The 57,671-nt window shown below is 67.8% G+C and carries 53 protein-coding genes, 2 tRNA genes and 1 riboswitch (1 of these 56 running past the window's edge); of the genes, 32 read left to right on the top strand and 23 right to left on the bottom strand.

Going from position 1 to position 57,671, the window contains the following annotated elements; all coding sequences use genetic code 11:
- On the top strand, window positions 1–819 hold the 3' portion of the coding sequence (locus Pmi06nite_RS10630; protein WP_203952751.1) for an MFS transporter. Its footprint begins 483 nt before the window's first position; the window shows 819 of its 1,302 coding nt (coding positions 484–1,302); the start codon falls outside the window, past its left edge; it ends in the stop codon at window positions 817–819.
- A 160-nt stretch (window positions 820–979) separates the two neighbouring features.
- Here Pmi06nite_RS10630 and Pmi06nite_RS10625 read toward each other — a convergent pair whose 3' ends face one another.
- The gene (locus Pmi06nite_RS10625) at window positions 980–2,263 is read right to left on the bottom strand and encodes an adenosylmethionine--8-amino-7-oxononanoate transaminase (protein ID WP_203952750.1); all 1,284 of its coding nucleotides are present in this window, start codon (window positions 2,261–2,263) and stop codon (window positions 980–982) included.
- A gap of 415 nt (window positions 2,264–2,678) precedes the next feature.
- On the bottom strand, window positions 2,679–4,115 hold the full coding sequence (locus Pmi06nite_RS10620) for a CCA tRNA nucleotidyltransferase (protein ID WP_203952749.1): 1,437 nt from the start codon (window positions 4,113–4,115) through the stop codon (window positions 2,679–2,681).
- Between the two features lie 133 nt (window positions 4,116–4,248).
- Between Pmi06nite_RS10620 and Pmi06nite_RS10615 the strand changes: the two genes are divergently transcribed.
- From Pmi06nite_RS10615 to trxA, 7 genes are all read left to right on the top strand, one after another.
- Window positions 4,249–4,785 carry an aminoacyl-tRNA deacylase gene (locus Pmi06nite_RS10615; protein ID WP_203952748.1) on the top strand — a complete coding sequence of 179 codons (537 nt, stop codon included), beginning with the start codon at window positions 4,249–4,251 and terminating at the stop codon, window positions 4,783–4,785.
- 46 nt (window positions 4,786–4,831) lie between these two features.
- Window positions 4,832–7,093 carry a DUF6049 family protein gene (locus Pmi06nite_RS10610; protein WP_203952747.1) on the top strand — a complete coding sequence of 754 codons (2,262 nt, stop codon included), beginning with the start codon at window positions 4,832–4,834 and terminating at the stop codon, window positions 7,091–7,093.
- Window positions 7,094–7,177: 84 nt separating this feature from the next.
- Window positions 7,178–8,776, top strand: a complete 1,599-nt coding sequence (gene murJ, locus Pmi06nite_RS10605; RefSeq protein ID WP_203952746.1) for a murein biosynthesis integral membrane protein MurJ — start codon at window positions 7,178–7,180, stop codon at window positions 8,774–8,776.
- Between the two features lie 201 nt (window positions 8,777–8,977).
- Window positions 8,978–10,483, top strand: a complete 1,506-nt coding sequence (locus Pmi06nite_RS10600) for a protein kinase family protein (RefSeq protein ID WP_203952745.1) — start codon at window positions 8,978–8,980, stop codon at window positions 10,481–10,483.
- 8 nt (window positions 10,484–10,491) lie between these two features.
- Window positions 10,492–11,121 (top strand): RNA polymerase sigma factor SigM, encoded by a 630-nt coding sequence (gene sigM / locus Pmi06nite_RS10595; RefSeq protein WP_239113807.1) that lies wholly within the window; start codon window positions 10,492–10,494, stop codon window positions 11,119–11,121.
- Window positions 11,122–11,295: 174 nt separating this feature from the next.
- A complete protein-coding gene (gene trxB, locus Pmi06nite_RS10590) occupies window positions 11,296–12,225 on the top strand; it encodes a thioredoxin-disulfide reductase (RefSeq protein ID WP_203952744.1) in 930 nt (309 codons plus the stop codon).
- A 64-nt stretch (window positions 12,226–12,289) separates the two neighbouring features.
- Entirely contained in the window at window positions 12,290–12,613 is a 324-nt protein-coding gene (gene trxA, locus Pmi06nite_RS10585; RefSeq protein WP_275409560.1) for a thioredoxin, read from the top strand.
- A gap of 317 nt (window positions 12,614–12,930) precedes the next feature.
- Here the strand turns inward: trxA and Pmi06nite_RS10580 are convergent, their stop codons facing one another.
- Window positions 12,931–13,548, bottom strand: coding sequence for a GNAT family N-acetyltransferase (locus Pmi06nite_RS10580; RefSeq protein WP_203952743.1), 618 nt, complete (start codon window positions 13,546–13,548; stop codon window positions 12,931–12,933).
- A gap of 285 nt (window positions 13,549–13,833) precedes the next feature.
- On the opposite strand from Pmi06nite_RS10580, the gene Pmi06nite_RS10575 reads away from it, so the two are divergent.
- Both Pmi06nite_RS10575 and Pmi06nite_RS10570 read left to right on the top strand, forming a co-directional pair.
- Window positions 13,834–15,159: an aminotransferase-like domain-containing protein gene (locus Pmi06nite_RS10575; RefSeq protein ID WP_373317284.1), complete on the top strand. Its 1,326-nt coding sequence runs from the start codon at window positions 13,834–13,836 to the stop codon at window positions 15,157–15,159.
- Window positions 15,160–15,318: 159 nt separating this feature from the next.
- A complete protein-coding gene (locus Pmi06nite_RS10570; RefSeq protein WP_203952742.1) occupies window positions 15,319–16,269 on the top strand; it encodes a D-alanine--D-alanine ligase family protein in 951 nt (316 codons plus the stop codon).
- 206 nt (window positions 16,270–16,475) lie between these two features.
- On the opposite strand, the gene Pmi06nite_RS10565 is transcribed toward Pmi06nite_RS10570, so the two are convergent.
- The 8 genes from Pmi06nite_RS10565 to rpmH all read right to left on the bottom strand — a co-directional run bounded on the left by Pmi06nite_RS10565 (window position 16,476) and on the right by rpmH (window position 22,272).
- Window positions 16,476–17,435, bottom strand: coding sequence for a ParB/RepB/Spo0J family partition protein (locus Pmi06nite_RS10565; RefSeq protein ID WP_203952741.1), 960 nt, complete (start codon window positions 17,433–17,435; stop codon window positions 16,476–16,478).
- Window positions 17,436–17,916: 481 nt separating this feature from the next.
- Entirely contained in the window at window positions 17,917–18,768 is an 852-nt protein-coding gene (locus tag Pmi06nite_RS10560; protein ID WP_275409562.1) for a ParA family protein, read from the bottom strand.
- A 230-nt stretch (window positions 18,769–18,998) separates the two neighbouring features.
- On the bottom strand, window positions 18,999–19,688 hold the full coding sequence (gene rsmG / locus Pmi06nite_RS10555) for a 16S rRNA (guanine(527)-N(7))-methyltransferase RsmG (RefSeq protein WP_203952739.1): 690 nt from the start codon (window positions 19,686–19,688) through the stop codon (window positions 18,999–19,001).
- 205 nt (window positions 19,689–19,893) lie between these two features.
- On the bottom strand, window positions 19,894–20,388 hold the full coding sequence (locus Pmi06nite_RS10550; RefSeq protein WP_203952738.1) for a Jag family protein: 495 nt from the start codon (window positions 20,386–20,388) through the stop codon (window positions 19,894–19,896).
- A 19-nt stretch (window positions 20,389–20,407) separates the two neighbouring features.
- Window positions 20,408–21,361: a membrane protein insertase YidC gene (yidC, locus tag Pmi06nite_RS10545; protein ID WP_203952737.1), complete on the bottom strand. Its 954-nt coding sequence runs from the start codon at window positions 21,359–21,361 to the stop codon at window positions 20,408–20,410.
- Between the two features lie 4 nt (window positions 21,362–21,365).
- A complete protein-coding gene (gene yidD / locus Pmi06nite_RS10540; RefSeq protein ID WP_239113818.1) occupies window positions 21,366–21,650 on the bottom strand; it encodes a membrane protein insertion efficiency factor YidD in 285 nt (94 codons plus the stop codon).
- A 35-nt stretch (window positions 21,651–21,685) separates the two neighbouring features.
- A complete protein-coding gene (rnpA, locus tag Pmi06nite_RS10535) occupies window positions 21,686–22,063 on the bottom strand; it encodes a ribonuclease P protein component (protein WP_203952735.1) in 378 nt (125 codons plus the stop codon).
- Between the two features lie 71 nt (window positions 22,064–22,134).
- On the bottom strand, window positions 22,135–22,272 hold the full coding sequence (gene rpmH, locus Pmi06nite_RS10530; protein WP_203884487.1) for a 50S ribosomal protein L34: 138 nt from the start codon (window positions 22,270–22,272) through the stop codon (window positions 22,135–22,137).
- 588 nt (window positions 22,273–22,860) lie between these two features.
- Here rpmH and dnaA point away from each other — a divergent pair.
- The 9 genes from dnaA to Pmi06nite_RS10485 all read left to right on the top strand — a co-directional run bounded on the left by dnaA (window position 22,861) and on the right by Pmi06nite_RS10485 (window position 35,321).
- Entirely contained in the window at window positions 22,861–24,480 is a 1,620-nt protein-coding gene (dnaA, locus tag Pmi06nite_RS10525; RefSeq protein ID WP_203952734.1) for a chromosomal replication initiator protein DnaA, read from the top strand.
- 526 nt (window positions 24,481–25,006) lie between these two features.
- Entirely contained in the window at window positions 25,007–26,146 is a 1,140-nt protein-coding gene (dnaN, locus tag Pmi06nite_RS10520) for a DNA polymerase III subunit beta (protein ID WP_203952733.1), read from the top strand.
- 92 nt (window positions 26,147–26,238) lie between these two features.
- Complete coding sequence (gene gnd, locus Pmi06nite_RS10515) at window positions 26,239–27,183, top strand: phosphogluconate dehydrogenase (NAD(+)-dependent, decarboxylating) (RefSeq protein ID WP_203952732.1); 945 nt, start codon at window positions 26,239–26,241, stop codon at window positions 27,181–27,183.
- Window positions 27,184–27,262: 79 nt separating this feature from the next.
- Window positions 27,263–28,474, top strand: coding sequence for a DNA replication/repair protein RecF (gene recF, locus Pmi06nite_RS10510; protein ID WP_203952731.1), 1,212 nt, complete (start codon window positions 27,263–27,265; stop codon window positions 28,472–28,474).
- A complete protein-coding gene (locus tag Pmi06nite_RS10505; RefSeq protein WP_239113806.1) occupies window positions 28,464–28,988 on the top strand; it encodes a DciA family protein in 525 nt (174 codons plus the stop codon). The genes recF and Pmi06nite_RS10505 overlap by 11 nt, the downstream gene beginning before the upstream one ends.
- 335 nt (window positions 28,989–29,323) lie before the next feature.
- Complete coding sequence (gene gyrB / locus Pmi06nite_RS10500) at window positions 29,324–31,267, top strand: DNA topoisomerase (ATP-hydrolyzing) subunit B (RefSeq protein ID WP_203952730.1); 1,944 nt, start codon at window positions 29,324–29,326, stop codon at window positions 31,265–31,267.
- 15 nt (window positions 31,268–31,282) lie between these two features.
- Window positions 31,283–33,859, top strand: a complete 2,577-nt coding sequence (gene gyrA, locus Pmi06nite_RS10495) for a DNA gyrase subunit A (protein ID WP_203952729.1) — start codon at window positions 31,283–31,285, stop codon at window positions 33,857–33,859.
- Window positions 33,860–33,957: 98 nt separating this feature from the next.
- Entirely contained in the window at window positions 33,958–35,073 is a 1,116-nt protein-coding gene (locus tag Pmi06nite_RS10490) for a DUF3566 domain-containing protein (RefSeq protein ID WP_239113805.1), read from the top strand.
- A gap of 171 nt (window positions 35,074–35,244) precedes the next feature.
- Window positions 35,245–35,321, top strand: a tRNA-Ile gene (locus tag Pmi06nite_RS10485).
- A 68-nt stretch (window positions 35,322–35,389) separates the two neighbouring features.
- On the opposite strand, the gene Pmi06nite_RS10480 is transcribed toward Pmi06nite_RS10485, so the two are convergent.
- From Pmi06nite_RS10480 to trpS, 3 genes are all read right to left on the bottom strand, one after another.
- Window positions 35,390–36,094, bottom strand: coding sequence for a class I SAM-dependent methyltransferase (locus tag Pmi06nite_RS10480; RefSeq protein ID WP_203952806.1), 705 nt, complete (start codon window positions 36,092–36,094; stop codon window positions 35,390–35,392).
- 171 nt (window positions 36,095–36,265) lie between these two features.
- Window positions 36,266–37,294 carry a S66 family peptidase gene (locus tag Pmi06nite_RS10475; RefSeq protein WP_203952727.1) on the bottom strand — a complete coding sequence of 343 codons (1,029 nt, stop codon included), beginning with the start codon at window positions 37,292–37,294 and terminating at the stop codon, window positions 36,266–36,268.
- A gap of 75 nt (window positions 37,295–37,369) precedes the next feature.
- A complete protein-coding gene (trpS, locus tag Pmi06nite_RS10470; RefSeq protein WP_203952726.1) occupies window positions 37,370–38,470 on the bottom strand; it encodes a tryptophan--tRNA ligase in 1,101 nt (366 codons plus the stop codon).
- A 343-nt stretch (window positions 38,471–38,813) separates the two neighbouring features.
- Window positions 38,814–38,978: riboswitch (cobalamin riboswitch) on the top strand.
- A gap of 28 nt (window positions 38,979–39,006) precedes the next feature.
- Here trpS and Pmi06nite_RS10465 point away from each other — a divergent pair.
- Window positions 39,007–39,219, top strand: coding sequence for a CbtB domain-containing protein (locus Pmi06nite_RS10465; protein ID WP_203952725.1), 213 nt, complete (start codon window positions 39,007–39,009; stop codon window positions 39,217–39,219).
- 18 nt (window positions 39,220–39,237) lie between these two features.
- Window positions 39,238–39,981, top strand: a complete 744-nt coding sequence (locus tag Pmi06nite_RS10460; protein WP_203952724.1) for a CbtA family protein — start codon at window positions 39,238–39,240, stop codon at window positions 39,979–39,981.
- A 153-nt stretch (window positions 39,982–40,134) separates the two neighbouring features.
- On the opposite strand, the gene Pmi06nite_RS10455 is transcribed toward Pmi06nite_RS10460, so the two are convergent.
- The gene (locus Pmi06nite_RS10455; protein ID WP_203952723.1) at window positions 40,135–40,629 is read right to left on the bottom strand and encodes a hypothetical protein; all 495 of its coding nucleotides are present in this window, start codon (window positions 40,627–40,629) and stop codon (window positions 40,135–40,137) included.
- Window positions 40,630–40,845: 216 nt separating this feature from the next.
- The gene (locus Pmi06nite_RS10450; protein WP_203952722.1) at window positions 40,846–41,172 is read right to left on the bottom strand and encodes a hypothetical protein; all 327 of its coding nucleotides are present in this window, start codon (window positions 41,170–41,172) and stop codon (window positions 40,846–40,848) included.
- A 334-nt stretch (window positions 41,173–41,506) separates the two neighbouring features.
- On the opposite strand from Pmi06nite_RS10450, the gene Pmi06nite_RS10445 reads away from it, so the two are divergent.
- Window positions 41,507–42,337, top strand: coding sequence for an NAD(P)H-binding protein (locus Pmi06nite_RS10445; protein WP_239113803.1), 831 nt, complete (start codon window positions 41,507–41,509; stop codon window positions 42,335–42,337).
- An 82-nt stretch (window positions 42,338–42,419) separates the two neighbouring features.
- On the opposite strand, the gene Pmi06nite_RS10440 is transcribed toward Pmi06nite_RS10445, so the two are convergent.
- The gene (locus tag Pmi06nite_RS10440) at window positions 42,420–43,775 is read right to left on the bottom strand and encodes an NUDIX domain-containing protein (protein WP_239113802.1); all 1,356 of its coding nucleotides are present in this window, start codon (window positions 43,773–43,775) and stop codon (window positions 42,420–42,422) included.
- Between the two features lie 79 nt (window positions 43,776–43,854).
- Here Pmi06nite_RS10440 and Pmi06nite_RS10435 point away from each other — a divergent pair, with 79 nt between their 5' ends.
- Window positions 43,855–44,718 (top strand): NAD(P)-dependent oxidoreductase, encoded by an 864-nt coding sequence (locus tag Pmi06nite_RS10435; RefSeq protein WP_203952721.1) that lies wholly within the window; start codon window positions 43,855–43,857, stop codon window positions 44,716–44,718.
- 38 nt (window positions 44,719–44,756) lie between these two features.
- Entirely contained in the window at window positions 44,757–45,701 is a 945-nt protein-coding gene (locus Pmi06nite_RS10430) for an aldo/keto reductase (protein ID WP_203952720.1), read from the top strand.
- 2 nt (window positions 45,702–45,703) lie between these two features.
- Here Pmi06nite_RS10430 and Pmi06nite_RS10425 read toward each other — a convergent pair whose 3' ends face one another.
- Complete coding sequence (locus Pmi06nite_RS10425) at window positions 45,704–47,446, bottom strand: pyruvate dehydrogenase (RefSeq protein WP_203952719.1); 1,743 nt, start codon at window positions 47,444–47,446, stop codon at window positions 45,704–45,706.
- 155 nt (window positions 47,447–47,601) lie between these two features.
- Here Pmi06nite_RS10425 and Pmi06nite_RS10420 point away from each other — a divergent pair, with 155 nt between their 5' ends.
- Both Pmi06nite_RS10420 and Pmi06nite_RS10415 read left to right on the top strand, forming a co-directional pair.
- Window positions 47,602–48,561 carry a lactate/malate family dehydrogenase gene (locus tag Pmi06nite_RS10420; RefSeq protein ID WP_203952718.1) on the top strand — a complete coding sequence of 320 codons (960 nt, stop codon included), beginning with the start codon at window positions 47,602–47,604 and terminating at the stop codon, window positions 48,559–48,561.
- Window positions 48,562–48,664: 103 nt separating this feature from the next.
- A complete protein-coding gene (locus Pmi06nite_RS10415; RefSeq protein ID WP_203952717.1) occupies window positions 48,665–50,488 on the top strand; it encodes a glycoside hydrolase family 15 protein in 1,824 nt (607 codons plus the stop codon).
- 27 nt (window positions 50,489–50,515) lie between these two features.
- On the opposite strand, the gene Pmi06nite_RS10410 is transcribed toward Pmi06nite_RS10415, so the two are convergent.
- Together Pmi06nite_RS10410 and Pmi06nite_RS10405 are read right to left on the bottom strand one after the other, a co-directional pair.
- The gene (locus tag Pmi06nite_RS10410; RefSeq protein ID WP_203952716.1) at window positions 50,516–51,106 is read right to left on the bottom strand and encodes a DUF305 domain-containing protein; all 591 of its coding nucleotides are present in this window, start codon (window positions 51,104–51,106) and stop codon (window positions 50,516–50,518) included.
- Window positions 51,107–51,397: 291 nt separating this feature from the next.
- Window positions 51,398–51,964 carry an ATP-binding protein gene (locus Pmi06nite_RS10405; RefSeq protein WP_203952715.1) on the bottom strand — a complete coding sequence of 189 codons (567 nt, stop codon included), beginning with the start codon at window positions 51,962–51,964 and terminating at the stop codon, window positions 51,398–51,400.
- Window positions 51,965–52,121: 157 nt separating this feature from the next.
- On the opposite strand from Pmi06nite_RS10405, the gene Pmi06nite_RS10400 reads away from it, so the two are divergent.
- From Pmi06nite_RS10400 to Pmi06nite_RS10380, 6 genes are all read left to right on the top strand, one after another.
- The gene (locus Pmi06nite_RS10400; RefSeq protein ID WP_203952714.1) at window positions 52,122–52,361 is read left to right on the top strand and encodes a DUF397 domain-containing protein; all 240 of its coding nucleotides are present in this window, start codon (window positions 52,122–52,124) and stop codon (window positions 52,359–52,361) included.
- A 79-nt stretch (window positions 52,362–52,440) separates the two neighbouring features.
- Window positions 52,441–53,346: a Sco1979 family transcriptional regulator gene (locus Pmi06nite_RS10395; RefSeq protein ID WP_203952713.1), complete on the top strand. Its 906-nt coding sequence runs from the start codon at window positions 52,441–52,443 to the stop codon at window positions 53,344–53,346.
- Between the two features lie 148 nt (window positions 53,347–53,494).
- Window positions 53,495–53,878: an ATP-binding protein gene (locus tag Pmi06nite_RS10390; RefSeq protein ID WP_203952712.1), complete on the top strand. Its 384-nt coding sequence runs from the start codon at window positions 53,495–53,497 to the stop codon at window positions 53,876–53,878.
- Between the two features lie 328 nt (window positions 53,879–54,206).
- Window positions 54,207–54,326: a DLW-39 family protein gene (locus Pmi06nite_RS41845; RefSeq protein WP_239094587.1), complete on the top strand. Its 120-nt coding sequence runs from the start codon at window positions 54,207–54,209 to the stop codon at window positions 54,324–54,326.
- 39 nt (window positions 54,327–54,365) lie between these two features.
- Window positions 54,366–55,094 carry an HAD family hydrolase gene (locus Pmi06nite_RS10385; RefSeq protein ID WP_239113801.1) on the top strand — a complete coding sequence of 243 codons (729 nt, stop codon included), beginning with the start codon at window positions 54,366–54,368 and terminating at the stop codon, window positions 55,092–55,094.
- Window positions 55,095–55,247: 153 nt separating this feature from the next.
- Window positions 55,248–55,320, top strand: a tRNA-Ala gene (locus Pmi06nite_RS10380).
- 134 nt (window positions 55,321–55,454) lie between these two features.
- Here the strand turns inward: Pmi06nite_RS10380 and Pmi06nite_RS10375 are convergent.
- The 3 genes from Pmi06nite_RS10375 to Pmi06nite_RS10365 form a co-directional block, all read right to left on the bottom strand.
- Window positions 55,455–55,865, bottom strand: a complete 411-nt coding sequence (locus Pmi06nite_RS10375) for a type II toxin-antitoxin system VapC family toxin (RefSeq protein ID WP_203952710.1) — start codon at window positions 55,863–55,865, stop codon at window positions 55,455–55,457.
- Window positions 55,862–56,182: a type II toxin-antitoxin system Phd/YefM family antitoxin gene (locus Pmi06nite_RS10370; RefSeq protein ID WP_203952709.1), complete on the bottom strand. Its 321-nt coding sequence runs from the start codon at window positions 56,180–56,182 to the stop codon at window positions 55,862–55,864. The genes Pmi06nite_RS10375 and Pmi06nite_RS10370 overlap by 4 nt, the downstream gene beginning before the upstream one ends.
- Window positions 56,183–56,343: 161 nt before the next feature.
- On the bottom strand, window positions 56,344–57,671 hold a 1,328-nt coding region (locus tag Pmi06nite_RS10365), incomplete at its 5' end, for a putative Ig domain-containing protein (RefSeq protein ID WP_239113800.1).

Here is a 57,671-nt window from a genome sequence, read left to right as displayed (position 1 = left end):
TTCGGGGCCGGGTTCGTGCTCCGCGAGGTGTTCGGTTCGGACGCGAACGGCACCGCCATGCTGCTGGTGAGCTCGGGAGTGGTCTTCGGCCTGAGCGCCCTCATCGCGAGGACGATGGACAGGGGGCTGCTCGGCCCCGCCTACGACCCCCTGCTTCCCCAGGCACGCGAGGCCGTACGGCACGTGCTGAGCGGGCTCGTCGACGGTGCCCGGTACATCGCGCACCGGAAGCAGGCGGCCGCAGCGCTGGGCGGGATGGCGACCCACCGCCTGCTCTACGGCACGCTCCTCGCGATGGTGGTCATGCTGTACCGCTACTACTTCACCACCGACGCCGACGCCGCGCTCCGCGGGATCGCGCTCGTGGTGGGGACGTCGGGAGTCGGCTACTTCGTCGCCGCACTGATCACCCCCTGGGCCGGGAAGCGCTTCCGCCTTGAGACCTGGATCCCGGCGATGCTCGTCAGCAGCGGCGTGCTGAGCTTCGCGCTGTGCGCGACCTTCAGGGAGTGGGCCATCATGGCGGCCGGCTTCGTGGTCGGCGTGGCCATCCAGAGCGTCAAGATCTGCACGGACACCATCGTTCAGCGGGACATCGAGGACGCCTACCTGGGCCGCGTCTTCTCCATCTACGACATGCTCTTCAACGGCACGACCGTGGTCGGAGCGGCTTTCGCGGCGGCACTGCTCCCGCCGAACGGCAAGTCCTACTTCGCGCTCGCCGTCATCGCCGCGGGTTACCTGCTGGGCGCCCTCGTCTACCGACTCGTGGTGTCCGGTGGCAACGGCGGCCGGGAGCCCGCGGTCGCGACCGACTGAACGACCGACTGAACGACCGACTGAACGACCGACTGAACGACCGACTGAACGACCGACTGAACGACGGGCTGAACGACCGACTGAACGACCGACTGAACGACCGACTGAACGACGGGCTGAACGACCGACTGAGGCGGCGTGCTGAGAGGCGTGCTGAGCGCTACAGGCTCGCCGCCGCCGCGACCATGGCCCGGGTGATCATCGCGATCTCCTCGGGCCGGCACGCGTAGGGCGGCATGGTGTAGATCAGGCGCCCGAAGGGCCGGAGCCAGACGTCATGGCCCATCACGACGTCCTGAATTTTCGCCACATCCACGGGTTCGATCGTCTCGATGACACCGATCGCGCCCAGGACCCGGACGTCCTGGACCCCGGGCATGTGAACGGCTTCCGCCAGGCCGTCCAGGAGTGCCGCCTCGATCTGTTTGACCTCTTCCCGCCAGGGGCGTTCGGCCAGCAACTCGAGGGAGGCGTTGGCCACGGCCGTCGCGAGCGGGTTGCCCATGTAGGTCGGCCCGTGCATCAGGACGCCGATGCCGTCGGCGACCTCCCTGGTGCTCAGCGTGGCGGCGAGGGTCATGTATCCGCCCGTCAGGGCCTTGCCGACGCACATGATGTCCGGCCTGATCCCCGCGTGGTCACAGCCGAACATCTCACCCGTCCGCCCGAAGCCGGTGGCGATCTCGTCGGCGATCAGCAGGACGTCGTGCTCGTCGGCGAGCTCACGCAGCCGGCGGAGGTACGCCGGATGGTAGAACCGCATGCCTCCCGCACCCTGGACCACCGGTTCCACGATGATCGCGGCCAACTCGTGCGCGTGCGCCGCGACGAGGGCCTCCAGTTCCCCGAGGTAGGCCGCGTCGGGGCGGGCTTCGACCGCCTCTCCCGGGCGGGAGCCGTACCCCCCTGGAGGGATCGGCGCGAACACGTGCTGGGGCAGCAGGCCGGAGAACAGGTGGTGCATGCCGTTGACCGGGTCACAGACCGACATCGCCCCGAAGGTGTCGCCGTGGTAGCCGCCGCGGACGGTGAGCAGTTTCGAACGGCCCGCGCGGCCGGTGGCCGCGGCGTACTGGAAGGCCATCTTGATGGCCACCTCGACGGCCACCGAACCGGAGTCGGCGAGGAACACCCGGTCGAGCCCCGTCATACGGGCCAGCGTCCCGGCCAGCCGTACGGCGGGCTCGTGGGTGAGGCCGCCGAACATGACGTGGGCCATGTCGTCGAGTTGGTCGCGGACGGCGGCGTTGAGCCGGGGGTGGTTGTATCCGTGGATCGCGGCCCACCAGGACGACATGCCATCGACGAGCTCACGACCGTCGGCCAGGGTCAGCCGCACACCCTCCGCCCGGCGGACGGCGTGGACGGGGACGGTGGACGGCACAGCCGCGTACGGGTGCCACACATGGTCCTCATCCAGCCGAAGAATGTCCCCGTCGTTCATCCCCCCACCTTAGAGGCCCCCACCCCCCTCTTCCCTTGCGCGTGATCATGCACACGTTCGTAGAAAGCCCCTCTGAGCAGCCCTTTCTCTGGGCGTGATCATGCACAGGTTCGGCCAAAGGGTCGCTGAACTGGGATTTCTCTATTCGTGATCATGCGCAGATTCGGGCGCGATGCCGTTCATCTGGGGTTTCCTGCTCCGTGATCATGCACAACCGATGAGCGTGCATGATCACGCTCAATGAACGCCCAGGTCAGACCCGTTGATCGCGAACTTGTGCATGATCACGACGTGCATCGCACCTGCTCAACAGCCACATGACCGAACCTGCGCATGATCACGCCCAAGGGAAGGGCAGGTCATCGCCCATCTCACCGAACCTGTGCATGATCACGCGCAAGGGGAGCGGGGAGGGTCAGGGGAGGATGCCTTGGGAGTGGGCCCATTTCAGGAGGGCCTCCTTGGCGGCCTCTTTGCCGATCATGCCCTCGTCCATGCGGATGTCCAGCATGTGCTTGTAGGCCCTGCCGATCACCGGACCGGGAGAGATGCCGAGGATCTCCTGGATCTCGTTGCCGTCGAGCTCCGGCCGGATCTTGGCCAGCTCCTCCTCCTCGGCCAGCCGGGAGATGCGCTCCTCCAACTGGTCGTACGTCTGCGAGAGGGCGGCCGCCTTCCGCTTGTTGCGGGTCGTGCAGTCGGCTCGGGTCAATTTGTGCAGCCGTTCCAGCAGATGCCCGGCATCACGGACGTACCGGCGCACCGCGCTGTCCGTCCACTCCCCTGAGCCGTACCCGTGGAACCGCAGGTGGAGCTCGACCAGCCGCGAAACGTCGGCCACGACGTCCTTGGGGAATTTGAGCTCGCTCATCCGCTTCTTGGCCATCTGGGCCCCGACCACCTCGTGGTGGTGGAAGGAGACCCGGCCGCCGGGCTCGTTGCGGCGGGTCTTCGGCTTGCCCACGTCGTGCAGGAGCGCGGCCCACCGGAGCACCCGGTCGGGGCCGGAGGTCTCCAGCCCCACCGCCTGTTCCAACACGATCAATGTGTGCTCGTAGACGTCCTTGTGCCGGTGATGCTCGTCGATCTCCAGCCGGAGCTTGGGCAGCTCGGGCAGGACGTGGGCCGCGAGGCCCGTGTCCACCAGCATGGCCAGGCCGTCCCGGGGCCCGGCACCACAGATCAGCTTGTCCAGCTCCTCGCGGATGCGCTCGGCCGACACGATCTCGATCCGGCCGGCCATCGCCGTCATCGCCTCTACGGCCTTCGGATCCACCGAGAAACCGAGCTGGGAGGCGAAGCGCGCCGCGCGGAGCATCCGCAGCGGATCGTCGTCGAACGAGTCCTCAGGCGTTCCCGGCGTGCGCAGCACCTTCGCCGCGAGGTCGGGCAGCCCGCCGAACGGGTCGACGAACTCGTGGCTCGGCACCCGGACCGCCATCGCGTTGACCGCGAAGTCCCGGCGGCGGAGGTCGCCGTCCAGCGTGTCGCCGTAGGACACCTCGGGTTTGCGCGAGCCGGGGTCGTACGACTCGCTGCGGTATGTGGTGATCTCCAGCTGCCAGCCGCCCTTGCGAACGCCGACCGTGCCGAAGTCGATCCCGATCGTCCAGACGGCCTCGGCCCAGTCCTTGACTATTTCCAGTACGCGCTCGGGCCTGGCGTCCGTGGTCAGATCGAGGTCGTGGCCGACACGGCCGAGCAGGACGTCGCGGACGGATCCGCCGACGAGGGCCAACTCGTGCCCGCGGGCCGCGAACAGCTCTCCGAGCTCGTCGGCCACCGGGGCAATACGCCTGAACAGGTCATCTACGGCTCGCTGCTGGCGGTCGCTCAGATTTGAAACGGACAAGGCTGGGTAGGTCCTTCGGTCACGGAACGATTCTCCCCCGTCGCATCCTGGTGTCACCTAGGGGGGATACACACCTAGCAATCACCAGGCTACGGTCAGTTCGGGGGCGCTGGACAAAGCAAGGAGCTCAGAGATGAAAGACGCTCTCGCGATTCACCGCTGGCTCCTCGCCCATCAGATCCACCATGAGATCGTACGGCTTCCTCGTGCGTTGACATCCTCGGAGGAGCTTCCCGAGGTTCTCGGGATAGGTGCCGGGACCTGCGTGAGCGTACGGGTGTTCGAGGTCTCGTCCCAGGACGGCCGGGACCCGGTCGCCGTCGTCGGGACCGTCGACACCCCGCCCAAGGCCAAGGCCGTCGGAGCGCTGTTCCGTGCCCGGCGCGTCGTGCCCGCCTCCGCGTTCGTGGTGAATTCGGCCACCGACTACGCGGACGGCCTGGTCTGCCCCCTTCTGCTTCCCGAGCATCTGACCATCCTCATCGACCAACGCCTCATCGACGGCCTGGATCCGGATGAACCTGTCGTCACAGCCACGGGAGAGCGGTCCACAGCGCTACGACTACGTGCTTTTCACCTGTTGGACCTGATGACGGGCAAGCCCGTCGACCTCACGACGCCCAGACGACGCGGCCTGGCGAGTGTGGCCAGCCCAATGAGTACGGCTTAGGCCATAGCATTCTGGGCGTGCGCCGAACCCCACTGCAGGCCCGCACATGATCCGTAAGGCCGCCCTACTCGCCCTGCTGACCACTGCCCTGCTCGTCCCCCCGAGCATGGCCGGTACGGCTGTCGCGGCTCCCCGAGGTCTGGGCAAGATCGCTGCTCCCGCGAACCCGCTCCTGGTGGGGCGGATCACACCTGAGGTGCCGCGCGAGCCGACCACCCCCATCCTGGTCTCGGGCACGGTCACGGGCACCCCAATGGCCCCTGTGCGCGTCCGCATTCACTATTCACCCGGACAGCCGTTCCGAACCCGGGCCGACATGGCGCAATTCGCCGCCGGTCAGGGAATCGTCACCACCTCGTACAGCACCAAGGTCCAGGTCACGACGCTCGATCAGTCGGGGAAGCTGGCGTTCGACTTCAACGTGACGCCGCAGGAACTCGGCATGACCCAGACGGGGGTCTACCCGTTCGGCATCGAGGTGCTCGACGGCAACACGGGTGCGCAGATCGCCATTGATCGCACGTTCCTGACCTACGTGCCCAAGGGCCAGCAGACCCCGAAGATCAAGCTGGCCGTCGCCCTGCCGCTCGTCGACCGGCCCCACCGCGCCGACGACTCGACCTTCATGGACGACGATCTCCACGCGTCGATCACCTCAGGGCGCCTGTCGAAGCTGCTCGAACTGGTCCAGGGCACGGGGAAGACCGTGACATGGTTCCTCGATCCCGCCGTCCTCGATGACGTCCGCCAGTCCTCTGCCGGGCCGTACACCGTGGTGAAGGGTGACGAGAACACCCACAAGGCGCCGGACGCGGCCGCGGCCCAGTGGTTCGAGTCCGTTCGTACGGCTCTCGCCGACAAGTCCGTCATGGCGACGCCGTACGGGGATCCGGACGTCACGGCACTCGTCCACAACGGGCTCGACGCGCCGGCCGCGGCCGCCATCCAGAGGGGTGCGGCGGCGGCGTCGGCGCAGCTCGGCCGCGAGGTGCCGACCTCCATCGCATGGCCGTCCGGCGGTGCGGTGGACCGCGACGCGGTCGACGAGTTGGCCACGGCCGGGGTGAAGTCCGTGCTGCTCTCCGGCGACACCCTCCCCCCCGACCCGCCCGTCGCCACCACTCCGGACGCCGCGTCGCGCCTGGACACCGTGTCCGGGCCCGTCGCGGCGCTCGTCTCCGATCCGACGCTGAGCCAGCTCCTCGGTGGTGACGTCACCGCTCCCGGAAGCGCGCTGCTCGCGCGGCAGCGGTTCATCGCCGAGACCGCGATGATCGCGTTCGAGCCACCGGGTTCGCAGTCCCAGGGAACGCCCTTGACGGGCGGCCAAACAACCGGGGGTGGCCAAACAACCGGAGGCGGCCAAACAACCGGAGGCGGCCAGGCGACCGGGGGTGCCCGTACGGCCAGGACGATCGTCGTGGCGCCTCCCGCTGAGCTGTGGAACCCCGACCCCAAGTTCGTGTCGGCGCTTCTCAAAACCGTGTCAGCGGCTCCGTGGTTGCGGATGACCACGCTCGACTCCGTCAAGCCGACCAAGGCCCAGGTGCACAGGTCCGACCTCGTCTACACCACCCGCGACCGCCAAGCCGAGCTGGGGAAGGCCTACCTGGCCACGGTGCGCAAGATCAGCGACAAGGCCGACGCGGCGGCGACGGTGACGGAGGAGCACACCCAGCTCTTCCACGACGCCATCCTCCGGCTGACCTCGTCGTCATGGCGCGGAGACTCGAAGCGGGCGACCGCCTTCGCCGCGCAGGTGGAGAAGGCCGTCGACACCCGCATCGATGATGTGCTGGTGGCCGACACGCCACGGGCGGTGGCCGGGGCGAACGGCCAGGTGCCGGTCAGCGTCTCCAACAGCCTCGACAAACCCATCCGGATAAAGATCCGGGTCACCTCGGACAACACGTCGAGACTGGGGATCGACGCCCCCGGAGGGGTCTACGAGACCCCCGAGACCACGATCCTCAAGTCGCGCACCCTGCTCGAGAACGTGCCGGTGACCGTGCCGCAGGGCGGCGGCGAGGCGACCATCGCCATCCAACTCCTGACGGCCGAGGGCAAGCGCTACGGCGACGCCGTCCATGTCACCGTCCGCGCCACCGGTTACACCGGCATCGCGCTGGTCATCGTCGGTGCGGCGCTCACGATCATGCTGGCCGCCGTGGTGATGCGGATCCTTCGCCGCCGGTCCAGGAAGTCCTTCCCGTTCAGCCCTGCCGAGCCCGCGGGGCCCGAGTCCGTGCCCCCGCCGGGGGAGGCCCAGGCCGTTCCCGCGGACCAGCGGGAGTCGCCGCCGACATAGCCTCTGGGAGACTCCGAGGATGGGCGTCAGGACCCGCCCGGCGCACGGACACGGCCGAACGGGCCGCCGAGTTGAAGGAACACTATGAGCAGGATGCTTCGGGCCAGCGCGATCATGGCGGCCGGCACGATGGTGTCCAGGTTGACCGGCTTCCTGCGTACGGCGGTGCTCGCCGCGGCCATCGGCACCTTCGCGCTCGGTGACGCGTACAACGCCGCCTACCAGATCCCGTTCATCCTGTTCGACCTGCTGATCGGCGGCGTGCTGAGCAGTGTGATCGTCCCGATGATCGTCCGCGCGAAGAAGCGGGACGCGGACGGAGGGCAGGCCTTCGAGCAGCGGCTGATGACGCTCGCGATCGTGGTGCTCGCCCTGATCGCCGCCGTCGGCGTGCTCCTCGCACGACCGATCATGGAGCTCTACACGGCGTCCAACTGGTCGTCGCACAAGATCGACGTGGCGAGCACGCTTGCCAGGTACATCCTTCCGCAGATCGCGTTCTTCGGGATCGGCGCCATGGCCGGCGCGATCCTGAACACGCGGGACAGGTTCGCCGCCCCCATGTGGGCGCCGGTGCTCAACAACCTCGTCGTGATCGGGGTGGCGGCCGCCTACCTGGCCGTCGGGTCGTCCGACATCGAGCACGTCACCGACCAGGACCTGACGCTGCTCGGCGTCGGCACCACGGCCGGCATCGTGGTCCAGTCGATCGTGCTGGTCATCGCACTGCACCGGGCCGGTTTCCGGTTCCGGCCCCGCCTCGGGCTGCGTGACACGGGACTCGGCGAGACCGGCAGGACGGCGGTGTGGACCTTCGCCTACGTCGGCATCACCCAGTTCGGCTTCTGGGTCACCACCAAGCTCGCCACCGGCGCCGGCGAGCGGGCCCCCGGTGCGGGCAACAGTTCCTACTCCTACGCGTTCCAGCTGTTCCAGTTGCCGTACGGGATCATCGCGGTGTCGGTGATCACGGCGATGCTCCCCCGGATGAGCCGGTACGTCGCGGACGGGGAGTTCGACGCGGCCCGGACGGAGTTCGGCTCCGGAGTGCGCCTCGTCTCCTCGGTCATCGTCCCGGCCGGCCTGCTCCTGATGGTGCTCGGCCCCGCCGTCACCACGCTGATCTTCTCGTGGGGCAACATGACCGCGGCCAACGCGCTCTACATCGGCAACGTGCTACAGGTCTTCGGGCTGGCGCTCGTGCCGTTCTCGATCTTCCAGCTTCTCCTCCGGGTCTTCTACAGCTTCGGTGACACGAAGACCCCGGCGCTTATTGCTGGGGTAAATGTCGCAATAAATGCAACTTTGAGCCTTATTGCGTATTTCACGCTTCCCGCCCGATACATCGTGATCGGTCTGGCCTTCGCGTTCACGTTGACGTACGTGATCGGCAGTGGAATCGCGTGGCTGCTGGCGAGCCGGAGGATCCGTGGGCTCGGCGGCCGGTCGGTGGCGTCGGGGCTCTCCCGCATGTACGTCGCGGCGATCCCCGCAGCCGTCGTCGCGCTGGCAGTCCTGTGGCTGACCAGGGAGATCACACCGATCACGGCACTCAGCTCCGCCGTCATCCTGGCGGCAGGCGGCGGTTTCGGCCTGCTGCTCTACCTGCTGGCCGCGCACCGGATGCGTGTCACCGAGGTGAGCTCCATCATTGGACTCGTTACGAGCCGGGTAGGACGGTAAGAGTCCTCAAGAGTGACCGAACGGTAGAGGCTTGACCAAAAGTCCGATTCAGACCTCTTCGATCGGGAAGGCGGGCAGGACCGGCACGGCACTAGCATGGTGCGCCTAGAGTTCGACCGGCGAGCGGAAGCGGGAAGGCGTGGGCGAAACCACCCGGCATCGGCTGATGTATGCCGATGAGCCGCGGATTGAGGCGGCCCTATGAGTATGTCCGCAGTCGAACCAGGGACCCGGCTGGCGAATCGTTTCCGGCTGGAGGACAGGGTCACCGAATTCGGCGGTGCGACGCTCTGGAAGGCCATCGACGAGATCCTCGCCCGGCCGGTCGCCGTCCACACCTTCAGCCCCGAGTTCCCCCGCGTGAACGAGGTGGTGCTCGCCGCGCGCGCGGCCAGTCGCCTCACCGACCCCCGCCTCACCCAGGTGTTCGACGCGGCCGACCAGGACGGCACCGCCTACGTGGTCAGCGAGTGGGTCAGCGGTGAGTCCCTCCTCGACCTGCTGACCAGCCGGCCGATCGAACCCGAACGCGGCGCGGCGCTGGTGGCCGAGGCCGCCGAGGCGCTCGCCCACGCCCACGCGGCGGGCCTCACGCATCTCCACCTGACGCCCAGTCGCCTCGTCTGGACGAGTGGCGGCACCGTCAAACTGCTCGGCGTCGCGGTCGACGCCGCGATCCTGGGCCTGTCCAGCGACGATCCGGTCCGGGAGGACACCGAGGGGCTGGGACGCCTCCTGTACGCCGCCCTGACCGGCCACTGGCCAGGCGACATGGACTGCGGCCTCCCTCCCGCCCCCCTCGACTACGGACGGCTGTGCACGCCTCGTCAGGTGACCGCGGGCGTCCCGGGCTATCTCGACGCCATCACCTGCCGGGTGCTCCTCCAGGAGCCCCGCCGGGGCCAGCCGCCGTTGACCACCCCCGCGGAGGTCGCCGAGGCTCTCTCCGAGGTGCCGCGGCCGACGCCCGCACCCATCTCCTCCGCGCCGCCCTCGCTGAACCTGCGTTCCGAGGCGCCGGACACGATGGACCCGTGGCCGACGCCCTCGCCGCAGCCGCCCGCCCAGGGACCGCAACACGGTCAGCGCTCGCAGACCGGACCCGCGAGCAAGGTCCTGCTGACCATCATCGTGTTGCTGGTCATGGCCGCCGTCGGCCTCGGCGCGTGGACCGTCGGCAAGAATCTGGGCAACACCCCGCCGGTGGCGCACAACAGCAGCGCCGGCCCCACGTCCTCCGCGCCCTCGGCCAAGCCGGTCACCGTCAAGCCGGTCAGCGCCACGGGCTTCGACCCCCTGGGTGACGACAAGGAAGAGAACCCCGAATACGCGAGCGCGGCGATCGACGGCAAGTCCTCGACCGACTGGCACACCGACACATACAAGAGCGCCGAACTGGGGCGGCTCAAGTCGGGTGTCGGCCTGATCCTCGACATGGGCAAGCCGATTCAGGTCTCCAACGTCACCCTCTCGCTGCCGAACGCCGACGGCGCGAGCGTGGAACTCAGGGTCGGCGACGCGGCCGATCTGTCCTCGCTCAAGTCCGTGGCCAAGAACGAGAACGCCTCCGGGTCGGTCACCCTCACGCCGAGCAAGGCCGTAACCGGTCAATACGTCCTGGTCTGGTTCACGCGACTTCCCTACTTCGAAGGGAAGTATCGCGGGACAATTTATGACATACTGGTCCATTCTCCCGCATCCGCATAGCAGGGTATGTGACCTACTCAGACGATCCCCCGCCCGCTGAGCACACAACGCGCCCGGCGCTGACGGATGCCGATCTTCTGAGTCGTCACCTCGGGGGCGACCCCGACGCGTTCCGCGAGATCGTCAAACGACATCGCGAGCGCCTGTGGGTGGTCGCCCTGCGGACGCTGGGCGACCCCGACGAGGCGGCGGACGCCGTACAGGACGCCTTCGTCTCCGCCTACCGCAAGGCGGGGAGCTTTCGCGGCGAGGCCGCGGTCACCACGTGGCTTCGCCGCATCGTGGTCAACGCCTGTCTCGACCGGATGCGCCGCAAACCTGTACGGCCCGTGGCCGACGACGAGCTCATCGAGGCCGCCGACCGGGAGGTCTCTCTCGCCGACCAGACGGATGAGCATGAGATCTCGATGGAGATCGAGGCGGCGCTCAAGCGACTTCCCATCGACCAGCGGGCGGCTCTGGTGCTGGTCGACATGATGGGGTACTCGGTGGAGGACGCGGCCATCGTGCTCGACGTACCGGCAGGAACGGTCAAGAGTCGCTGCTCCCGCGGGCGGGCCAAACTCGTGCCCATGCTCTCGCATCTGCGGAGCCGGCCGGGCCTGACCAGAGGACCGAAGGTCGCCGGGGTCTCCTGACGGTCAGGGCGCACGACGCGCCGGGGCCCTGCGCACAGCACGACTCACGAGGCGGAACCAGTCACTTGGGCACCACTGATGGGGCGTCGTGTCCACGGTGAGCGTGGCGGGAATCCTGAACACCTAGGATCTGTTGACGCCACTGCATCGAACAGCACCCGGAAGGCGAATCCGTTGAGCGACGTCCGTAACGTGATCATCATAGGGTCGGGCCCCGCCGGCTACACGGCGGCCGTCTACTCCGCCCGAGCCGACCTCAAGCCGCTCGTGTTCGAAGGATCGGTCACCGCCGGCGGCGCTCTCATGAACACGACCGATGTGGAGAACTTCCCCGGCTTCCCTGACGGGATCATGGGTCCTGACCTCATGGACAACCTGCGCAAGCAGGCGGAGCGGTTCGGCGCCGAACTGGTGGCCGACGACGTGACCGAAGTCGACCTCGCGGCCGACCCCAAGGTCGTCAAGACGCACACCGACACCTTCTACGCGAAGTCCGTGATCCTCGCGACCGGGTCGGGCTACCGCGAACTGGGGCTGCCTAACGAGAAGCGCCTGTCCGGCCGCGGCGTCTCCTGGTGTGCCACCTGTGACGGGTTCTTCTTCCGCGACCAGGACATCGTGGTCGTCGGCGGGGGCGACACCGCGATGGAGGAGGCGACGTTCCTCACCCGTTTCGCCAAGTCGGTGACCATCGTGCACCGGCGTGACGAACTGCGCGCCAGCAAGATCATGCAGGATCGGGCGTTCGGCAACGAGAAGATCCGCTTCGTCTGGGACAGCGAGGTCGTCGACATCCTGGGCGAGACGCGCGTGTCCGCGGTGCGCGTCCGGAACCTGAAGACGGGCGAGGAGACCGAGCTTCCCGCGTCCGGTCTGTTCATCGCCATCGGCCACGACCCGCGCACGGATCTGGTCCGGGGGCAGATCGACCTGGACGACGAGGGATACATCCTGGTCGACGCGCCGACGACGAAGACCAACCTCGACGGAGTGTTCGCGGCGGGCGACGTCGTCGACCACACCTACCGGCAGGCCATCACCGCGGCGGGGACGGGATGCGCCGCGTCGCTCGACGCCGAGCGCTGGCTCACCGACCACAGCTGACGCCGGGAATGCGCGGGCAGGCTCCGCGGTTACACCGACCACACATATCAAGGGGAGAGATACCTTGGGCGCCATCAAGAGCGTGACCGACGGCACCTTCGATGCCGAGGTCCTCAAGAGTGACAAGCCGGTCATCGTGGACTTCTGGGCTGAGTGGTGCGGTCCTTGCCGCCAGGTCGCCCCGATCCTCGAGGAGATCGCGAGCGAGAACGCCGAGAAGCTGACCGTGGTCAAGCTGAACATCGACGAGAACCCGGCGACTCCGCGCGACTACGGCGTGCTCCAGATCCCCACGCTGAACGTCTACAAGGGTGGAGAGGTCGTGAAGCAGATCATCGGCGCCAAGCCGAAGGCGATGCTGCTCCGCGAGCTCGAGGGCATCATCTGACGGTCGTGCCCCCTGCGGCGTGAGCCGTACCACCGCCTTTCCGGCGGAACACACCCACAAGAAAGCCCCCCTCGCCCAGCGGCGCGGGGGGCTTTCGGGTTTTCACGACGCGCCGGCTCGAAGGCGTGGACTTCGCGGCGCGCTTCCACGTTGCTCAGGTGCGCGCGGGCGTGCCGGGCGTGCCGGCCCACGATTTCCGAGTTCTTACGACGCCCGAGTTCCCACGGCGTCCCGCAGGCCCGGTTCGTACGGCCCGGCCTGACCACTCTGGCGGTTCTCAAGGGACGGTTGGGGCGAGACGACGGGCTGAGATCGTCTCAGACGGGCCGTAGCGCTCTCTCTGGACTCATTGATCCAAGGAGGCGTTCGAGGGCCACCTCGACGTCCTCACGCCAGGAGACGGCCGTCTTGAGCTCCAGCCGGAGCCGGGGGAAGCGCAAATGCGGGCGAACCGTTTTAAAACCAACCGAAAGCAGATATTCGGCTGGCATGACGCAGCTGGGCTGTTCCCATTTCAGGTCGCCGAACGCCTCGATCGCCCGCACCCCCCGGCGCGTCAGATCCTTGGCCACCCCCTGGACGAGCATCCGGCCGAGCCCTCCCCCGGAGAACTCGGGGATGATGTGCGCCGTCATGAGCAACACCGCGTCGGAGCTGACCGGCGAGGTCGGGAAGGCGATCGAGCGGGGCACGTAGAGCGGCGGCGCATAGAGCACGAATCCCGCAGCCACTCCGTCGACATAGACGATCTTCCCGCAGCTCCCCCAGTCCAGGAGCGTTCCGGAGATCCACGCCTCCTTCTCCAGGCCCGGGTCGCCGGCCTTTACGGCACGCTCGCCACCGACCGGGTCGAGCTCCCAGAACACGCACTGCCGGCAACGGCGTGGCAGGTCGTCAAGGTTGTCGAGGGTGACGTTGGCCAGCCGACGCGACACGTGTTGCCCCAATCCCCGCCAGGAGTGTTGCCAGGAAAAGCGCGCGAATACGGCGTCTCCAGCTGGCATCGTAACCCAGGGAATGGGGGCGGAGGCCGGACGCCACAACCTTCCCCTGCCCCTGTTTCGGCGGGTGTCGGAGCCCCTCTCCGGAGCCCTTGCCGGCCGCCCGCCGACGGCGCGCAGCGGCAAGGTCAAGCGCCCTTCATGGTCAAGGCCCTGCTGTGATCGGCGTGGCGCGCTACCGTACTCTGGATTTCTCGGCTACGTGATCGGAGGTGGACCGTGACCCATGAACTCGATCACGGTCGAACGAACGCGGCCCAAGGGTCGCGAATTGACGCCTACATCGACCGGTACGCCGCACGCGCAGCCGGCATGGTCGCCTCCGAAGTCCGAGCTCTTTTCGCCGTCGCGTCGAGGCCCGAGGTGGTCTCACTCGCCGGCGGCATGCCGTACGTCACGGCCCTCCCCCTCGACGTGGTCGGCGAGCTCGTCGCCGATCTCGTCGCCAAACGCGGTCCCGTCGCCCTGCAGTACGGCTCAGGCCAGGGAGACCCCGACCTTCGCGAGCAGATCTGCGAGGTCATGCGGATGGAGGGCATCGAGGCCGGCGCCGACGACGTCGTCGTCACCGTGGGCTCTCAGCAGGCCCTCGACCTGATCACCCGGATCTTCATCGACCCGGGTGACGTCGTTCTGGCGGAGGGGCCCTCCTACGTGGGCGCGCTCGGCACGTTCGGCGCCTACCAGGCCAAGGTCGTGCATGTCGCCATGGACGATCAGGGGCTCATTCCCGAGTCGCTCGCGCAGACCATCTACGCGCTGCAGACCGCGGGGAACCGCATCAAGTTCCTCTACACGATCCCGACCTTCCAGAACCCCGCCGGGGTCACGCTCAACGAGGTCCGCCGCCGCCAGGTGCTCGAGATCTGCCAGCGGGCCGGAGTCCTGGTGGTCGAGGACAACCCCTACGGGCTGCTCGGCTTCGACGGGGAGCCGTTGCGCGCACTGCGGGCCGACGATCCTGACGGCGTCGTCTATCTCGGCTCGTTCTCCAAGACGCTGGCGCCGGGCTTCCGCGTCGGCTGGGCACTGGCTCCGCACGCGGTCCGCGACAAGCTCGTGCTGGCGATGGAGTCCGCAGTGTTGTCGCACTCGACCTTCACTCAGCTCGCCGTCGGGCAGTACCTCGCGACCCAGCCCTGGCGCGAGCAGATCAAGACCTTCCGGGAGCTCTACCGCGAGCGGCGCGACGCGCTCCTCAACTCGCTCGAGGTGTTCATGCCGGCGGGGTGTTCCTGGACGCGTCCCTCTGGCGGCTTCTTCGTCTGGGCCACCCTGCCTGAGGGGCTCGATTCCAAGGCGTTGTTGCCGCGCGCGGTCGCCGAGCGCGTCGCGTTCGTCCCGGGGACCGGCTTCTACTCCGACGGCGGCGGCGCGCAGCACATGCGACTGTCCTACTGCTATCCCCAGCCCGACCGCATCCGCGAGGGTGTGCGCCGCCTGGCCGGGGTGATCGAGCAGGAGTTGCAGCTGCGCGACACGTTCGGCACGGGCTCCGCCCGCTGGCATGCCGGAATCGACACGCCCGGCCCAGATCTCGCCTGAGGACAGGTGGGGCTAGCCTGATCGGGCCCGCCCTACAGGACTCCTGCGCGAGAGAAAGGCCCTCTCCGTGAGCAAGCGAACGATGACCGAACACTTCATGCCCCTGCCGCAGATCGAGCCGCGGCCCGGGACCGCCGGGCCGCGCCCTGGGAGGCAGGCATGAGCGATCTCGGCCACGTGCTCGTTCTCGCGGGCGGCCTTTCCTATGAGCGCGAGGTGTCCATCCGTTCCGGACGTCGCGTCGCCGACGTGCTGCGCTCGGCGGGCGTCGATGTGGAGACCCGCGACACCGACGCCTCGCTCGTGCCGGCCGTGCTGTCGGACCCGCCGAATGCGGCGTTCGTGACCCTTCATGGCGGCGCGGGCGAGGACGGCGCCATCCGGACCGTCCTCGAACTCCTCGGCGTTCCGTACGTGGGAGCGACTCCTGACGCGTGCCGGGTGGCCTTCGACAAGCCGACGGCGAAGGCGGTCGTGCGGTCCTGGGGACTGAACACCCCCGACTCGGTCTCACTGCCCAAGGAGACCTTCCACGACTTGGGCGCGACGGCCGTCCTCGCGCGGATCGTGGACAACCTCGGGCTGCCGCTGTTCGTCAAGCCGTCACGCGGCGGCTCGGCGCTCGGGGCCTCGATCGTGCGCACCGCCGACGAGTTGCCCGCCGCCATGGTCGGCTGCTTCGCGTACGGCGACACCGCACTGATCGAGAAATACATCACGGGCGTCGAGGTCGCCGTGTCCGTCGTCGACCTCGGTGATGGTCCGCTCGCGCTACCTCCGGTGGAGATCGTGCCCGACGGAGGGGTTTACGACTACGCGGCGCGCTACACGGCCGGCCACACGGAGTTCTTCGCCCCCGCCCGGCTGTCCGAGGAGGCGACCCAGGCGTGTGCGGCGATGGCCGTTGCCGCTCACACCGCCCTCGGGCTTCGGGACGTCTCCCGAACCGACCTCATCGTCGACGCCGCCGGTCGGCCGTACTTCTTGGAAGTGAATGTCGCGCCCGGCATGACCGAGACGTCACTGCTGCCAATGGCAGCCGAGGCGGCGGGCCGGGATCTCGGCGCTCTCTGCAAGGGCCTTCTTGAGGCGGCCGCTCGCCGCGGGTGAAGCTCAACGTTTCACGTGAAACACGCCCCGCCGCCTCACAACGAGGGGAGCCACTCCCCCGGCGTGGCACGTACCGGTCTGAGCGACCGGGCATCCTCTTACCGCGACCCGTTTCACGTGAAACATCGACGGCGGGGTGTGGAGAGACGACGAGGCGGCGCTGTTTCACGTGAAACAGCGCCGCCCTCCATTCCGGGGAAGCGCTCCTATTCCGGGGAAAGCCCTCGCATCGCGTTGCTCGCCTCCGGCGCCATCGTGCCGATGATGCGCTCCAGGTCGTCGATCGTGGAGAACTCCACCACGATCTTTCCCTTCCGCTGGCCGAGGTCGACCCTCACCTTGGTCTCGAAATGATCCGAGAGCCTGTCGGCCAAGTGACGCAGAGCCGGCGCGGTCGGCTGCTTCTTCCTCGGCTGCCGAGGGGCGGGACCAGAGCTGGCGTCTCCCAGCGCCACGATCTCCTCCACCGTCCGGACCGACAGTCCCTCGGCCACGATCCGTCCGGCGAGCCGATCCTGTGCGGCCGGGTCGTCCAGCGAAAGCAGCGCACGCGCGTGCCCCGCACTGATCACACCCGCGGCGAGGCGCACCTGGACGTTCGGCGGGAGGTTCAGCAGCCGCAGCGTGTTGGTGATGTGCGAACGCGACCGGCCGACCTTCCGGGCCAGCACCTCGTGCGTGGCTCCGAAGTCGTCGAGCAGTTGCTGGTAGGCCGCCGCCTCCTCAAGCGAGTTGAGCTGCTCGCGCTGGAGGTTCTCGATGAGCGCCTCGCGCAGCATCTCGTCGTCCTGCGTGCTACGGACGATGGCCGGGATGGTCTCGAAACCGGCGAGTTGGGAGGCCCGCCACCGACGCTCCCCCATGATGAGCTCGAACTGTCCGCCCCCCAACGAGCGCACGACGACCGGCTGGAGGAGACCCACCTCCTTGATGGAGGCGGCCAGCTCGTCGAGGCGGTCCTCGTCGAAGACGTCACGCGGCTGGCGGGGGTTGGGGGAGATCGCCGCGACCGGAATCTCCTGGAAGTAGGCCCCGTCGACGGGCTTCAACCCCGAATCCACTGATTCCTCAGCGGGAGAACTCGCTGCGACCGATGGATCCACGATCGGCCCCGTGGGGATCAGAGCTCCAAGCCCCTTGCCCAGTCCCCGACGCTGCTGAGTCACCGCTGCTCCTTACGCACCGCACAGAAGGCTGTGCCCAGCGGCCGAGACCACTGGGCACTTCACGCACACACCACGAGAGGTTACCGCCGCGCGGCCCCCTGCATGAGCATCGGCGCACAGAGTCTGGCTCAACGGCAAGCGAGGTGATGGGTCAGTCGGCGCCACGGGCGACTCCGGCGGCAGGTGATCGGCCGTCGATCCGGGAACCGTGAAAGAACGCATCCTGGGGCCGGAGTTCGCTCACGGGTCCGGACGGCGTGGGGGCCATCCCTCCCCCACTTGTCGCGCGGTCCACCCGCCACACGAGGAGGTTCGCCAGGGCCCACATGTCGCGGGCGCGAGGCAGACATATGGAGGGAAGGCCGGAGGGCGGCTTCGGAGCGGGCGCCTCCGGCCGGCGACTGCGATGACAGCGGCGATGAACGGCGATGCGGTGAGAAATCATCGCGGCTGCGCGCGACGGGAACGGCCCAGCAGCGGACTACGAGGCTCCCGCGAGCGCCGCGGCACGGTAGGCGATCTCCCGAGCCGCCTCCATGTACGCCATCGCACCACTCGAACCCGGGTCGTAGGTCATGACCGACTGCCCATAGCTCGGCGCCTCCGACAGACGGACGCTGCGCGGGATCACCGAGTCGAGAACCGTGTCGCCGAAGTGGGACCGCACCTCATCGGCGACCTGTGACGCGAGCCGCGTACGGCCGTCGTACATCGTGAGGAGGATCGTCGACAGCGCCAGCGTCTGGTTCAGGTGAACGCGGACGAGCTCGACGTTCTGCAGGAGCTGGCTGAGACCTTCCAGCGCGTAGTACTCGCACTGGATGGGGATCAGCACCTCCTGCGCCGCCGCCATCGCGTTCACGGTCAGCAGGCCGAGGGATGGCGGGCAGTCGATGAAGATGTAGTCGAATTCCATGGACTCGAAGGCGGCCAGCGCACGCTTCAGGCGCGTCTCCCTGCCCACCATGGGAACCAGCTCGATCTCCGCGCCGGCCAGATCGAGTGTGGCGGGCGCACAGAAGAGCCCGGGCATGTCCGGCACCGGCTTCACGATCGACGAGAGCGGCAGGTCGTCCACCAGCACCTGGTAGACCGAGGGCGTTCCCGCCCGGTGGTCCGTCGCGAGAGCGGTCGAGGCGTTCCCCTGCGGGTCCAGATCCACCACGAGGACGCGCTGCCCGTGCATGGACAGCGCCGCCGCGAGGTTGACCGACGTGGTGGTCTTGCCCACCCCACCCTTCTGGTTGGACACGGTCAGCACCCGGCAGCGGGGAGGCCGCGGCCAATCCCCGCCACTACGGGTCGAATAACCGACAGAAGATTCAGCCACCAGTGGGGGTGCGGCTGTTTCACGTGAAACCACGGAGCTCAATGCCTCTCGTACCAACGGTGAATCGCCAGGTTGAAGGGGGGTCTGGGACACGGTCGCCGTCCTTTCGACCTGCGAAACGGAAAATCGAGGCCAGCCAAGCCCCGACGGCCGGCTTGCTGTCGCGATCTCCCAGGGTAGGGCGACCGGACTCGTCGGCCAACCCAGGCCCGCTGTCGCATCCAGCAAGACGCTCACCTCTTCCGTCGCCGCCGTGCACCACGTCCACTCGACTCGGGGGATGCTCCCGCGACTACGCGAACGAGGGTGGCGGGCGGATCGACCCTACCGCGCCCTACCGTAACAAGCTCAGCCGAACGCGCCCCAGAAGCCTTCAATTGAGGTCTGGCGGCCTCCAGTTCTTCCTCGGCCCGCTCCCCCTTCATCGCCAGCAGTTGCCCGTCCTCGCGGAGCAGTGGCAACGACCACTCGAGAAGCCGGTCGAGGGGCGCGACCGCGCGGGCCGTCGCCACGTCGAACGCCCGCTTGCCCGCGAGTTCCTCCGCCCGGCCGCGCACCACTTCGGCATTGGCGAGATCCAGCGCCTCAACCGCCTCGGACAGGAAGACGGTGCGCCGCAGAAGCGGATCCAGCAACGTCACCCTGATGTCCGGGCGCACGATCGACAGGACCAGGCCCGGCAGGCCCGCCCCCGAGCCGATGTCGACGACGCGGGCGTCCTGCGGGATCGCCTCGGCGACGACGGCGCAGTTGAGCAGGTGACGCTCCCATATGCGAGGAATCTCACGGGGCCCGAGGAGGCCGCGGACGACCCCCGGCCCCGCAAGCAGTTCCGCGAACAGCCGTGCCCGGCCCAGCGCGTCACCGGTGAAAACCTCCCGCGCCACGATCGGCACTTCGGGCAGCTCGTTGCTCTCCGTCATCACTCACTCATTCGCGAACCGTCTCGGGCCAAGGGTAGTGGCCCATCCCCGCACGAACCTGAAGGTCGTGTCTGACAAATCATGCCCTGCCACGAGGGACTCAGCAGGCGCGCGGCCCACGATCCATCGCTTGATCGGCTGAGCCTGTGGAAACGACAAAGCCGCCGGCTCCGAGGAGTCCGGCGGCTTTCCGTACGAAGAGAGACTAGACGGGGAGGACGACGACGAATCGACGCGGCTCCTCCCCCTCCGACTCGCTCCTGAGCCCGGCCGCGGCGACCGCGTCGTGCACGATCTTCCGCTCGAAGGGCGTCATCGGCTGGAGGGCCTTGGGCTCTCCGCTGCGCTTGACGTCATGGGCCGCGGCAGAGCCGATCTTGGTGAGTTCCACCCTGCGGCGCTCGCGGTAACGACCGACGTCGAGCATGAGCCTGGAGCGCTCACCGGTCTGCCGGTGCACCGCGAGGCGGGTGAGCTCCTGGAGGGCTTCGAGCACCTCGCCGGCGGGACCCGTCAGGTCGACGCCCTTGATGTCGACGACCGACACCACGGCGCGATCGCCCTCGACGTCCATGTCGATGTCGCCATCGATGTCGGCGATGTCGAGGAGGCCCTCGAGGTAGTCGGCCGCGATCTCCCCCTCCTGCTCCAACGCCTCGACGTCGGGAGCAGGCTTCGGGCTGTCCTCAGCTTCGGTCACGTCCGGGACTCTCTTTCTGCTACGGCTTCTTGCTGCCGGTGCGCTTGCTACGGGGCTGGCGCGTCGGCTGCTGACGGACGATCTTAGGCTCTGGCGCCGGCGGCGGCTCCTCAGACGCGGCCTTCGGCTTGCCCACCAGCTTGGTGAAGATGCCGTTGGTCGGTGGGGGCGTCGTCATGTTGCCCTTTTCGTCGACGACCGGCATGGGATGGCGACTGTAGAACCAGTGTTGCTGGCTGAGCGTCCACAGGTTGGTCGTCACCCAGTAAAGGATCAGGCCGAGGGGGAAGTTCAGGCTGAAGATGGCGAACAGCGGCGAGATGTACATCAGGATCTTCTGCTGCTGAGCCATCGGGTTGTCCGGCATCTGCTGCATCGAGCGCGTCACGCTCTGCCGGACGGTGAGGAACGTCGTGCCCGAGCTGATCGCGACGAAGACGGCGAGCACGATCTTGGTGACCACCGGGTCGGCGCCGAACTTGGAGATCTCACTGGCGCTCGACCAGAAGGTCGCCGGCAGCGGAGCGCCCAGGATGTGGGCCGCACGCGCACTGTCCACCAACTCGCGCGTCATTCCGAAGGTCGCACGATCCTCGGCGATGGCCCGCAGCACGGTGAACATCGAGATGAAGATCGGGAACTGCGCGACGACCGGCAGGCAGCCGCCGAGGGGGTTGGCCCCGGCCCCCTGATAAAGGGCCATGACCTCCTGGTTCATGCGCTGCTTGTCGTTCTTGTACTTCTTGCGCAGCTCTTGGACCTTGGGCGCGAGCTCCTGCATCTTCCTCGACGAGCGCATCTGCTTCATGAAGAGGGGGAAGATCAGCAGGCGCATCAGCACGGTGAGCGTGATGATGGTGAGCGCCCAGTTGAGCCCGTTATCTGAGGGGATGAATGTGCTGTATCCGGCATGGATCTGGGTGATCACCCAGGCCACGGCCGTGTACAGCCAATTCAGGAATGGCAGCTCCACCGAGCTAGCTCCCTTGCGTTTCGTCGTGAGACCGGACTCGGGGTGGGGGCACCGGGTCGAAACCTCCAGGATGGAACGGGTGGCACCGCCCGATACGCCTAACGGTCAGCCATACCCCGCGTAGTGCCCCGTGAACGGTGATCGCCTCGAGGCCGTAGGCGCTGCAAGACGGCTCGAACCGGCATCGCGGGCCGAGCATCGGGCTGATGAAGGCCCTGTAGAACCGGATCGGGACAACCAGAACCCGAGCGACCGGGCCCGCCGGGTCTACCGGCCGGGGGTCCGTCACCGCGATTCCGGACTCCGGAATCGGCTGCTCCGCTGTCATGACCGTCCATCCGTCAGGGTCCGGGGCTCGGACCCCCTCCGCCGGAGTAAACGATCCAGCGCGACGTCGAGTTCGGCGGCCAGATTCTCGCTTCGCGCGGACGCGGCCGGTGGATTGGCGCGTACCACAAGCAGGCTACCTCTAGGGAGCCGCACTACACGGTCCCGCATGAGGTGTCTGAGCCTGCGCTTGACCTGGTTTCTGATCACCGCACCCCCGACCGCCTTGCTCACGACGAAACCCACCACCGGTGGTTCATCGGTTTCGCGCACGGAAAAATGTGCGACCAGCATGGGACGACCGGCGCGTCGCCCGCGGCGTATCGCGTCGGCGAATTGGTCACCTCGTCGCATCCGCGACTCGGACGGCAGCACCGCGTGTTCCTCTAGGTACGGCTGTCGCCCGCCGACGGAACAGACGGCGGGCGACGGCGGGCTTCTCGTCGTCAGACGGTCAGCTCGGCGCGACCCTTACGGCGCCGGCTGGCCAGGATCGCACGGCCCGCGCGGGTGCGCATGCGCAGCCGGAAGCCGTGGGTCTTCGCGCGGCGACGGTTGTTCGGCTGGTAAGTACGCTTGCTCACGAGTGGGCTCCCAAGACTTCAGATACGCACGCAAAGTTTGCGGGCGCGGGACATTCCAAGGTTACGGCTCGTCAGCTGCGTGGGCATGCGAAATAGCCGTCGCGTGATTAGCCGACCGGCATACGTTACGGGCCGACCCCACGCCAGGTCAAACCCGACCAGCCACTCTATCGCCCTCGGACCGTCGTCCGCCTAATCCGTGAGCGCGTCCCCAAGCATGACGATCAAGTGGCCCCGCAGGCCACCCCGGCCCCCGGACGGTACCCCGTGACCTCCCCCGGCGAGTGCGCGGGACGCCCCGACGCACCGGAAGGAACAAGCGCGTACGGCGGGCGTCCACAGCCCACTAGGCTTGTGGACAACGTCTTGAACGCATGTTGCTCCACCGCTACTGTCAACCCTCCGGCCTTTCCCTCTGTCACCGTGAATGCGCCCGGGAAACATCGCACCGACTGTGCACAACATGTGGATCTCATGTGGATCAGCTAACGGGGGCTGAACACCGCCGGGTCATCCCGGGCCGGGCTGAAGTGGAAACGAATCGCGGCGTGCGAGCGGGGGCCGCGCAAGGGAGGGAGGGGCGGAGCCATGGAAGGCGTCGACCTCAACGCGGTATGGTCTCGGGCGCTCGGAACCCTTCTTGACGAGGGCGTTTCGGGACAACAGCGCGCGTTCCTCCAGATGACCCAGCCGTCCGGGCTCATCAACGACACGATTCTCCTGGCCGCTCCCAACGATTTCGCGAAGGAAGTCCTCGAGGTCCGGTTGCGGCCGCTGATCGCGCACGCGCTTTCCCAGGAGTTCGGCCGCCCGGTGCGGATCGCCGTCATGGTCGATCCCGGTGCGACCTCCTCCGCGGGAGCCCAGCACGACGTCTATCCCCAGCCGCAGGATCAGGGTTATCCCCACGGTGGACAGCCGCAGCCCGGCTACGGCAGGCAACACCGGCCCGAGCCGCTCAGCCCGTCCACCGACTATCCACAACACCGTCCACAGCAGCAGGGCTTCCCCTCCTTCGGCCAGGACGGCCCGTCGCCCGTGGAGGAGCCGTACGGGTCGCAGCAGTATCCACAGCCGACCCCCGTCTACTCCCCCGAGCCGCCTCCGGCGCCGAAGCCCGAGCCCGTGCAGAACCGGTGGGACAGCCGAGGCGCGCGGACCACCAGCGAGCCGGCTCGGCTCAACGCGAAGTACACCTTCGAGACCTTCGTCATCGGCGCGAGCAACCGGTTCGCCCACGCGGCGGCGGTCGCCGTCGCGGAGACGCCGGCCAAGGCGTACAACCCGTTGTTCATCTACGGAGACTCCGGGCTGGGCAAGACTCACCTGCTGCACGCGATCGGCCACTACGCCCAGAGCCTCTATGACGGCGCCCGGGTGAGATACGTGAGCTCCGAGGAGTTCACCAACGACTTCATCAACTCGATCCGCGACCACAAGGCCGACGGCTTCCGCTCGCGGTATAGAGCGGTCGACATCCTGCTGGTGGACGACATCCAGTTCCTGGAGGGCAAGGAACAGACGCAGGAAGAGTTCTTCCACACGTTCAACACCCTCCACAACGCCAGCAAGCAGATCGTCATCTCCAGTGACCGGGCGCCCAAACAGCTCGTCACGCTGGAGGACCGGCTCCGCAACCGCTTCGAGTGGGGCCTGATCACCGATGTGCAGCCGCCCGAGCTGGAGACCCGCATCGCGATCCTCAGGAAGAAGGCCATCCAGGAAGGACTGGCCGCGCCTCCCGACGTGCTCGAGTACATCGCCAGCCGCATCGCCACCAACATCCGCGAGTTGGAGGGCGCACTCATCCGGGTCACCGCGTTCGCCAGTCTCAACCGGCAGTCTGTGGACATCCAGCTGGCCGAGGTCGTCCTCAAGGACCTGATCAGCGAGGACGCCAGCCCCGAGATCACGATCTCCCTCATCATGTCGACGACGGCCGAGTACTTCGGGGTCTCGCTCGACGATCTGTGCGGCAGCTCCCGGTCGCGTGCCTTAGTCACCGCCCGGCAGATCGCCATGTACCTGGCCCGTGAGCTCACCGACCTGTCCCTCCCGAAGATCGGGCAGCAGTTCGGCGGCCGCGACCACACCACGGTGATGCACGCGGAGCGCAAGATCCGGTCGCTCATGGCGGAACGGCGCTCGATGTACAACCAGGTCAACGAGCTCACGACCCGGGTCAAGCAGCGCGCACGCAACGCGTGATGCACAGCCTGTGGATATCGCTGTGGATCAAACCCCGCACACACCCGTGAAGCCTTCTGGGCGTCACCAGCCCGTTGGTTACCCGAAATGCACCATTAAGAGGTGGGGGACGGATGTGGGGAAATCCTGGGGATGGCCTGGGGACTACTCGTGGACGACTTGGGGACGCCCTGTGCGCGACCGGTCCAGGCCCCCGCGGCGGCGCCTTCTACCCCGTGGACAACCGGTGGAAACCTCGTGGGTAACTCGTGGATGAAGGGGCCCGAGACTGGGGAACCGCTGTGGGGAAGCAGCCGTTCCCCACAGCAACACGGTTCACATGCACCTCTCGCCCACACCCGCAGTGGATTAAACCTTGGTCCTGACCTGCGAACATGCTCGACATCCACATATCCACGGCCCCTAATGAGAAGACCTATATATCTCTCTCCTAAGAACTCAAGAACCATAGAAGGGGTTCTGGAGGAGCCAAGGGCTCAGAGAGTGCACACTTGACGATGCAGCGAAATCCAGGAGGCTGATCCCCGTGATGTTCCGGATCGATCGCGACGTGCTCGCCGAAGCCGTGGCGTGGACCGCACGCAGCCTTCCGGCCCGGCCCTCGGTGCCGGTGCTGGCGGGCATGAGGCTCGAAGTCACACAGGAGGGCCAACTCAAGCTCTCCGGCTTCGACTACGAGGTGTCGGCGGAGGTGACCCTCGACCCCCAGGTCGGCGAAGCCGGTGTGGTCCTCGTGTCGGGCAAGCTCCTCGCCGAGATCACCCGGGCGCTGCCCGCTCAGCCGGTCGACTTCGTCGTCGACGGCGCCAAGGCGGTCGTCACCTGTGGAAGCGCGCGGTTCACGCTGCTGACCATGCCGGTGGAGGACTACCCGTCCCTCCCCGCGATGCCGCCCGCGGCCGGCCGGATCGGCAGCGACGTCTTCGCCTCCGCCGTCGGCCAGGTCGCCGTCGCCGCGGGCAAGGACGACACCCTGCCGATGCTCACCGGCGTCCGGATGGAGATCGAGGGCGACACGGTCACCCTCGCGGCCACCGACCGGTATCGCCTGGCCGTACGTGAACTGAAGTGGCAGCCGGAGCAGCCCGACTTCCAGGCGATCGCCATGGTCCCCGGCAGGACCCTGGCCGACACGGCCAAGGCGCTGGGCGCCACCGGGGCTCAGGTCGAGATCGCGCTCAGCTCCGCGGGCGGCACCGGCGAGGGGATGATCGGCTTCTCCAGTTCCGGGCGGCGGACCACGACGCGGCTTCTCGACCCCGAGTTCCCCAAGTACCGCTCGCTGCTTCCGACGCAGTTCTCCGCTCACGCGGACTTGTCCACAGCCGCGTTCGTGGAGGCCGTCAAGCGCGTCGCGCTGGTGGCCGAGCGCAACACCCCCGTACGGCTGGCCTTCCGCGGCGACGAGGTCATCCTGGAGGCCGGCAGCGGCGACGAGGCCCAGGCGGTGGAGGCTCTGCCCGTCGAGTTCGACGGCGAGGAGATCAACATCGCCTTCAACCACCAGTTCCTGCTGGAAGGGCTCGGCGCGATCGACTCCGACGTGGCGCGTCTGCAGTTCACGACATCCACCAAGCCCGCCATCCTCACAGGCGGAAAGCCTGTGGATGACGGGGAAATCCAGGACTATCGCTACCTCATCATGCCCATCCGCTTGTCCAGCTGACCCGGGGCGTACCATCTACCGGGGCCGATTTGAGGGCCCGCACACGGGTAGGCGTGCCTCGCGGTGGATCCGGAGGCTAAGGGGTGGCTCACATGCAGATCGGCATGATCGGTCTCGGCAAGATGGGCGGGAACATGGCCGAGCGGCTTCGCCGCGGCGGTCATGACGTGGTCGGATACGACCGCGATCCCGCCGTCAGCGACGTCGGCAGTCTGGCCGACCTCGTCGAGAGGCTCGAGGCGCCCCGTGCCGTGTGGGTGATGGTGCCCGCCGGCGAGCCCACCCAGGCCACGATCAGCCAACTGCGTGACCTGCTCTCCCCCGGTGACCTGATCGTCGACGGGGGCAACTCGCACTACAAGGACGACCAGGTGCACGCCGCCGACCTCGCCGAGAAGGGCGTCGGCTTCGTCGACGTCGGGGTCAGCGGCGGCATCTGGGGGCTCGAGAACGGCTACGCCCTGATGGTCGGGGGTACGGCCGAGGACGTGCGTCGGCTCGACCCGATCTTCACCACCCTCCGGCCCGGAGGACAGGACGGCTTCGTCCACGCCGGACCGGTCGGCGCCGGTCACTTCGCGAAGATGGTCCACAACGGCATCGAGTACGGCATGATGCAGGCCTTCGCCGAGGGCTGGGAACTGCTGGAGGCCAGTGACGTCGTCACGGACGTCCCCGGTGCGTTCGCGAGCTGGCGCCACGGCACGGTCATCCGCTCCTGGCTGCTCGACCTGATGGTGCGGGCTCTGGAGCAGGACCCCGACCTGTCCGAGCTCAAGGGGTATGCCGAGGACTCCGGCGAGGGCCGGTGGACGGTGCAGGCGGCTGTGGATCACGCGGTGCCGCTGCCGGCGATCACGGCAGCCCTCTACGCGCGTTTCACCTCGCGCCAGGCCGATTCCCCCTCGATGAAGATGATCGCGGCGCTGCGCAACCAGTTCGGCGGGCACGCGGTCGCCTCGGTGGAAGGCCAGACGGGCAAGGGTGCGGACGCCCCCGGCGCCGACGTCGCGCCGCCCCGCGAAGTCCAGCACTGAACCGTGTTCTGATCGACGGGAACTGACTGAACGCGTCCGCCGTACGACGCGGGCGTCCGGGCGTTAGTAGCCTTGCGGCGTGCATGTGGCCAGCCTCTCCCTCACCGACTTCCGGTCGTACCCCGCGGTCGAGCTCGATCTCGAGCCCGGGGCCACGGCCTTCGTCGGGCCCAACGGGCAGGGGAAGACCAACCTCGTCGAAGCCGTGGGTTACCTCGCGACGCATTCCAGCCATCGCGTCGCGACGGACGCCCCGCTCGTACGGCAGGGCGCGCAACGGGCGATCATCCGGTCGGTGGTCGTCAAGGACGACCGCCGGGCGCTGATCGAGTTGGAGATCAACCCCGGCCGCGCCAACCGCGCGAGGGTCAACCGCTCCCCCGTTCCGCGGCCGCGCGAGGCCCTCGGCCTCCTGCGGACGGTGCTCTTCGCGCCGGAGGACCTCGCCCTGTCCAAGGGGGATCCGTCGGAGCGCCGCAAGTTCCTCGATGACCTGCTGGTCGCCCGCGCCCCCAGATTCGCCGGGGTCCGCGCCGACTACGACCGGGTCCTCAAGCAGCGCAACGCCCTGTTGCGCACGGCGGCGACCACCAAGACCGGCCGGCGGCGCGGGTCCCGCAAGCAGGACGACGACGCCGCCTTCGCGGCCGCCGGGGCCGGGGACGTCATGAGCACGCTCGAGGTGTGGGACTCCCATCTCGTACGGCACGGCGCCGAACTCCTGGCCGGACGGCTCGACCTGGTCGACGCGCTGCGGCCACTGGCCGCCAAGGCCTATGCCACTCTCGCGCCGACCTCCGCGCCGGCGGGCCTGGAATACCGGAGTTCGGCAGGCGAGGACCAGGCCGACGATAAGTTGTCCACAGATGTCAGCGTTCTGGGGACAAACCGCGAAGATCTGGCTGAGCGCCTCCGGGCGGGCCTGGCCGAGGTGCGCCAAGCTGAACTGGACCGAGGCGTCACCCTGGTGGGGCCGCATCGCGACGACCTGCTGCTGACCCTCGGCGACCTGCCGGCACGCGGCTACGCGAGCCACGGGGAATCATGGTCGTTCGCCCTGGCCCTGCGGCTGGCGGCCTACGACCTTCTGCGCTCCGACGGCGGCGACCCGGTGCTGATCCTGGACGACGTCTTCGCCGAACTCGACGACCAGCGGCGCAGGCGGCTGACCGACATCGTCGCCCCGGCCGAGCAGGTCCTCATCACGGCCGCGGTGCCGGACGACGTTCCGGCCCAGCTCGCGGGGTCCCGATTCGACGTGACCGAAGGGAGCGTGCTGCGTGTCCGCTGAATCCACAGGTGGGGACCAGTCCCCGGAGGGGACCGCGGCCAAGGGCGCCGCGATGGCCCGCGAGAAGCTGGCGCAGGCCAAGGCCGACGCCGTGAAACGCGGACAGCTCCCCCGGTCGGAACCACGCCGCCGCAAGGGCGGGCCGAAGCGGGACGCCGGCGATCCCCAGCTCTTCGGCCGTGCCATCCGGGACCTGCTGGCCGACCGCGGCTGGGAGCAGCCTGCGGCCATCGGCGGCGTCTTCGGCCGCTGGCGGGAGATCGTCGGGCCCGAACTGGCCGGCCACACCACCCCGGAGACCTTCGCGGACGGTGAGGTCGTCGTGGCCGCGGACTCGACCGCTTGGGCCACGCAGGTGCGCCTTTTAGCGTCTACGCTGGTCAGAAGGCTGAACGAGGAGCTGGGCGACGGCACGGTCACGCGCGTGAAGGTGCACGGCCCGAACGTGGGGCCGCGTCCGACGGGCGGTCTGCGGGTCCACGGCAGCCAGGGCCCCGGAGACAGTTACGGGTGATCCCGGGAGCTGAGCCGTAGGACACCGGAGAAAGCCCGAACCGGCCCAAAATCGCGTGTGAGGCTTCGACCCCCGTCTCCGGTGGGGGAAGTTCAAAACGATGATCAACACGCGACAGGGCATCACAGCCCCCGTCAATGCCTCCTGAGGTCTCCAGGACCGGTAGAATGAATGTGGACTTAAGGACACGTCCGGTTTGCGTCACCCCCCGACCTTGAGGGTCGATTTCCCGCAGGGTGGGCGCATCGGGGCATTCACGACGGTGACGGGCACGGCTGGGGCGGCCAAGCTAGACGACCTCCCGCCGCGTGTCCATTGGCAGGAGGATTTCGCACTTGTCCTACGACGCAAGCTCAATCACCGTTCTAGAAGGACTCGAGGCGGTCCGCAAGCGCCCGGGAATGTACATCGGTTCCACGGGCGAGCGCGGCCTCCATCACCTGGTCTACGAGATCGTGGACAACTCGGTCGACGAGGCGCTCGCCGGCTACTGCGACACGATCGAGATCACGCTCCTCGCCGACAACGGCGTGCGGGTGGTGGACAACGGCCGGGGCATCCCCGTCGGTGAACACCCTGTGGAAAAGCGGCCGGCCGTCGAGTTGGTCATGACCACGCTGCACGCCGGCGGAAAGTTCGACGGGAAGTCGTACGCCGTCTCCGGCGGCCTCCACGGCGTCGGCGCGGCGGTGGTCAACGCCCTGTCGACCCGGCTCGATGTGGAGATCAAGCGCGACGGCTACCACTGGCGCCAGACGTATGACCACTCCAAGCCGACCGGCCCGCTGACCAGGGGCGAGCCGACCGACGAGACCGGGACGACCACCACGTTCTGGGCCGACGACACCATCTTCGAGACGACCGTCTGGAACTTCGAGACGCTGACGCGCCGGTTCCAGGAGATGGCGTTCCTCAACAAGGGCCTCGCGATGATCATTCGCGACGAACGGCCCGACCACATCAACGGCGAGCCGGTTGAGATCAAGTACCACTACGAGGGTGGCCTCGCCGACTTCGTCACCCACCTCAACTCGAAGAAGGAGCCGATCCACGGCTCCGTCGTCGACTTCGAGGAGCACGGCGAGGGCATCTCGGTCGAGATCGCGATGCAGTGGAACGCTTCCTACAGCGAGTCCATCTACACGTTCGCGAACACGATCAACACGGCCGAGGGCGGCACCCACGAGGAGGGCTTTCGCGCGGCGCTGACGACCATCGTCAACCGCTACGCGCGCGAGCAGAAGTTCCTCAAGGAGGGCAAGGACGACAACCTCACCGGCGACGACGTCCGTGAGGGCCTCGCCGCGATCATCTCGGTGAAGCTGGCGGACCCGCAGTTCGAGGGCCAGACCAAGACCAAGCTCGGCAACACCGAGGCGAAGTCGTTCGTCCAGAAGGCGTGCAACGACCACTTGCGCGACTGGTTCGAGCGCAACCCCGGCGAGGCCAAGGACATCATCACCAAGACGCTCCAGGCCTCGCGCGCCCGCCTCGCGGCACGCCAGGCCCGTGACCTCACCCGCCGCAAGTCCCTGCTGGAAAGCGGCAGCGGCCTTCCGGGCAAGCTGGCCGACTGCCAGTGGTCGGAGCCCGAGAAGTGTGAGCTCTACATCGTCGAGGGTGACTCGGCCGGCGGCTCGGCCAAGGGCGGCCGGGATCCCAAGTTCCAGGCCATCCTGCCCATCCGCGGCAAGATCCTGAACGTCGAGAAGGCCCGGATCGACAAGGTCCTCAAGAACAACGAGGTCCAGGCGCTGATCACGGCTCTCGGCACCGGTGTGCACGACGAGTTCGACATCGAGAAGCTGCGGTACCACAAGCTGATCCTCATGGCGGACGCCGACGTCGACGGGCAGCACATCACCACGCTGCTGCTGACGTTGCTGTTCCGCTTCATGCGGCCGCTGATCGAGGCCGGGCACGTCTACCTCTCCCAGCCGCCGCTCTACAAGATCAAGTGGGATCGCAAGGGCGAGGACGCCTCCTACGCCTACTCCGACCGGGAGCGCGACGCGATCATCGAGGACGGCGTCGGGCGCGGCAAGCGCGACCCCCGCCTCCACGACGGCGTGCAGCGCTTCAAGGGTCTCGGCGAGATGAACCCCTCCCAGCTGTGGGAGACCACGATGAACCCAGCGACCCGGGTGCTGCTGCAGGTCACGCTCGACGACGCCGCCCAGGCGGACGAACTGTTCAGTGTCCTGATGGGCGAGGACGTCGAGGCCCGCAGGAACTTCATCATCCGCAATGCCCGTGACGTTCGTTTCCTCGACGTATAGCAAAAGGACTTTTCCGTGACGGAAGTGAACACGCCTCCGGGACCGCCCGCCGATCGCGTAGAACCGGTCGACATCCAGTCCGAGATGCAGCGCAGCTACATGGACTACGCGATGTCCGTCATCGTGTCCCGTGCGCTGCCGGACGCCCGGGACGGCCTCAAGCCCGTGCACCGGCGCGTCCTGTACGCGATGTTCGACGGTGGCTACCGCCCCGACCGCGGCTACTTCAAGTGCTCGCGCGTCGTCGGTGACGTCATGGGCTCCTACCACCCGCATGGTGACGCGTCGATCTACGACACCGTCGTACGGCTCGCGCAGCCCTGGTCGCTGCGTTATCCGCTGGTCGACGGACAGGGCAACTTCGGCTCACCGGGCAACGACCCGGCGGCCGCGATGCGGTACACCGAGTGCCGCCTCGCGCCGATCGCCATGGAGATGCTCCGGGACATCGAAAAGGACACCGTCGACTTCCAGCCCAACTACGACGGGCGGTCGCAGGAGCCGATCGTCCTGCCGTCGCGGTTCCCGAACCTGCTCGTCAACGGCGCCGCCGGCATCGCGGTCGGGATGGCGACCAACATCCCGCCGCACAACCTCCGCGAGGTCGGCGAGGGCGTCAAGTGGGCGCTGGAGAACTACCAGGCGACCGACGAGGAACTGCTCGAAGGGCTCATCGCCCGGGTGAAGGGCCCCGACTTCCCGACGGGCGCGCTGATCGTCGGCCGCCGCGGCATCGACGACGCCTACCGCACCGGGCGCGGCTCGATCACGATGCGGGCGATCGTCGAGGTCGAGGAGGACGCCAAGGGCCGGCAGTGCCTGGTCGTCACGGCCCTGCCGTACCAGGTGAACCCGGACAACCTCGCGCTCACCATCGCCGAACTGGTCAAGGACGGCAAGGTCACCGGCATCGCCGACGTCCGCGACGAGACCTCCTCCCGGACCGGCCAGCGCCTGGTGATCGTGCTGAAGCGCGACGCCGTCGCCAAGGTCGTGCTCAATAACCTCTACAAGCACACCCAGCTGCAGACCACCTTCGGCGCCAACATGATCGCCCTGGTGGACGGCGTGCCGCGGACGCTGCGTCTCGACCAGTTCGTCAAGTACTACATCGAGCACCAGATCGAGGTCGTCGTCCGGCGGACCCGGTTCCTGCTCCGCAAGGCCGAGGAGCGGGCCCACATCCTGCTTGGACTGCTCAAGGCGCTCGACCGGATGGACGAGGTCATCGCCCTCATCCGCCGATCGCCCTCGGCGGCCGAGGCGCAGGGCGGCCTGATGACCCTGCTGGAGATCGACCAGATCCAGGCGCAGGCCATCCTGGACATGCAGCTGCGCAAGCTGGCCGCCCTGGAGCGGCAGCAGATCCAGGACGAGTACGACGGCCTGATGACGCAGATCGCCGACTACCAGGACATCCTCGCCTCCGAGCCCCGGCAGCGGCAGATCGTCTCCGACGAGCTCAGCGAGATCCTCGCCCGATTCGGCGACGACCGTAAGACGGAGATCATCGCCTACGAAGGCGACATGTCCATCGAGGACCTGATCGCCGAAGAGGACATGGTCGTCACGATCACCCGTGGTGGTTACGCCAAGCGCACCAACATGGACCTCTACCGGGCGCAGAAGCGCGGCGGCAAGGGAGTCCGCGGCGCCCAGCTCCGCCAGGACGACATCGTCGAGCACTTCTTCGTGACCACGACCCACCACTGGCTGCTGGCCTTCACCAACAAGGGGCGGGTCTACCGGGTCAAGGCGTACGAACTGCCGGACTCGGGCCGCGACGCGCGGGGACAGCACCTGGCCAACCTGCTCGCCATGCAGCCCGACGAGCACGTCGCGGAGATCCTCGATCTACGGGACTACGAGGTCGCGCCGTACCTCGTACTGGCGACCCAAAGCGGCCTCGTCAAGAAAACACGGCTGTCTGAATACGATTCGCCCCGATCTGGTGGCCTCATCGCAATCAATTTGCGCGAAGATGACGAGGTGATCGCCGCACGACTCGTGTCGGAGGAGGACGATCTGCTGCTCGTTTCCAAGAACGCGCAGTCGATTCGTTTCACCGCCTCCGATGACGCTCTTCGCCCGATGGGCCGCGCCACCAGTGGTGTCATCGGCATGCGTTTCCTCGACGGGGACGAACTCCTCGCGATGAACGTCGTGAGTCACGGTGATGACGTGCTCATCGCGACGGAGGGCGGCTATGCCAAGCGCACTCCCGCGGACCAGTACCCCGTGCAGGGACGGGGTGGCAAGGGGGTGCTGACAGCGAAGATCGTCAGCGCCCGTGGCAAGCTGGTTGGAGCCGTCATGGTGAGGCCCGAGGACGAGGTCTTCGCCATCACATCGGCCGGAGGGGTGATCCGGACCAGTGCGGGCGAGATCAAGCAGTCGGGCCGCCAGACCATGGGGGTGCGCCTGATGAACCTCGCTGATGGGGACAGCGTCGTCGCCCTTGCCCGCAATGCCGAGGCTTTGGACGCCAACTCGGATGAAATCGAGTCGGAGTCCTTCGAATCGGCCGAGACCGAGCCGACAGAGCTCGAGTCACTGGAGATCGAGGAAAACGGGGCAGGAGACGACGCATGAGTGATAGCGGCGGTGCGCGGGCGACCGGGGCGGCCAGAAAAAAATCGCCGGGCGCCCGTCCGGCGTCGTCCTCAATGAGGGACGGCGTTACCGAGCGGGTGGACAAAGACGATAACGTCGTCGAGGTGGCGTCCGAGAAAGAAGATGCGACTCCGGCTGGGAAGCCCGAGTCCGACTCCGACAACGCGACTGTGCGCATCCGCACTTCCGCGGCCGATCAGCCGTGGAAGTCGCAGTCGTCCAAGGACGGCGAGAAGCCGGCCGATCGTCAGTCCGGTCCCGAGACCGCTCCCTTCGCCAAACCCGCCGTCGCGACACCGTCCGCCGCCGCTCCTGCCGACCGCAGTGGCAAGGCCGGCGGGCCCACCGGGGCCAAGCCCGCGGTGAACGAGTCGGCCGCCTCCGGTCCGGGATCCGGCTCCGGGTTCGGCAAGTCCGGATCGGGTGCCGGCAAGCCCAAGCCCGGTGGCGACAAGCCGTTCGGTGGCGACAAGCCGATCGGCGGCGGAAAGCCGGATGTCAACACAGGGCCGAGGGGCGGTGCTCGCGGGCCCGTCACGTCAGGGTCCGCCACGCCGCCCGGGTCCGAGTCCGCTGGTCCCACCGCGACGTTCCCGAGGCCGACCTACTCCTCTGGGGACGGCTCCCGGCCTGGAACCTCTCCAGTAACCGGCGCCTCGTCCCCGGCGCCCCCGGTCTCCGCGTCGCCGATCGTTCCTTCGCCGGTCACACCGGCGCAGGACGCCCCTGCCCGGGGGTCCGCGTTCGGCTTGGCGGAGCGGCCGGAGGCCACGAGCGGCACGGCCAAGGGCAAGGCCAAGAAGGCCGACGCCAAGGGGCCCCGCAAGGCCCACCTGGTGTTGCGCCGGATTGAGCCGTGGTCAGCCATGAAGTTCAGCTTCGTCATCTCGATCGTCTGCTTCGTCATCCTGTTTGTGGCGGTCGCGATCCTGTACGGCGTGCTGTCGGGGATCGGCGTGTTCAGCTCGATCACGGACGCGGTCACGCAGCTCACCACCGGTGACAGCAAGACCGCCAGCACCCTTGACATCAGCAGTTGGTTCGCCCCTGGGCGAATCCTGGGCTACGCGGGTCTGCTGGGCGCGATCAACGTCGTTCTCATCACCGCTCTCTGCACTCTCGGTGCGGTGATCTACAACGTGTGCGCCGAGTTCGTCGGCGGCGTCGAAGTGACCTTCAGCGAGGCCGAATAGTCGGTCGTACGGCTACCGCCCCGGGCGCGGGCGGTAGCCGTACGGATCACAACGGAAGAGCCCGCGGCCATGTGGGAAGGCGCGGGAGCGGTGCGGACACGGTAAGCTTTTCCTCGTTCAGGCGTGATTCGCCTCCCGATACGGGATGCGGTAACGTTCCTTGCGCAACGCGGGGCTATAGCTCAGACGGTTAGAGCGCTTCCCTGATAAGGAAGAGGTCCCAGGTTCAAGTCCTGGTAGCCCCACCACAGTTCACAGGCCGTTTTCCGATCATCGGAGAGCGGCCTTTCTCGTACCCGCGTGACCACTTTTCCGATCATGCGCCGAAGCCGCGGTGCGCCCCCGGCTCAGCCGGGATGCGGTAGACGGACACGTGGGAACGCGACTCGGCGGTGAAGTCGGCTCCGGACCAGTCCGCGTGCCTGGTCTCCAGCTCGAACCCTGCCAACTGCGCCATGAGGTCGAGCTCTGCCGGCCAGATGTAGCGATGTGGGCTGCGGAACAGCTGAGCCTGTCCGCTCTCGTCGAACGTGAAGTGGTGCGAGACGACGTGCTGACGCAGTACGTCGTAGGTGTCCAAGCCGATGTAGCCGGACTCGGAATGCCACACCGTGGCCGATTGACCCGGTGGGAGCTTGCGCAGCTCAGGCACCCACAGCTCGATCACGAACCGGCCGCCGGGCGTGAGGTGGCGGGCGGCGTTGCGGAAGCACGCGACCTGCTCGGCCTGGGTGAGCAGATTCGAAATCGTGTTGTAGACGAGGTAGACGAGTGTGTATTTCCCGGGGGCGACGGTGGTCGCCATGTCGCCGACGATTACCGGGATCGTCGCTTCGTCCACCTTGGTTCGCAGTTGGTCGATCATCGGAGATGACAACTCGAGGCCGGTGACGGGCACCCCTCGCTCGGAGAGCGGGACGGCCACGCGGCCGGTCCCGATGGCGAACTCGAGCGCCTGACCGTCGCCTGCGAGTTCGGCGAGGCGGTCCACGGTCGGCCCGAGGACCTCGGGCGCGAACATGCCGGTGCCCGGCGTGTCATAGCGCCGGGCGGCATCGACGTCCCAGATCTCGTCCTGTCGCACTGCTCAACGATCGCCGTGGACACACGCGTTGTCCAACGAATTCGCGAACCACGGGTGGCGAACGCCCTGGGGCATGTGGTCCCCGAGGGCACGCGCACAACACCGGGTTCAGCAGAGCGTCTGCGTGAGTTCGTTGCGGTCTCCGGTGAACACCACCTGGCCGCGAGCGCCGTTGACCAGGGGCAGGTACGGCGGGACATGACCACACTCGACATCGGCGATGATCGGCACGGCCAGGCTGCCGAGGGCGTCGAGCACCGCCTCATGCTGAGTGAGTGAGCCGGCGTCCGGTGCCCGGGTGCGACCGACGAGGATCGCGTTCGCGTTGGTGAAGAACCCGGCGAGCCGCATCCCGTGCAGGTTCCGGCAGATGGTCGGCGCGTCGTCCCCTGAGGCCTCGACATAGACGATCAGCCCCTCGGGCGCCATGTCTCTCGCGAAGGCCGCGATGTCTCCATACGGCGTGCCGGTGAGGTTGCACAGGGTTTCGACGCAGCCTCCGATGAGCCGCCCCTCAACCTGCACGTCACCGTCGCCGTCCAGCCGCGTCCATCGCCCTGGCGTGTCGAGCGTGAACTCGCGCACTTCCGGATTGGTTCGGTAGTCGTCCCATCCCTGCGCCCGGTAGCGGTTCGGCGGAGTCTGCCTGAACGCCGTCTCCGGGGCCATCGTCGCTATGTCCAGCCAGGTGAGCAGTCCTTCGGGCGCGCGGTACGGCGTGTCCATCAGGTTGTTGCCGTGGATGGTCGCGACCCCGGTCAGCAGGGTGAGGGGCGTGATGATCGTCGACATGTCGGAGAAGCCGACGACCCATGTCGGGTCGGCCTCACGCAGGGCGTCCCAGTCGAGCAGGGGCAACAGATCGATCGCGGTCTCCCCGCCCCACGGCGGTACGACGGCCTTGATGGACGGGTCGGTGAGCATCTCCATCAGTTCGCGGGCCCGGTCGGCCGCCGGCGCGCTGACGTGCCCGGCGCCGTCCATGCATTCCCCGACGATCACCTGATACCCGTGCTCTTCCACGGTGCGGATGCCCACCTGGAGGCGATCTCGCAGGTGCTCGTCCACTCCGCTGGAGGGGGCGGTGACACCGATATGGTCACCAGGACGCAACGGGGCGGGGTATCGCACGTTCATGCCCACGATCCTTGCGGAGTCCCCGGCCGGACGGCCACTGGGTATGCGGAGCACGGCGGAGCGGCCGCCCTCGATTCAGTAGAGGGCGTTCATCGTGGCCCGGACTTCGTCGAGGGTGGTCTGGGCGATGGCGGTGGCATGTTCATTGCCGTCACGCAGCACCTTCCGGATGTGGCCGCGATCCTGGGCGTACAGGGCGCGCCGGTCTCTGATGGGGGCCAGGAACGTGTTGACCGCTTCGGTGACGGTCTCCTTCAACGCCGACGCGCCCCGGCCGCCGATGTCCTCGGCGACCTGGTGGGGGTCGCTGCCGAGGCACAGGGAGGCGAGGAGGACCAGGCTGGACACCTCAGGCCGTGTGGCGGGCTCGTAGGTGATGTGCCGGTGGGCGTCGGTCTTGGCGCCGCGGATCAGCTTGGCGGTCTCGTCGGCGCTCGCTGCCAGGGTGATGGCGTTGCCGCGGCTCTTGCTCATCTTGGTGCCATCGGTCCCCAGCAGCAGCGGAGCCGCCGAGAGCAGGGCGTCAGGCTCGGGAAAGACCGCAACGCCGTTGCCGTAGCGGTTGTTGAAACGGCGGGCGATGGTGCGCGTGACCTCCAGGTGAGGCAACTGGTCCTGGCCGACCGGCACGAGGTTGGCCTTGCAGAACAGGATGTCGGCGGCCTGGTGCGCGGGGTAGGTGAACATCAGCCCGCTGACGGAGGATTGCTGGGACTGGGCGATCTCCTCCTTGACAGTGGGATTACGGCTGAGCTCCGCGACGGTGATCAGGCTGAGGAACGGCAGGAGCAACTGGTTGAGCGCCGGAATCGCGCTGTGGGTGAAGATCGTGGCCCGTTCCGGGTCCACGCCGACGGCCAGGTAGTCCAGCACCAGGTCCTCAACGTGTTCGGTGAGATGGTCGGCGACGTCGCGATCGGTCAGGACCTGGTAGTCCGCGATGATCACCAACATCTCCACCCCCAGGTCCTGCAGGCGGACGCGGTTGTGGAGAGTGCCGAAATAGTGCCCCAGGTGCAGCCGGCCTGTCGGACGGTCGCCGGTCAGCACCCGGAACCGCCCGGGATCCCGATGGATCAGCTCCTCCAGCGCGGCACTGCGGCGCTGGACGGTGGAGATCCCATCTGCGGGGACCGGAGGTTCGGCCGAGTAGTCGAGACCAAAGTCGGTGATCATGTGGTTCTCCTGAAAGGTGAGGCGGTCCGCCGGGTCTGACGGGGACGGCACATTCCAGGAAGAAACGCGAAAGGGCCGTCCATCTGAACGGCCCAGGTCGTGCACGAGTGATGGCCGCTCCTAAGTGGAGCGCCACCAACTCGGACACGACAGACGATGCATGACGATCAGTCTAACTTCTCCCGGTGGCACAGAACGGCTGCGCACCCCTGGACGAGCGTGACCGTCGTTCGCTTGCGCCCCATGAGTGCCCTGCGGAGTCTCCTGGCATGTGATCCGGAAGACAATGTTCAAAGCGGTCTTGACGTCACAAGCAGGAAGGAGGGAGTCTCTGGGGGACAAATCAACATTGAGGCAATGGTGCGCAGGAACCTGGTGCGATTCCAGGACGGTCCCGCCGCTGTGACCGAGAAGTCCCTCCCTGAGGTGGCCACCGTTGTGACAGGCGGAAAGGCAGGGGAGAGCGGCGCTCGGGAGTCAGAAGACTGACCCGTTGTCCTCCGTCGTCGGGGCGCGTGACCCCGAGAGGAGAAACCGTGGCCAACGTCGTCGTTCCTTCAGGCAAGCCCGTTCCGCTCCGTATCCCGGTGCGCGAGATCGTTCCCTGGGCCGTCTTCGCCGCGGTGCTCGGACTGGCCCTGCTGTACTTCGTCGGCGCCGAGCAGGGTGCCACGTCGATCATCAGCGGCAGCACTGTGCACGAGTTCGTCCACGACGGACGTCACCTACTCGGTTTCCCCTGCCACTGACGGCCGGGACTCGCTCTCATGATGCGAACTCTGCTGATCCGCGGCATGCTCGTCGGGCTCGCCGCGGCCGCCCTCGCCTACGTCGTCGCATGGTTCCTCGGTGAGCCCCAGGTCGCCCTGGCCATCTCGTTCGAAGAGGCCAAGGCGGCGGCGTCCGGCGAGATGCACGAGCACGAGCTGGTCAGCCGTACCGTGCAGGAGACGTTCGGCCTAATCACCGCACTCGTCGTGTACGGCGTGGCCTTCGGCGGCCTGTTCTCCATCGCCTTCGCCTTCGCGCACGGGCGGATCGGCGACTTCCGGCCGCGGACGACCGCTGCTCTGGTGGCGCTGGTCGGATTCGTGGTGATCTATGTCGTCCCGTTCCTGAAGTACCCGCCCAACCCGCCCGCGGTGGGCAGCGAGGACACCATCGGCTCCCGTACCACGCTGTACGTCACGATGATCGTGCTGAGCCTGTTCACGACCGCCGTCGCGCTGTACGCGGGCCGCAGGCTCGCACCCCGGCTCGGCGCCTGGAACGCCGCGCTGGTGGCGGTGGGCGTCTTCGCCGTCATCATCGGGATCATCTATGTGGTGATGCCGACGGTGAACGAGGTTCCGGCCGACTTCTCTGCGACCGTGTTGTGGCGGTTCCGACTGGCCTCGCTCGCCATTCAGCTCACGGTGTGGGGGACGCTGGGCCTGCTGTTCGGCGGTCTCACCGACCGTGCTCTCGGCAGGCGGACCGCTGGAGCACCCGCCGCTGTCGTGGGCGTCTGACCGTCTCCACGGCCGGCGGCACGGCGAAGCCGCGACTTCATCGGATGTCCCGGTGGCACGTCCTGATCGGACGGACCGCCGGGACTTTCCTTTCTCCGCACGGGACCGCTCCTTTCAGGAGAGGGCACCACGGAGACGCCGGAGAAAGTCAGGTCACTGCATGCCGCCGTGAAGGAACAGGAGCAATCCCAGGCTGAGCAGGGCCGGCTGTACCGGCTCGGGGGCGACGACGGGAACGGCCACCGGTGTGGGTGTCTCGACGACTTCAGGGGTCACGACCACCTCAGGAGCAATGACCACCTCAGGGGTCACGGCCGGCACGGGAGTCGGCGTGACCTCTGGGGAGACCACGACGACCTTCTGCGTGATGTTGCAGACCCGGGAGTTGCGGCACAGGGCGTTCTGCACGCTCGTCGCGCCCGCGGTCGTGGTCGTCGACGTGTTCTGCCGGCCGTAGAGCGAGGTTTCGCTCTTGGCGGAAAGAACGTCGGGTCCCTCGGTCTTCGTCGGCCGGGGGTCTTTGCCGTCCGCATTCGCGGGAAAAGGCGCCAGGGCGCCGATGAATACCGCCGATGCGGAAACACCCGCGACGACGTACGCGGCGAGGGTCTTCCTTCCGGGTGCCCTGCCGTACCGCTGGCAAATCATCGGTCCCCCCGCTGAATCGATCGAGTCCTGGCAGGTATTCCTGCCGCCCGGAGCCGTCGACAGCTTACTTGGCGGGGTGTGATCGCTCATGTTTCACGCGGTCGGGGCGCGCGTTATTACCGCATGATTGCCGGGGAACGAAGAAGAACGGGAAATTCAATCGACTCCGGTGAATGCGCGGCTGTTTTCCCGATGGCCGCAGGGGTGGGCCGGTCGTCACCAGCCACGGAAGAAGTTGAGCTTCTGATGGATCTTGCAGACCCGGGCGCCCCTCTTGCAGAGGCCGGACTGCGTGTTGGTGTTCTCGCTGACGCTGCTGACCTGCTGCACGCCCGTGACGGTGGTCGGGCTGTTGATGGCAGGTGCGTTCTGGTTGTGCCGTCCCTGGTTGCGGTTCCAGACGGGGCCGTGCCCTTCGCCGATGATGGGTGCCCAGGGGCTTTCCGAGGCTCCCCTACTCGCGCTCGCCTGCGCGATGGCGGTGATTCCGGAAAGGGCGAAGGCGGCCGTGGTCAATGCCAGCAGCTGTGCGGTGACGACCACGCCGGCAAACGAACTTCCCGCACGATGACGACGCATTGTCGCGCACCTGCCTCTCACGTCATTCGCTGGTGGTCGCCTTTGTCGGCGCGGACATGGATAACGTGAGCCTGCATACCCTGCGACCGGGCGCCGGTCCCCCGCCGAATGGTCTAAAGCGCAGATGATTACCCGTTCTTTGTCTTCGTCATCTCGGCGCGGTTGTCGGCTTGATCGGCAATTCAGGGGAAATGTTCGGATTCGTCAAGCATGGGCTTCGAAGTTCGTGCACAGCCGGAGACGGTCCGCCGCGTAATTCGGTTGACGCGGGCCCGCCCGTGGAACGACCGTGAGCCTCGTGAATGATTCCATGATCGTTATTTCGGCCGCGTCGGGTGCGCTCGGCCGGTTGGTCGTCGACCATCTCTCCGCCCGTGTCTCCCCCGGCCGGATCGTCGCGGCCGTCCGTGACCCCGGCCGTGCAGCCGACCTGGCGGAGCGCGGCATTCGAGTGCGACGAGGCGACTACGACGACACGGCGAGTCTGCATGACGCCTTCGAGGGCGCCGGTCGGCTGTTGCTGATCTCCTCGCCGGAACTGGATCCGGCCCGTCGCGTTCCCCAGCATCTCGCCGCCGTCAAGGCGGCCAAGGACGTCGGGGTCGGCGCGATCGCCTACACCAGCGTTCTCGGCGCGGACACGGGCGGCGCGGGCGTCGCCGCGGCGCATCACGCCACTGAGCAGGCGATCCTGGACAGCGGTCTGCCGTACACGATGCTGCGCAACCCTTTCTACGGCGAGGCGTTCATCAACCCGGGTCTTCGGGCAGCCGTGACGGCCGGTGAGTTGGCCGGCGGCACCGGAGGCCGCGGTCTCAACACCGCGTTCCGCGCCGACCTCGCGGAGGCCGCCGCGAACGTGCTCACAGGGGACGGCCACCTGGGTCTCGCCTACGACCTCACCGGACCGTTGTGGACTTATCCACAGCTCGCCGAGACCTTGACCGAGGTGTCCGGCACTCCCGTGGCCCATCGGGAGGATCCGGACAGCGTCGCCGGTCCGCTCGCCTGGCTCCACGGACAGGTTCGTGCGGGTGCCCTGGAGACCCAGACCGAGGACCTTTCGCGGGTGCTCGGCCGTCCCGCCACGACCCTGAGGGCGGCCGTCGTCCGTGCCCTCACATCCTGACTCGATCAGACGCCGACCGGAGGGGCCGGGTGGACCCGATGGCCGGAGAGCCCGCAGCCTCTCCCGTCTCGGTTCCGGTGAGTCAGCCGTCCTCGCCCGGGCGATCGGTTCCAGGTCGTCGTTCTCCGCGGAGCCACTGTGCGACCAGCACACGTTCGGCGTGCGGCATGCGTCCCGCGTCGACGGCCTCCGCGGACAGCCGGCGGACTCGCGCCGGGCGTCCCGCGCCGACCTCTGAGGGGGCTGTGGATTCACGTGAAACCGCGGTGGAGCCGAGAGCGGGTGTGCCGGCGGGCAGCGGAGCGGCGAAGACGAACCGCCGTCCGCGCCTGCCGTCGACCGAGATGTAGTCGTCCGCGCCGACGAACCGCGCCTGATCGGAATCCGTCAGGACACGGACGGCGGCCTGGAGCCCGTGCCGCGCGACCGTGGAGGGAAGGCGGTCGGTCTCCTCGTCGGACAGCACGAGCACACCGCCGTCGTGGTGCCCGATGAGCGACACCGACAACTCCTCGAACCCGGCTCGTACGGCCTCAGCCTCGAGCAGGGCCATGGTCGGGAGATCCCAGCCGTGGAGCGAGAAGCCGAGTTCGTCGCGAACGGCCTCGATGCCCGCCCGGGCATAGGGGACGGTCCGGTCCGGCAGGTCGTCGACGGGGAACCACGCCAGCTCCGCGCACTTGTGGGGCTCGGCGTTGACGGGCGTGCCGCTCGTCGTGCGGGCCACCAGGAACATCCCCACACGGGCGGTGCCGCCGGGGTTGCGGTGGTGCGTCACGTGGGCGACGGTCAGGCCGGACACGTCGATCCCGAGTTCCTCCCTCGCCTCCCTCGCGGTCGCGTCGATGATCGACTCGCCCTCCTCAAGATGCCCCGACGGCATGATCTGCCACTCGCCGTCGGCGTATCCCGTGTTCTGCCGGCGGCCGAGCAGCACGCGTCCCTCGTCGTCGAAGAGCAGGAGGTGGACGTCCACGATCGGCCGGTAGCGGCCGGGGGCGTCGGTGGCCGCGGCCAGGAGCGCGGGCAAGGTGGCGGCGCCGTCCGCGATGAAGTCCGCCAGCTCCGGGGAGATCAGGTTCAGCTCCCGCACCTTCTCCGGCCGCACCCGGACGATCTCGTGGATGCCGTTCTCCGGGTCGAGGAACTCGGGTCCGCTGCGCCGGCTCAGGTCCATGTGCACCAACCGGCAGACGTAGACCGTGGTCAGCCTGTCCTGCTCGACGATGGTGAGCACGCGCAGGGCCGGCCCGGCCGTCGCGCCGAGCTCCTCGTCGAGCTCGCGGCGGAGGGTCGCCTCCAAAGTGGCGTCCGTGGGCTCGACTCCGCCCCCGGGAGTGATCCAGTACGGCTCGCGCCCCGGGCGGATCCGCTTGAAGAGGACGATCTCGTCGCCGTCGTAAAGGATCGCTCGGACGCTGTGCCGCGGAGGTCGCATGAGCATCATCCTGCTGCACGCCCACCCCTACGTCCCACCGGGATATGGAGAAAGCGACAATTGGGAAGGGGGGTGACGTATGCGGATAGCCGTGCTCGGAATGGGCCGGATGGGCCGGGCGCTCGCGCAGCGCCTGCTCACCCAGCACTTCTCCGTCACGGTGTGGAACCGGACGCCCGGCCAGGCCGGGCAGGTGGTGCAGGACGGTGCCACGGAGGCGTTCACGCCGGCCGAGGCCGCGCAGGGGGCGGACGCGGTCCTGATGTCCCTCACCGACGACCGGGCCGTCCGTGACGTCATGACCCGGCTCGTCGACGCCGTGCCGGGCGGGGACGACCTCGTGGTGGCCGACACGAGCACGGTCTCCCCCGGCACGTCGCGCGCCCTGCGTGATCTCATGCCGGGGGGCCGGTTCCTGGCCGCCCCGATCCTCGGCGGGCCGCTCGACCTCGTGCTGGGCAACGCGCGGGTCCTGCTCGGCGGCGATCAGATGGCCGCCGAGCGGCTGGAGCCGGTCTGGAGGGACGCCTTCGCCTCCTCGGCCTACTGCGGCGACGATCCCGGTTGCGCGGTGACCCTGAAGTTGCTCAACAACTACCTGCTCATGGCGAACGTCGTCCTGGTGTCCGAGGTCGTCGTCACGGCGGAGGCCGCGGGATTCGACATGGCGGGGGTGCGCAACCAGCTCTTCAGGTGGGCGACCGTTCCGCCCATCCTGCGCAACCGGCTCGACGACATCGTGGGCGGCGCCCATGAGGGATGGTTCACCACGCGGCTCGGCGCCAAGGACGTACGGCTCGCCCGGGAGGTCTCGGAGGAGCACGGGGTCGTCCTGCCGCTCGCCCACCTCGTCGAGCGGCTCTACGAGGAGGCCGCCGAGCTGGGGTGGGCGGAGGCCGACATCGCCGCCGTAGTGGAATTGGTCCGGCGCGAACGGCGCTGACGTGTGTGACCTGGCTTACGTATGAGGAGAGAGTGAACATGGCGGACATGACCTACCGGCGGCTCGGAGACTCGGGACTCGTCGTCTCGGCCGTCGGACTGGGCGCCAACAACTTCGGCCGCAGGATCGACATCGACGCGACGAGAGTGGTCGTCGACGCGGCCTTCGAGGTGGGGATCACCCTCATAGACACGGCCGACATCTACGGCGAGTCCGAGGCGTTCCTTGGCGAGGTCCTGAAGGGCCGCCGTGACGACGTGGTGCTGGCCACGAAGTTCGGCATGGACACCGGGGGCGCCAACGGCCCCGACTGGGGGGCGAGGGGCTCCCGGCGGTACATCCGGAAGGCCGTCGAGCGGTCACTTCGCCGGTTGCAGACCGACTGGATCGACCTCTACCAGATGCACGTCCCGGACCCGTCGACGCCGCTGGAGGAGACGATCTCGACGCTGGCGGACCTCGTCCGCGAGGGCAAGGTGCGCTACGTGGGCTCGTCGAACTTCGCCGGCTGGCAGGTGACCGACGCCGAGTGGATCGCCCGCACCGAAGGGCACGAGCGCTTCATCAGCGCACAGAACGAGTACAGCCTCCTGAACCGGGGGGTGGAGCGTGAGCTCAGCCCCGCGCTGGTTCACCACGGCATCGGCCTGCTGCCGTTCTTCCCGCTGGCCAACGGCCTGCTCACCGGCAAGTACCGCCGCGGCCAGGACCGGCCCGAGGGCACCCGGCTGGCCAGCCGTCCCGAGTACCTCACCGACGCCCGGTTCGACGTCGTCGAGGCGCTGGAGGCGTTCGCCGAGCGGCAGGGCGTCACGCTGCTCGACGTCGCGATCGGCGGCCTCCTCGCCCAGCCGGCGGTGGGCTCGGTGATCGCGGGTGCGACCAAGCCCGAGCAGGTCAAGGCCAACGCCGCGGCCGGCGCATGGGTCCCGGACGAGCAGGCGCTCGCCGAGCTCGACAAGATCGCGCCGCGCCCCAGCTGACGTCAGGGTCGGGGAAGGTTGCGCAGGTTGCTGCGTGCCATGTTCACGACCTCGTCGGCCTCCCCGGCCAGCACCAGCCTCGTCATCGCGAGGGCGAACCCCCTGACCTGCTCCCCCTTGATCTTGGGCGGCATCGACAGGGCGTTGGGGTCGGTGAGCACGTCGACGAGGACCGGCCCGTCCGTCTCGAGGGCCTCGCGCAGGCCCTGCCGTACGTCGGCGGGGTCCTCGATGCGGATGCCCTTCACCCCCGCCGCGCGCGCCATGGCCGCGAAGTCCGGGTTCTTGAGACCGGTCTGGTACGGCGGATAGCCGGCGACGAGCATCTCCAGGGCGACCATGCCGAGCGAGCCGTTGTTGAAGATGACCACCTTCACCGGCAGGTCGTACTGCAGCAGGGTGAGGAAGTCGCCCATGAGCATGGCGAAGCCGCCGTCCCCGCACAGGGCGACGACCTGCCGTCCCGGATACGCGACCTGCGCGCCGATCGCCTGGGGCAGCGCGTTGGCCATCGAGCCGTGGACGAACGAGCCGAGGAGACGGCGCCGTCCCGTGGCGTTGATCAGGCGCGCCGCCCAGACGGTGGACATGCCGGTGTCGACGGTGAAGACCGCGTCGTCGGTGGCGAACCGGTCGAGCGTGGACGCCACATGTTCCGGATGGATCGGACGGCGGTCGCTCACCTCCTCGGCGTAGGTCCGCAGCCGGCCGACGAGTTCCTCGTGCCGGCGGAGCATCCGGTCGAGGAAGGAGGAGTCGGACTTTTCCGCGACTCGGGGAAGCAACGCGCGGACCGTCTCCCCCGCGTCTCCCCACACGCCGAGATCCAGCTTGGACCGGCGGCCGAGACGCTCGCGTCGCAGGTCGACCTGGACGACCTTCGGTTCGGACGGCATGAACTGCACGTAGGGGAAGTCCGTGCCCAGCAGCACCAGCAGGTCGCACTCGTGCATCGCGTCATAGCAGGCGCCGTAGCCGAGCAGGCCCGACATGCCCACCTCGTACGGATTGTCGTAGGCGATCCAGTCCTTCCCGCGAAGTGCGAAACCGATGGGGGCCTTGATCCGCGCGGCCAGCGCCACCACGTCATCGTGTGCGCCGGCGACACCGCGGCCGCAGAACAGGGTGACCCGCCTGGCCCGGTCGATCATCTGGGCGAGTTCCTCCAGCACGGCGTCCGACGGCCGTGCGGTCGGCTGCTGCTCGAGACGGTACGGATGCTCCAGATAGGTCGCGGTCGCCTGCTGGTCGGCCACGTCACCGGGCAGGACGACGACCGCGACACCGGCCCGGCCGATCGCCTCCTGGATCGCGATCTGGGCCACCCGCGGCAGTTGCTCGGGCCGTGAGACCGTCTCGCAGTAGTAACTGCACTCCCGGAAGTAGAGGCCGGGAGTGGTCTCCTGGAAGTAGGAGGTGCCGATCTCGGTGCTCGGCACCTGGGCGGCGAGTGCGATCACCGGGGCCATGCTTCGGTGGGCGTCGTAGAGCCCGTTGATCAGGTGGACGTTGCCGGGGCCGCAGCTTCCCGCGCACGCGGCGGGCCTCCCGGTGAGCTGTGCCTCCGCGCCCGCGGCGAACGCGCCGGTCTCCTCGTGGCGGACGTGCACCCATTGGATGTCGTCGTGGCGGCGGACCGCGTCGACGACGGGGTTGAGGCTGTCCCCCACGACCCCGTACATTCGCCGGACACCGGCGGCGAGCAGGATCTCGACGAACTGGTCGGCGACCGTGCGTCTGGCCATGGCGACGCCCCCTGCCTTCCGTATTGTCACCTTCCCTATCCGAGTGTCCCATTTTCTGGTTTTCGCCCGTCAGTGGCGGCCAAAATCTGCCGCACACGGCGCCGGATCATCCGTTCCGCGGGGAAGTCCGATGGGGTCGAGACCTGAGGCGGTGGATGGTGAAGGTCGGGGTGGTGGGAGTCGGCGCGGTCGGGGCGGCCACCGCGTTGTCCCTCATCGAGCGGGGCGGGATGTGCCGGGAGATCGTCCTGGTGGATCTCGACTCCCGGCGGGCCGCGGGAGTGGCGGCCGACATGCGTTACGCGACGCCGCTGTCGCCCACCGTGGAGGTGCGCGCGGGCGGCTACGACGACCTGTCCGGGGCCGCGGTGGTGATCATCACGGCGGGGCTGAACGAGAAGACCGGAGGCGCCACCGACCGCTCCGACCCCGAAGGCCGGCTGCGGCTCATCGGGGCGAACGCCGAGATCTACGCCGGCATCGTGCCCCGGGTCGTCGCCGCGGCGCCGGAGGCGGTGCTGATGGTGGTCACCGACCCGCCCGATCCGCTGGCCGTCCTCACGCGGCGTCTGGCCGGGCACGACCGGGTGTTCTCCACCGGCACGCTGATCGACAGCCTGCGATTCCGCGTCCACCTCGCCGATCGTCTGAAGGTCAGGCCCAGGGACGTCCAGGCCATGGTCGTCGGCGAGCACGGGACGTCCGAGGTGCTCCTGTGGTCGTCCGCGTCGGCCGGGGGCACTCCCGTCCTCGACCTGCTGGCCCGGTGCGGCGAGCCCGTCGACCTGATTCGGCGGGAGATCGAGGACGACATCCGCTTCGCCAACATCACCATCATCGAGGGGACCGGCGCCAGCCAGTACGGCATCGGCGTCGTGTCCGCGCTCCTGGTCGAGGCCGTGTTGCGCGACGAGCGGGCCGTGCTGCCGGTGGCGGCCTACTACCCGCCGTACGGGACGACGCTCTCGCTGGTCAGCGTGCTCGGGGCCGGCGGCGTTCAGCAGATGTACGAGCCCGCCATGTCGGAGGACGAGCGCGCCGGCCTCGAACGCAGCGTCGTCGCCCTCCGCGAGGCGGCGGGGCGCGCTCTCGCCGTGTTGCCGGACGGGACGTGAGCGACGGATTGGGGGAAAGCTGGCCGCTCCTTGGGCCGGGGCAGACCTGGCGGACCGTCCACGCGGAATAGCGTGAGAGGAATCCGGTGACAAGAGGGCCAAAATGACGCAATCCGGATCTCCTACGGGCTCCCGCTACCTGCCCATCGCCGATCACGGGCTGATCGGTGATCTCCGTACCGTGGCGTTGGTCGGCACCAACGGCACGATCGACTGGTACTGCTGCCCGCGCTTCGACGCTCCGAGTGTGTTCGGATCGATCCTCGACGCCGACCGCGGCGGCTCGTTCGAGTTGGCCGCGTGTGTGCCGTCGCGGACCAAGCAGTTCTACTTCCCGGACACGAATGTCCTGATCACCCGGTTCTACGCCGCCGACGGGGTGGGGGAGATCCAGGACTTCATGCCCGTTGAGGATGAATCACGCGAGGTCGACCGACACCGCCTGATCAGGCGCGTCCTGTGCGTCCGCGGCACGCTGCCCTTCCGGGCCCGGGTGGCCCCCCGGTTCTCCTACGGGACCGAGGAGCACACCCTGCGCATCGAGGATCACCAGGCGATCTTCGAAGCGCCGTCGCTCAGCCTCGCGCTGACCACCAGCGTCCCGATGGAGAGCGACGGCACGGACGTCTGGTCGGAGTTCAAGCTTCTCGAGGGCGAGTCCGCCGTCTTCGCGCTCGATCGCGTCAGTGAGGACGTCGGGCTGAAGGGCTGCCCGCTCGCGGAGGCCGAGGAGCAGTTCGCCGCGACCGTGCGGTTCTGGCGGAACTGGTTGTCCTCGTCCCGCTACCGCGGCCGGTGGCGGGAGATGGTCCACCGTTCCGCGCTGACGCTGAAGCTGCTCACCTACGCCCCGACCGGGGGGATCGTCGCCGCCCCGACGACCAGCCTGCCGGAGCAGATCGGCGGCGAGCGCAACTGGGACTACCGCTACGTGTGGATCCGCGATGCCGCGTTCTGCGTGTACGCGCTGCTCAGACTGGGCTTCGTCGGTGAGGCCGAGGCGTTCATGGACTTCCTGTCGACCCACGTCACGATGTGCGGCGTCGGCCCGTCGGGCCCGTTGCAGATCATGTACGGCATAGACGGCCGTACCGACCTGCCGGAACAGGAACTCGGGCACCTGGAGGGCTACGAGGGCTCCGGGCCGGTGCGAACGGGGAACGGAGCCGTCCACCAGCTTCAGCTCGACATCTACGGAGCGCTCATCGACGGCATCTACCTGTACGACAAGTGGGCGCGGCCCATCTCCAGCGACCGATGGGACCAGGTGGGCGTGCTCGTCGACTGGGTCTGTGAGAACTGGGACCGGCCGGACGAAGGCATCTGGGAGACCCGCGGCGGACGCAAGGACTTCGTCTACTCCCGCCTGATGTGCTGGGTCGCGATCGAGCGGGCCATCCGGATGGCGCTGCGGCGGGGACTGCCGGCCGACATCGAACGCTGGCGTGAGTCCCGCGACGCCATCTACCGGCAGATCATGCGACGCGGCTGGTCGACCGGCCTGAGTGCGTTCGTCCAGCACTACGACGACGACGTGCTCGACGCGGCCGTCCTGATGATGCCGCTCGCCATGTTCGTCTCCCCGACCGACCCCAAGTGGCTGTCCACGCTGGACGCCCTGGGGAGGCAGCTGGTCTCGGACTCGCTGGTGTACCGCTACGACCCCGTGGCCACCCCCGACGGCATGCGGGGGGACGAGGGCACCTTCTCGATCTGCTCGTTCTGGTACGTCGAGGCGCTGTCTCTCGCCGGGCAACTCGACGAGGCCAGGCTGGCCTTCGAGAAGATGCTGACCTACGCCAACCACCTGGGGTTGTACGCGGAGCAGATCGGGCACACGGGGGAGCAACTCGGCAACTTCCCGCAGGCCTTCACACATCTCGCGCTGATCAGCGCCGCCTTCAAGCTCGATCGCGCGCTGGGCTGACCTCGATCGCGCGCTGGCTGACGAGGCTCACTGAAGGTGGTCGACGATCTGCTCGATCTCGGCGCGCTGCGTCTTCACGATCTTGTTGGCCAGATCCTTGGTTCCCTGGTGCTCACCCGAGCCGGCCGCCTTCTCGGCCATCGCGACGCCGGCGTCGAGGTGCTTGGCCAGGACCGAGAGCCACAACCGGTCGAAGTCGGCACCTGACCTGCCCTCGAGCGCCAGGATCTGCGTCTTGGAGATCATCCCTGGCATGTCGTGACCCATGTCGATGTCGCCACTCGGCACCTCGACCTGCCAGGACCGCAGCCACCCGGACATCACGCGGATGTCGGCGGCCTCGTGCTCGGTGATCTCCTTGGCGAGGGTCTTCACGTAGGAGTCGGACCCACGTTCGGACGCGAGCGCGGCGATCTGGATGGTCTGCCAGTGATGGGGGATCATCTCCTGGGAGAAGCGCACGTCCGCGTCGTTGTGACCGGCCTTGCCCTTGTCGGCGGCGGGTGCGGCGGCCGCGTCCTGTCCGTAGGCCGCGGATCCGGAGACGGCGGAGCACCCGGTCGACGACGCCACGACGATTCCGACTGCCGCGGCCATGACCGTGAGCGACCTTTTCATGGCATGTCCTCGTTCCCGCGCCGTGGTTCGCCTGATTCGCAGACAGGATTCACAGGCAGGTACGCGCGGGAGGCGGGGGGAGTTCAGCCGGAGTCGCAGGGGCCGGGTCGCGGGGACGTTCTCACTTCTCCGGCCGCTCGGTGACATTCACCCGCGCGTACGGTCGAGCCGGCGCGTCAACGGCATTCGACCGGGGGTTTCGCCTAAAGAAGAGATTTCCGCCGGGTTCTCGGAGTCCGGAGTGAATTGAATTCCGGGAAACCGTGGAAATGTTTCAGTGATTTCTCTCGTTCAGTGACCGGACGCCCGGCGAATCGTCCTGTCGATGAAACCCGCCCAGACCGCCTTGCCCAGAGGGCGCAGGGGCGTCCAGCCCCACCGGTGGCTCACCGCGGCGATGAGTTGCAGGCCCCGGCCGCTCTCCGCGACGTGGTCGGGTGCGCGCAGGATCGGTGGATCGTTGCTGGGATCGGTGACCATGCACACCACCGAATGGCGCGACCGGAAAAGGTAGAGCCGCACGGGATGGGGCTCGGAGGTCGGCCGGCGCAACCCGTGGCCGACGGCGTTGGCGACGAGTTCGCTGACCGCCAACGAGGCGTCGTCGATGATGTCAGGCATGGCCCAGGTCCGCAGCACGCCCGTCGTGAAGCGCCGTGCCGTACCGGCCGCGGCGAGGTCACGGTGGCACTCGTGCGCCGCGACCTCCAGCTCACGCTGCCCGCCGCCCCGCTCGACGGCCTCCCACGGCCAGACCCTGCCGATCGGAAACGCCTGGTCGGCGGTGTCAGACCACCGTTCCCAGCCGTCGCCGTCGGCTTCCACCAGGGAAGCGCCGTCCGTTCGAATCCCAGTCATCAAGAGCCCTGTGCGGTCCCTGTCAGGTATGTGATGAGATGAATCGGTTAGTCATAATGCTCCCTTTTGCTGTCCTTATGCAAGTGCGGATGCACGTGCAGCCCGTCGCGGAGGTGTGGAGCCGTATCCTGACCGGTGAACCGGAGGTGAGGTTCCGATGACCGAGATCCGCAACGGCATGAACGCGTCGCAACTGCCCGGCCTCGTTTGGCGCAAGAGCAGGCACAGCAATCCGAACGGCAACTGCGTGGAGATCGCCGAGCTCCCCGACGGGCGGTTGGCCGTGAGAAATTCCAGAGACGCGGCAGGCCCTGTTCTCGTTTACACGCGCGACGACTTTGTTGCCTTCGCGCACTCCGTTGAAAATGGCGATTTCGACGATTTCCTCGAGGACTAGCATTACGGCTTGCCAAAAAGGGTCGCGCGGGTATTGTTAACGAGGCGTAAATCATTGGAACGGCCCAAAAGGACCTGGAATGACTACGGCCCCGACGGAGGGCGCACAGCCTCACCCGCGCACCCCCACTGCACCACCTCGAACTTCCACGGTCCTGCGGATCCTCCTGGGCACCCAGTTGCGCCGCCTGCGTGAGAGCAGGCGCATCACGCTGGAGGAAGCCGGGCGGGCCATCCGCGCCTCGCATTCCAAGATCAGCCGCATGGAGCTCGGCCGGGTCGGCATCCGAGGTCGAGACGTCGCGGACCTGCTCACCCTGTACGGCGTGGCCGACGAGGACGAGCGCGCCGCCATGCTGGCCCTGGTGTCCCAGGCCAACGTCCCCGGCTGGTGGCACAACTACGACGACGTGCTCCCCTCATGGTTCGAGGCATACGTCGGCCTCGAACAGGCGGCCACCGGCATCCGGAACTACGAGGTGCAGTTCGTTCCCGGACTGCTCCAGACCGAGGACTACGCGCGATCGGTGATCAGGCTCGGGCATCCCGACGCCCGTCCGGAGGATGTCGAGCGCCGCGTCCAGCTCCGGATGGCCCGCCAGGAGATCCTCACCCGGCCGGACCCGCCGCATGTCTGGGCCGTCGTCGACGAGTCGGTGCTGCGGCGCTCACCCGACAGCCCGGCCGTCATGCGGAGCCAGATCGACCGCCTTCTGGAGTTGGTGGCGAGGCCCACCGTCACCCTGCAGGTGGTGCCGTTCAGCGCCGGCGGTCACGCGGCCGCGGGGGGACCCTTCAGCATCCTGCGCTTCGCCGAGGCCGACCTCCCCGACGTCGTCTACCTCGAACAGCTCACCAGTGCGGTCTATCTCGACAAGCGAGAGGACGTCGACCGCTATCTCGCGGTCATGGAGCGCCTGTGCATCAAGGCCAAGCCGGCGACGGACACCCGGCGCATCCTCCACGAGATCTCAGCGGACCTCTGAGCCCGCTTTCGCCCCGCCGTTCCCTTCGGCAACAGCTCTGTCATGCTGCGAAAAAGTGCCCAATCGGCAGGCAAGATGTGTCAGGTGCACCTCGGTGGTAAGGGGAGTATTTGCCACTGTGTGAAAGCGGAAGGCGATGATGACGTTGGTGAGCAGCCTGCTTACCTTGGATTTCGAACTCGGTTCGGTCACAAGGGTGCGGCATCTCGTCACGGAGTCCGCGCGCGACGCCGGGCTGGAGGGTGCCGCGCTGGAGGACTTCGTGCTGGCCGTCCACGAGGCTCTGACCAACGCGGTACGGCACGGCCTGCCGCCACGAGGCATCGCGCTGTGGACGGAGTCCGGTCAGCTGATCTGCGAGGTGTCCGACAGGGGGCCCGGTATCCCCGCCAAGGCCCTTGATCTCGACTATCCGTCGACCCGGTTCGATTTCGGAGGGCGTGGTCTCTGGCTGATGAATCGTCTGGCCCACCGGGACGTCAGGACGGGGCCTCACGGCACGACGTTACGGCTTTGCGTGGATCTTCCCTGAAGGTCGCCGGGGCTCTTTCCGCCGGCTCGGACGGTCTTACGCTCACGGCAGAGCCGAGGTGTCGTGTCCGAAACGGGGCCCAAGTGATCGCTCGCCGACCGGGTGGTACGAGGGTTAGCTAAGGTGTGACCTGGGCAGTCATGATTCACCAACCGGTGGCGCAAGCCGTACGGCATGCCCGGCAGGCAGGCCGTTAATTATTGATCTGGTGCAACCGATTCTCAAGCAATCAGGGTGACGCGCCGAACCCTTGCTAGGCTGCAGAGAACCGTAGAACCGGGCGTTGTCTCACCCGGCAGGTGAGACCGTTGAGAAGTGGGGTCACACCGTGAAGAAGCTGCTCGTTCTCGCGCTGGTCGCTCTCGGAGGGCTGCTGGTCTGGCGCAAGGTGCAGACTAACCGCGCCGAGCTTGACCTGTGGACCGAGGCGACAGGTAGCGAGAACTGATTACCCGAGATGGGTCTTGATCGTGGGAAGGGTCCGGGAATGGCACCCGTGAAACTGGCCTGCCTCGATCTGGCGGGAACCACGATCGGTGACATCGCCATGGTGGAGCGAACATTCGCCGAGGCGATCGCCACACAGGGCATCGTTCCCGGGACCAGCGCATATGCGCGTGCCATGGTGCATGTGCACCGGTCCCGGGGCTGCCCGAAGATCGATGTCTTCCACGGGATCTTCCCGGACAACGAGGCCCAGGCACGGGCGGCGAACCTCACGTTCGAGCGTGCGTATGAAGGGGCCATCGACCGGAGCGGGCTCGTTCCTCTGCCCGGAACCGTCGAGGCCCTGGAGAAGCTGCGTGACGCAGGGGTGAAGATCGCCCTCATCACCGGCTTCAGCAGGTCCACGCTCAGCCGGGTCCTGAGCGCGCTCGTCTGGGCGGACAAGCTCGATCTTGCGCTGTCCCCGCAGGACGCCGGGCGCGGGCGCCCCTATCCCGACCTGGTGCTGACGGCGGGCCTGCGGTCCGGGATCGAGGACGTCAGGGAGGTGGCCGTGGCCGGCGACTCCGAGAGCGACATGCTCACTGGTCGTCGTGCGGGTGCCTCGATCGTCGCCGGTGTGATGACGGGCGGCCACAGCCGGGCACGCCTGCTCGGCGCCGGGGCGACGCACATCATCGACTCGATCGCCGATCTCCCTTCGCTGATCCTCGGCGGCGACGTCGGTGCGAGCGAGGTCGGTGCGGGCGAGATCGTCACCCCTGCCTGACAGGTGCTCGTCTCGGCTCGTCCGCAGGTGGAACCGTTTTCCATGCGGTGACGGAGGAAGTCGAGTGGCGCGCGGGCCGGGCTGTTGCTACGGTGTGCATCCGGAACAAGTCGCACCACAGACGGCGTTGTTCCTGGTCAGTGACTCGCTTTCGGGGCCTTAGCTCAGCTGGCAGAGCGCCTGCTTTGCAAGCAGGATGTCAGGAGTTCGAATCTCCTAGGCTCCACCCATACGAAAGCCCAGGTCAGGGATATTTTTCCCGACCTGGGCTTTGATCTTTATTTGGCCTGGCGCTTCCTTGCCCGATCAGCTTGTCGAGTTGCCGTCGTCGGCCAGAGGCAGCATTTGGTGCGTGATGCCTCATCGTGGGCGGGTGACAGGGACCACTGACAGCACGTGGTCGAGGCCCTTGAAGTCCTTGGGGTTGCAGGTGTAGAGCGGCAGCCGGTTGGCGATGGCCACGCAGGCGATCATCAAGTCTGCTGTCCGGGGACGAGGTTTGCGGCCTGAGGCGATGACAGCGGTCCAGAGTTGGCCGTACTCGCGCGCGGCGGTGTCGTCGAAGGGCAGGGGATCGAACTCGGCCTCGACGGTCTGCAGGATCTTCATCCTCTGGGCGAGTTCCTGTGGTCCGGTCGCCACCAGCACGCCGACAGACAGTTCGGCGGTGGTGATGGCGCTGATCATCATCTCGTCGGGCAGTTCGTCGGGGTCGATGGCTGCGCGCAGGATGAGGATGTTGGTGTCGAGCAGGCCGTGAGGGTGGGTCATTCCTCGCCCTCGACGAACTCGCCTCTGCCGTAGGCGCGGTCATAAGGGTCGTAGAGATCGTCGTTGACGTGGCGATCCATGTCTTCGTGATACTTCCGGTCGTCCAGCAGAGGCATCCCTCGGGAAACGGCGGCGAACTCCGCCCGAGAGACGGCTCGGCGCCGCCGGCGGATAGGGACGAGGTCGCCGATGTGGTGGCCGTTGCGCGTCACGGCGTATCGCTCGCCCCTTTCCAAGCCGTCCATGATCTCGGCTGATCGGTTGCGAAGGTCGCGCTGAGAGATCTGGTGCGAGGGGTCCGGTTCAGGAGTACTCACTCTTCGAGGGTACAGCCGCGTGCCATCAAGTGCTACGACGTAGCACAGCGGCCTTCTTCGGCTTCCGTGCCCGTTGTGTGCTTGTTCCGTTTTGATCTTCTGTCGGGGGTCCCGGGGAGTCGGTGATGTGCCGATTCCCCGGGATCACGGATTCGCGCTGCCTACTGGACGGTGACGCTCTTGGTGGTGGTCGCGGGTGTGCCGATGCCGTTGGCCGCCTTGAGGGTGAACTTGTAGGTGCCCTTGCGGGTGGGGGTACCGGACAGGGTGCCGCCGGTGGCCAACTTCAGGCCGGTGGGGAGTTTCCCGGAGGCGAGGGTGACCTTGGGTGCGGGGTATCCGGTGGTCGGGAATTTGTAGATGTAGTACTTGCCGGCCCGCGCGGTGGGTGGGGTGGCGGTGGTGAATTTGGCTGGGCCGTTGACGATGACGGTCTTGGAGGCCTTGGTGGGGGTTCCGATGCCGCCGGTCGCCTGGAGGGTGAAGGTGTAGGAGCCGCCCTTGCTTGGGGTGCCGGACAGGGTGCCGCCGGTGGCGAGCTTCAGGCCGGACGGGAGCGTCCCGGAGGCGAGGGTGACCTTGGGGGTGGGGGTCCCGGTGGCGGCGAACTGGTAGATGAAGTACTTACCGGTCTGCGCGACCGGCGGAGTCCCTGTGCTGAACTTCGCCGGGATGTAGGCGCTGATGCTCGCGGTGGTGTCGGTGCTGCCCAGGTTGTTGGTGGCGGTGGCCTTGCAGGTCACCTTGTGGGCGGCGTCGCCGGTCACCGGGGTGTAGGTGGAGGCGGTCGCGCCCGAGATCGGGGTCGTGTCCCGCGACCAGGTGTAGCTGACCGAGGTGGCGGCGACGAACGGGGTCTTGCAGGTCAGCTTGGTGCCGACGGCGCCGGTGCCGGTGATCGACGCCTTGCCGGCCAACGTCGGCGGGCCCACCTTCACCAGCGTTTGGGAGCCTCCGGTCGAGATCTGGGTGACCGAGCTCAGCCCAGGCACGTAGACCGGGGATTTCCACCCCACATGCGGCCAGGTGCCGGGACGGGTGACGGGGGTGCCGTCAGCGCGCTGCCCGTGGAGGAGGGAGTTGTTTCCCCACACCGCCACGGTGCCGTTCGAGCGCACCGCGACACTGTCGTCGAGGCTCCCGCTGACCTGGACGACGTTGGTCAGGCCCTCGACCGCTACCGGGGTGGTGCGGACGTTCGCGTAGTAGCTGCCGTCACCGACTTGCCCATAGGTGTTGTCTCCCCACGCCCACACGGTGCCGTCTGAGCGCACCGCGAGACCGTGGCCACCGCCGGCGTCGATCTGGACCACCCCGGTCAGCCCCTTGACCGCTACCGGGGTGTGGCGCTCGGTGCCGGTGCCGATGCCTCCGTCGCCGAGTTGCCCGCCGTTGTCGGCGCCCCATCCCATCACTGTGCCGTTCGAGCGCAGCGCGAGACTGTGCTCGCCGCCGGCGGAGATCTGGGTCACTCCGGTCAATCCGGCCG

The sequence above is a fragment of the Planotetraspora mira genome, from assembly GCF_016863275.1.
GTDB classification, from domain to species: domain Bacteria; phylum Actinomycetota; class Actinomycetes; order Streptosporangiales; family Streptosporangiaceae; genus Planotetraspora; species Planotetraspora mira.
Note: the sequence above shows the minus strand (reverse complement) of the source record. Positions and strands in the feature narration are given on the sequence as shown.

Bases quoted from the DNA above. Each gene is read 5' to 3' on its own strand.
- Pmi06nite_RS10625 (WP_203952750.1), bottom strand. From the start codon at position 2,263: ATGAACGACGGGGACATTCTTCGGCTGGATGAGGACCATGTGTGGCAC.
- Pmi06nite_RS10480 (WP_203952806.1), bottom strand. From the start codon at position 36,094: ATGTTCGCGCCCGAGGTCCTCGGGCCGACCGTGGACCGCCTCGCCGAA.
- Pmi06nite_RS10375 (WP_203952710.1), bottom strand. From the start codon at position 55,865: ATGACCCACCCTCACGGCCTGCTCGACACCAACATCCTCATCCTGCGC.
- Pmi06nite_RS10475 (WP_203952727.1), bottom strand. From the start codon at position 37,294: ATGAACGTGCGATACCCCGCCCCGTTGCGTCCTGGTGACCATATCGGT.
- Pmi06nite_RS10410 (WP_203952716.1), bottom strand. From the start codon at position 51,106: ATGAAAAGGTCGCTCACGGTCATGGCCGCGGCAGTCGGAATCGTCGTG.
- Pmi06nite_RS10460 (WP_203952724.1), top strand. From the start codon at position 39,238: ATGATGCGAACTCTGCTGATCCGCGGCATGCTCGTCGGGCTCGCCGCG.
- Pmi06nite_RS10420 (WP_203952718.1), top strand. From the start codon at position 47,602: ATGGTGAAGGTCGGGGTGGTGGGAGTCGGCGCGGTCGGGGCGGCCACC.
- Pmi06nite_RS10600 (WP_203952745.1), top strand. From the start codon at position 8,978: ATGAGTATGTCCGCAGTCGAACCAGGGACCCGGCTGGCGAATCGTTTC.
- Pmi06nite_RS10435 (WP_203952721.1), top strand. From the start codon at position 43,855: ATGCGGATAGCCGTGCTCGGAATGGGCCGGATGGGCCGGGCGCTCGCG.
- murJ (WP_203952746.1), top strand. From the start codon at position 7,178: ATGAGCAGGATGCTTCGGGCCAGCGCGATCATGGCGGCCGGCACGATG.
- Pmi06nite_RS10400 (WP_203952714.1), top strand. From the start codon at position 52,122: ATGACCGAGATCCGCAACGGCATGAACGCGTCGCAACTGCCCGGCCTC.
- trpS (WP_203952726.1), bottom strand. From the start codon at position 38,470: ATGATCACCGACTTTGGTCTCGACTACTCGGCCGAACCTCCGGTCCCC.
- Pmi06nite_RS10385 (WP_239113801.1), top strand. From the start codon at position 54,366: ATGGCACCCGTGAAACTGGCCTGCCTCGATCTGGCGGGAACCACGATC.
- Pmi06nite_RS10430 (WP_203952720.1), top strand. From the start codon at position 44,757: ATGGCGGACATGACCTACCGGCGGCTCGGAGACTCGGGACTCGTCGTC.
- Pmi06nite_RS10615 (WP_203952748.1), top strand. From the start codon at position 4,249: ATGAAAGACGCTCTCGCGATTCACCGCTGGCTCCTCGCCCATCAGATC.
- Pmi06nite_RS10610 (WP_203952747.1), top strand. From the start codon at position 4,832: ATGATCCGTAAGGCCGCCCTACTCGCCCTGCTGACCACTGCCCTGCTC.
- Pmi06nite_RS10395 (WP_203952713.1), top strand. From the start codon at position 52,441: ATGACTACGGCCCCGACGGAGGGCGCACAGCCTCACCCGCGCACCCCC.
- Pmi06nite_RS10570 (WP_203952742.1), top strand. From the start codon at position 15,319: ATGAGCGATCTCGGCCACGTGCTCGTTCTCGCGGGCGGCCTTTCCTAT.
- Pmi06nite_RS10455 (WP_203952723.1), bottom strand. From the start codon at position 40,629: ATGATTTGCCAGCGGTACGGCAGGGCACCCGGAAGGAAGACCCTCGCC.
- gnd (WP_203952732.1), top strand. From the start codon at position 26,239: ATGCAGATCGGCATGATCGGTCTCGGCAAGATGGGCGGGAACATGGCC.
- Pmi06nite_RS10440 (WP_239113802.1), bottom strand. From the start codon at position 43,775: ATGCGACCTCCGCGGCACAGCGTCCGAGCGATCCTTTACGACGGCGAC.
- rsmG (WP_203952739.1), bottom strand. From the start codon at position 19,688: ATGACGGAGAGCAACGAGCTGCCCGAAGTGCCGATCGTGGCGCGGGAG.
- Pmi06nite_RS10425 (WP_203952719.1), bottom strand. From the start codon at position 47,446: ATGGCCAGACGCACGGTCGCCGACCAGTTCGTCGAGATCCTGCTCGCC.
- dnaA (WP_203952734.1), top strand. From the start codon at position 22,861: ATGGAAGGCGTCGACCTCAACGCGGTATGGTCTCGGGCGCTCGGAACC.
- Pmi06nite_RS10415 (WP_203952717.1), top strand. From the start codon at position 48,665: ATGACGCAATCCGGATCTCCTACGGGCTCCCGCTACCTGCCCATCGCC.
- Pmi06nite_RS10405 (WP_203952715.1), bottom strand. From the start codon at position 51,964: ATGACTGGGATTCGAACGGACGGCGCTTCCCTGGTGGAAGCCGACGGC.